Genomic DNA, 57671 nt, shown 5'->3' with positions numbered 1-57671 from the left:
CAGCGCCTACTACATGGGCCAGCTGGGCGCCTCGCTCATCGAGGAGCTCGCGCGCATCCCCGCGGATGCCGAGCCCGCCAGCGAGTTCCGCTACCGCAACCCCATCGTCGAGCCCGACACCCTGTACGTCGCGGTGAGCCAGTCCGGCGAGACCGCCGACACCGCCTTCGCGGTGCAGGAGGTCAAGCGCAAGGGCGGCACCATCGTGGGCCTGGTCAACGTGGTCGGCTCGACCATCGCGCGCGAGGTCTCCGGTGGCATCTACCTGCACGCCGGACCCGAGGTCTCCGTCGCCTCCACCAAGGCCAACACCCACATGGCCGTCGGCTTCGCCCTGCTCGCACTCGCCCTGGGCCGCGTCCGCGATCTCTCGATCACCGACGGTACGCGGATCGTCAAAGGCCTCAAGGCCCTCCCGGCCCAGATCGGCGAGATCATCGAGAACCCCGGGGACGTCGAGGAGGCGGCGAAGCTGCTCGCGGAGGCGCCCAGCCTCTTCTTCATCGGGCGCGTCCGCGGCTACCCGACGGCCCGCGAGGGCGCGCAGAAGTTCAAGGAGATCAGCTACCGGCACGCCGAGGCCTACCAGGCCTCGGAGCTCAAGCACGGCCCCCTCGCGCTGATCAGCACGGAGATGCCGACCGTCGCGATCGTGCCGGACGACGAGCTGCTCGACCGCAACATCGGTGCGCTGCACGAGATCGCGGCCCGCGGCGGCGACATCGTGGCCATCACCAACCCGGGCGTCGAGCTGCCCGAGGCCAAGGTGACACTCACCGTGCCGAAGAACGAGCCCGAGCTGGACCCGATCCTGCTGATGATCCCCACCCAGCTGCTGGCCTACTACGCGGCACTGAGCCTGGGCCTCAACATCGACCGGCCCCGCAACCTGGCGAAGTCCGTCACCGTCGAGTAGTCACTTCCGCCGTGCGGACATCGTCCGAACGGGGGATGTGTCCGCAGGCGCGTAGTGCCTAGCGTGAATCCGCGTGGGACACGGGGCGCACGACGCGCGGATCCGGGCGGCGCTGCCGCCCGAGCTGTACCGCGTGCTGCACCTGCGCGTCGTGCAGCGGCGCACCGTCGGCGAGACCGCGGCGCAGTTGCGGATCACCCCGTCGACGGTGCGGCTGCGCCAACACCGTGCGCTGCAACGGATCCGCGGCGGCCTCTAGAGGCTGCGGGCGATCAGCTCCTTCATGATCTCGTTGGTGCCGCCGTAGATCTTCTGGACGCGCGCGCCCGCGTACAGCTGAGCGATGGGGTACTCCATCATGTAGCCGTAGCCGCCGAAGAGCTGGAGCACGTTGTCGATGACGCGGCACTGCATGTCGGTCGCCCAGAGCTTGGCCATCGACGCGGTCGCGGCGTCCAGGGTGCCGTCGATGGCGCGGCCGATGCAGTGGTCGATGAGCGTCCGGCCGGCGAAGACCTGGGTCTTGGCGTCGGCGAGCACGTACTTGGTGTTCTGGAAGTCCGCGATCGCACGGCCGAAGGCCTTGCGCTCCTTGGTGTACGCGATCGCCTCGACCACCGCCTTCTCCGCCGCGTCGACGCCACCGACGGCAATGCTCAGCCGCTCGCGGGGGAGCTGGCGCATCAGCTGGTAGAAGCCCTGGCCCTCGACGCCGCCGAGCAGGTTGTCCACGGGAACGCGCATGTCGGTGAAGGAGAGTTCGCGGGTGTCCTGCCCGTGCTGCCCGATCTTCTTGAGCACGCGCCCGCGCTCGAAGCCGGGCAGATCCTTCGTCTCCGCCACGATGAGGGAGATCCCCTTCGCGCCCTCGCTCGGATCGGTCTTCGCCACGATGATCAGCAGATCGCAGTGACTGCCGTTGGAGATGAAGGTCTTCGAGCCGTTGATCACGTACTCGTCCCCCTCGCGGACCGCGGTGGTGCGCACGGCCTGCAGGTCCGAGCCGGTGCCGGGCTCGGTCATCGCCACTGCCAGCACGGCCTCGCCCGAGGCGGCCTTCGGCAGCCAGCGTGCTTTCTGCTCCTCGGTGCCGCAGTCGTCGATGTAGTGCGCGCAGATGGTCGAGTGCACGCCGTAGCCGAACGCACCGTCGCCCGAGAAGATCAGTTCCTCCAGCACGACGGTGTCGTGCCCGAAATCGCCGCCCGCTCCGCCCAGGGACTCGGGCAACTCGGTGCAGAGCAACCCCGCGGCGCCCGCCTTGTTCCAGAACTCGCGGTCCACCTGGTGCTGCTCGGCCCACCGCTCCTGATTCGGCGTGGCCTCGCGGCGGAAGAACTCGGCGGCGTGCTTGCGCAGTTCCGTGTGCTCGGGGGTCTCCCACGCGGGGCGGTAGTCGGGGAACAGTGCGGTCATGGGTGGTCTCTTCTCTTCAGCGCACGGTCGGACAATACATTCGTATAGTCCACGATGCGTATGTACAGCGCAAGGCCCCGGCCGCTAGGATCACGCAGGTGGAAGGGACACCAGCGACCGGCCTCCCCGCGTCGAACGACGACCTGACCGCGAAGGCACGGATCCGCAACGCCGCGCTCGAGCTGTTCGCCGCACACGGACCGAGCGCCGTCTCGCTGCGCGCCGTCGCCGCGCGCGCCGGGGTCACGGTCGGCCTCGTGCAACACCACTTCACGACGAAGGACGGGTTGCGCGGCGCGGTCGAGGAGCAGATCGTCGAGTACCACGCCCGGGCGATCGCGAGCGTGCCGGACGCGGGCCCGCCCGCCGAGGTCGCCGCCGCGCGCGACGCGGCCGTCCGCGAGATGCTGGCCGGGCATCCCGCCGTCGTGGACTACCTGCGGCGCTCCTTCCTCGACCCGGCGGGCTCGCGGCTCCTGATCCGGCTCACCGAATTGGGCCGCAGCGAGGTCGTGCGGCTGCGCGCGGCCCACCTCGCATCCACCGACCGCCCCGAGTCGGACCAGGTCATCGCCATGATGGTGCGACAGCTCGGCACGCTGTTCCTGCAACCCCTCGTGGACGCGATGTGGGAGCACCTGCGCGAGCCCGGCGCACCGTCGGCCGACAAGCCCCGCCTGTCCGTGAACACCGAGCCCGGGCGGCCCGCGGGCTCCTGAATGTGACGGGAACGAGGTCACAGCGGCCGGAAAGCTCAGCGTCGACTCAGCTTGGGCGCGGTATTCTGGCCTGCGATGTCCGAGACAACTCTTCCCTACCTGCCCATCTCGACGCGCAAGCTGATGGGGTGGTCGCGCACCACCCCGATCGAGGGGCACGTGCTGTCCACCCCCGACGTGGACCAGATCGCCAAGGCCGTCGCCGTCGTGGCCGACGCCGAGGCCGACAAGCCCGCCTACCTGCGCCGCGGCGTCATCGCGCGCGGCCTGGGCCGCTCGTACAACGAGTCGGCGCAGAACTCCGGGGGCCTGACGATCGACATGACGCCGCTGAGCGCCATCCACGACATCGATGCCGAGAAGGCCATCGCGGACGTGGACGCCGGCGTCGACCTCGACACCCTGATGAAGGCGGCCCTGCCCTTCGGACTGTGGGTGCCCGTGCTCCCCGGCACACGGCAGGTCACCGTCGGCGGCGCCATCGCGCACGACATCCACGGCAAGAGCCACCACTCGACCGGCAGCTTCGGCAATCAGGTCGCCGAGATCACGCTGCTGGTGGCCGATGGCCGCATCCTGACGCTCGCGCCGAAGGGCACGCCGGACGACCCCAAGGGCGAGCTCTTCTGGGCCACCGTCGGCGGCATCGGCCTCACCGGCATCGTCCTGCGCGCCAAGCTGCACATGCAGCGCACCGAGACGGCCTACTTCAAGGCCGACGGCTGTGTGACGGGGTCACTCGACGAGACCGTCGACCTGCACCTGAACGGGTGGGAGGACGGCGCCGATTTCTCGTCCGGCTGGTTCGACTCCATCTCCAAGAAGAAGCTCGGCCGCGGCACCTTCTCCAAGGGCAGCCTCGCGAAGCTCGAGGACCTGCCGGACAAGCTGGCCAAGGAACCGCTGAAGTTCAACGCGCCGCAGCTCGTCACCCTGCCCGATGTCTTCCCCCACGGCCTAGCGAACAAGTTCGACTTCGCCCTGCTCAGCGAGGTGTACTACCGCGCCACGGGCAGCACCTACCAGGGCAAGATCGCCAACCTGACGCAGTTCTACCACCCGCTCGACCTGTTCGGTGAGTGGAACCGCGCCTACGGCCCGAAGGGCTTCATCCAGTACCAGTTCGTGGTGCCGCCGGGCAACGAGGACGAGTTCAAGGCGATCATCCGCGATATCCAGGCCTCCGGCCACGTGAGCTTCCTCAACGTCATCAAGCTGTTCGGCGACGGGAACGACGCGCCGCTGAGCTTCCCGATGCGCGGCTGGAACGTGTGCCTGGACTTCCCCATCAAGAAGGGCCTGCACGAGTTCGTCACCGAGCTCGACAAGCGCGTCTTCGCCATGGGTGGGCGTCTGTACACCGCGAAGGATTCACGCACCACCGCGGCGATGTTCCACGCCATGTACCCGCGGGTCGACGAGTGGATCGCCACCCGTCGCAAGATCGACCCCACCGGCGTGTTCATGTCCGACATGGGCCGCCGCCTCGAACTCGTCTGAGCCTCACGACCGCAAGGAAACCCACCGCATGAAGAACGCCGTCGGCGTCCCCCAGTCCATCCTGCTGCTCGGCGGCACCTCCGAGATCGGCCTGTCCATCGTCGAGGAGTACCTCGCCAAGGGCCCGATCCGCGTCGTGCTCGCCGCGCTGCCGAACGACCCGCTGCGCGAGCAGGCCGTCGCCCAGGTGGAGGCCGCGGGGGCCACCTCGGTCGAGGTCGTCGACTTCGACGCCACCGACTTCGACGGTCACGCCAAGACCATCGACGCCGCCTTCGCGGGCGGCGACATCGACGTCGCGATCGTCGCCTTCGCCCTCGACTTCGACGCCGAGGAGCTGTGGCAGAACCAGCGCAAGGCCGTCCTGCTGGCGCAGGTCAACTACACCGGCGCCGTGTCCGTCGGCGTGCTCCTGGGCCAGAAGATCAAGGAGCAGGGCCACGGCCAGATCATCGCGATGAGCTCCGTCGCCGGCCTGCGCCCGCGCCGCAGCAACTTCGTCTACGGCTCCTCCAAGGCCGGCTTCGACGGCTTCTACCTCAACCTGGGTCAGGCCCTCGAGCCCTTCGGCGGCTCCGTGCTGGTCGTCCGCCCGGGCATGGTGCGCACCAAGTTCTCCGCGCACGTCAAGGAGGCCCCGCTGACCATCGACAAGGACGTCATCGGCCGCCTCGCCGTCGACGCCGCGATCGCCGGCAAGTCGCTCATCTACGCACCCGCGCCGTGGGGCTTCGTGAGCTTCGGCCTCAAGAACATCCCGCAGCCGATCTTCCGCAAGCTGCCGATCTAGGACGGACATGGCCGTCGTCGAACCATCCCATCTAGTCTGACCGCGTGACAGAACCGCGCACCGTCGACCTTCCCGAGGCCCCCACCAGAGCCCGGGACCTGGCCCTCGACCTCGCCGCCGCCGTGATCCTCGCGGCGGCGGTCGGCGTCATCGGATGGCTCGCCATCCGTTCGGTCGACTGGCCCGCCTACAGCAGCTCGAACGTCACGCGGGCGTTCGCCACCGTCGGGCAGGTCGCCGCGATCGCGGTGCTCGCCGCCTGCGCGCTGGTCCTGTCCCACGCCCGACGGTGGCCCGCCCGGCTCGCCCGGCTGGTCTCCTTCGCGACGGTCGCGGGATTCGTCACGCTCACCCTGGCGCTGCCGCTCGGCGGCACGAAGCTGTACCTCGGCGGCATCTCCGTCGACCAGCAGTTCCGCACCGAATACCTCACGCGCCTCACGAGCTCACCACGGCTCGCGGACATGACCTACGCGGACATGCCCCCGCTGTATTCGCCCGGCTGGTTCTGGCTCGGTGGGCGATTCGCGCGGGTGTTCGGGATGGACGGCTGGGAGGCGTATCAGCCCTGGGCGATCATCTCGCTCGCGGTGGCCGCGGCGATCGCGCTCGCGCTCTGGCTGGCCGTGTGGAGCCCCGCCCGCGCGGTCGCCGCGACGCTGGCGACCACGGTCGCGATGCTGCTCTACGGATCCGCCGAGCCCTACGGCGCGGCGGTCGCGATCGTGCTCCCACCCGTGCTGATCATCGCCTGGTACGCGATCCTGCGCGGCCATCGCGGCGCGATCGTGCTGGTCGGCGTGTACCTCGGCGTGGCGGTCTGGTTCTACACGCTCTATCTGGGGGTCGCGGCCTTCGTCATCGTGCTGATGGGCGTGGTCGCGCTGATCGCCGCCTGGGTCCGCGAGCGCCGGTTCGCCTGGCGCTACCCGGTGCGCGTCGCCGCGATGGGCGTGATCGCCATCGTCATCGGCACGCCCGCCTACGGCCCGTTCCTGGTGCGCGCCCTCCGCGACGGCACCGACCCCAAGGGCTCTGCCTTCCACTACCTGCCCGAGCAGGGCTCCGTGCTGCCCTTCCCCATGCTGCACTTCTCGCTGCTCGGCGCGCTCGCGCTGATCGGCATCGTCTGGATCCTGGTGCGCGCCCGGACCTGCCTGCGCGCCCAGGCCCTCGGCCTCGCGGTCGCCGGGGTGTACCTCTGGGCACTGCTGTCGATGGTCGCGGCCCCCGCCGGGACCACGCTGCTCGGCTTCCGCACCGAGCCCGTGCTGCACATCCTGCTCGCCGCCGCGGGCGCGCTCGGCGCGGTCTCGCTGGTCGGCTCGCTCGGCGAGGGCTACCCCCGCTACCGCCAGGCCGGTATCGTGCTCGGGGCGCTCGCCGCTGTCGGTGTGGCGCAGACGATCCCCGCGCAGCTGGCCGGGGAGATCGCCGTCGCCTACTCCGACACCGACGGCGACGGGCACCGCGGCGACCGTCGGCCCGCGGGCGCGGAATCGTCGTACCGGGACGTCGACGCCGCGATCCTGGCCGCGACCGGAAAGTCCCGGACCGACACCGTGGTGCTCACCGCCGACTACGGTTTCCTCGCGATCTACCCGTACTGGGGCTTCCAGAACCTCACGTCGAACTACGCGAACCCGCTGGCGCACTTCAGCGCCCGGTCGGCGGTGATCGAGTCGTGGGCGAAACTGCAGACGCCGGACGAGCTGATCGGGGCGCTCGACGCCACGCCGTGGCGCGCCCCGACCGCGTTCGTGTTCCGACGGTCCGCCGACGGCCTGTCGCTGCGCCTGGCCGAGGACGTGTACCCGAACGACCCGAACGTGCGCCGGTACACCGTCGTGTTCCCCGAGAAGCTGTTCGAGGACCCGAGATTCGCCGTCACCGAGACGGGCCCGTTCGTCGTGATCGTGAGGAAGTGACCGATGTCGTTCTCTCTGCGTGACCTGATGCAGCGCCGGAGCCTGCTGCCCGAGCCGCTCGACAACGTCCTGTCCGGCCCGGGCCGGACGGTCCGCGGCCTGCGGATCGTGGTGACCGGGGCATCGTCGGGCATCGGGCGTGAGGCGGCGCTGCAGCTGGCCGAGCGCGGCGCCCACGTAATCGCGGTGGCGCGGCGGGAGCAGGAGCTCGAGGAGCTCACAGCGCTGACCGGCGGCGAGTACCGCCTGTGCGACCTGACGGACTCCGACTCGATCGACGGGCTGCTCACCAACCTCGGCGAGGTGGACGTGCTCATCAACAACGCCGGCCACTCGATCCGGCGGACCATCGCCGATTCCACCGAGCGGTTCCACGACTACCAGCGCACGATGAACCTGAATTACTTCGCGGCCGTGCAGCTCTCGCTCGGCGTGCTGCCGGGGATGATCGAGCGGGGCCGCGGTCAGATCGTCAACGTGTGCACCTGGGGCCTGCTCGCCAACACCTTTCCCAAGTTCTCCGCCTACGGGGCGTCCAAGAGTGCACTGTCGATCTTCGGGCGCAGCCTGAACGCCGAGCGACCGCACCCGGGCGTGCACGCGACCAACGTGTACTTCCCGTTGGTCCGCACCGAGATGATCGCCCCGACGGCCGAGTACTCCGGCGCCTCTGCCCTCGAAGCCGACGAGGCCGGACGCTGGCTCGTCCGGGCGGTGACTCACCAGCCCGTCGAAGTCTCCCCCGCCGCACTGCGTGCGCTGCTCCCCGTCGTCGACCTGTTCTCCCCCGCGACGACCGACCGCACCATCGCCTCGCTGACCTGAGCTCGGGCTCGGCGGCCACCCGAGCGACTTTGCTATGCCTCACCTAAATAGTCGGATAGGATTTCGCGGGTGAAGACACGATCCCTCGCCCGGCGGCTCGCGCCCGCGGTCGTCCTGCTGGCCGCCACCGTCGGCATCAGTTCCTGCTCGAACCAGAACGTCGACCCCAAGAGCTCGGGGAACACCGAGGTCGCGACCGGCGGCGAGCGGTTCGGCACGGCCGACGCGGAGACCGCCAAGCTCGGCACCGACGCCGCGCCCGGCGTGTTCCCCCGCACGATCAAGCACGCGCGCGGCGTCACGGAGATCCCGCGCAAACCCGAGCGCATCGTCGTGCTCGACAGCGGCGAGCTCGACTCCGTGGTCTCGCTGGGCCTCAAGCCCGTCGGCATGGTGACCACCGATGGCGCCAGCCCCATCCCGACCTACCTCGCCGACAAGGTGCAGGGCGTCCAGACCGTCGGCAAGAACACCACGCTCGACCTCGAGGCCATCGCCAAGCTCAAGCCCGACCTGATCCTGGGCAGCCAGCTGCGCGTCGACAAGCAGTACGACAAGCTCTCCGCGATCGCGCCGACCGTCTTCTCCATCCGCCCGGGCTTCCCGTGGAAGGAGAACTTCCGCCTCATCGGCGCGGCCGTCGGCGAGGAGCAGAAGGCGAAGGACGCGTTGAACTCCTACGCCGACAACGCCAGGGCGCTCAGCGCCCGGTTCACCGGCGCCAAGCCGACCATCTCCCTCGTCCGCTTCATGCCGAACCGGCTGCGCCTCTACGGCAACAAGTCGCTGATCGGCGTAATCCTGCAGGACGCGGGCCTGCCGCGCGCGGGCAAGCAGGGCGTCGACGAGCTGTCCACCGAGATCTCGCTGGAGAACATCTCCCAGGCGGACGGCGACTACATCTTCTACTCCAGCTACGGCAAGCCCGAGAACACCGGCGAGAGTGCCGCACTCGCCAATCCGGGCTGGGCGCAGCTGAGCGGCGTGCAGAAGGGCAAGGCCTTCCGCGTGGACGACGATGTCTGGTACCTGGGCCTCGGCCCGACCGGCGCGAACCTCATCGTCAAGCAGCTCGGCGAGTACCTGGCGAAGTAGGCGGCGCACCCGCTGAAATGTGCGCCCCAGCGGCGCAGGATCTACATCACTGCAGGTCGTGAAACGACCGCGCCGCTCTGGCGCACATTTCAGCTCCCACCACCCGGTGCGCCGGACACTGCCGCGTCAGATCCCGCGGGCGACGAGGGCCTCGCCGAGCAGATCCGCATCGCGGATCAGGCGGACCAGCACCGTCGGGAGGACCCGGACGAGGGAGGCTCGTTGCCCGCGCGCCCAGGCGGCCTCGCGGGTCTGCCGGACAACGACGATCACCGTCGGGATGGAGCGGATCGTCAGCGCGACGAGGAGTTCCACGCGCCAGCCGAGGAACCGTCCGGCGAGCGCCGCGAGGTCGCTCGCGCGGGTGGTGAAGACGAGCAGGTTGCCCGCCAGGACGCCCACCACGAGCTGACCGACGGGGCCGATCGCGGCCCGGGCACCGTCGGAGACCCCCTGGCTGACCAGATAGAAGACGGTGAGGACCACCGCGAAGAGCAGCGCGGGGCGCAGGGCCCGCCACAGGTGCACGGGCCGCAGCCGCGCGACCGGGAAGAGGGCGGCCACAACCACCGCGGAGACCGCCAGCGGTACCGGACGCGGGAGGATCGCCAAAAAGGTCACGAGCGCCAGCATCGCGAGCAGCTTCGCCGCGGCCGGAGTCCGGTGCAGCGGCGAGTCGCGCGGGACGTAGCGGCCCAGCATCAGCGCGCCGCCAGCTCGCGGTAGAAGGCGATCGCGTCGGCGGGGGCCGCATCGTGGACCACGGCACCGTCGTCCATGACGAGCACGCGGTCGAAGTCCTCGAGCATGTCCAGGTGATGCGTCAGGAGGATCACCTGCTGCTCCAGTGCGGCCAGCCGGTCCCTGACCTTGAGCACGTTGCGCAGGTCGAGCAAGGTCGTGGGCTCATCGCAGACGAGGATCTCCGGCTCGGTGACCAGCACCGACGCGAAGGCGAGCATCTGCTTCTGGCCGGAGCTGAGCAGCTGCGCCGGCGCGTCGAGATGGTCCGCGAGGCCGAACTCGCCGAGGATCTCCGCGACGCGACGGGAGACCTCGGCACCGTCGGGACCGCCGCGCCGGGAGCGACCCGGCGGGCGCAAGGACAGGGCGACGTCCTCGGCGGGTGTGGGCATGACGATCTGCGCGGACGCATCGGCGAACATGAAGCCCACCTTCCGGCGCACCTCGGACCGCTTCGCGCGGACGTCCAGGCCCAGGGTCTCGACGGTGCCGCGGTCGGGAACGACGAGGCCGTTGAAGGTGCGGGCCAGCGTCGACTTGCCGGAGCCGTTGGCGCCGATGATGCCGATCCGCCGCTCCGAGAGCACCGCCGTGATGCCTCGGAGTACCGGCCGGTCGTCGAAGGCGTGGTGGACGTCGTCGAGGCGGATCATCGCGGGCCGGGCGCCCGCTTCGCGATCGCGGGGTAGGCCCGCGCCACGGTAACCACGACCAGCGCGGTGATGACGACCTTGATCAGGTCGCCCGGCACGAACTGGAAGCCGAGCGTGAGCTTGGCGAACAGACCCGAGTCAGTGCGCCAGCCGAGCCAGGGCAGGCCGATGGCGTAGACGTCACCATGAGCCCGATGATGTTCGCGAGGCCGACCAGGAAGGGGTTGGTGCGGCCCCACTTGTCGACGAGCCACCCCGTCACCAGGGCCCCGACGATGCCGCCGAGCAGGAAGCCGCCGGTCGGCCCGGTGAGCACGGCGAGGCCGCCTCGACCGCCGGCACCGATGGGCAGGCCCACCACGATGAGCAGCACGTACAGCGCCACCGATGCGCCGCCCCACGGGAATCCGAGGATCGAGGCCGCGAGCATGAACCCCAGCGTCTGCAGGGTGATGGGCGCGATGCCGCTGATCGTCACGGTGGGGAGCGCGAGCACCGCGGTGAGGGCGGTGAACACGGCGATCAGGGCGAGGTCGCGCGGCGTGGCGCGATAGGTGGCGGCGTTGAACACGGTTCAAGAAGTATCGGGGTGCTCGGCTAGAGTCAAGTCCGTGGCCATCAACCGCTCGGACGTGCTGACCTCCGCGATCGGCGTTCTCGACCGGTCCGGACTGCCGGACCTGACGATGCGGCGCGTGGCGGCCGATCTGGGCGTCGCGCCGGGCGCGCTGTACTGGCACATCCCCAACAAGCAGTCGCTCCTCGCCGGTATCGCCGACACCATCCTCGCCGACCCGTCGCTGGCCGCCGCGGCCTCCAAGTCGCGGATGCGGTGGGACCGTCAGCTGACCGGGTACGCGCACGCCCTGCGGTCCGTCCTGCGCAAGCACCGCGACGGCGCCGAGGTGGTCTCCGCATCGCTGGCCTCACAGCTGGGCACCAGCAACCTGCAGTCGCAGATCGCCGAGATCGCGGTCGCCGCGGGCGCCGGAGCGGCGGATGCGAACGCCGTCGCGCTGGCGCTGACCCATTTCGTCGTCGGCTTCACCTTCGAGGAGCAGACCCGCGAGGCCATGGCCCTCGCTGGCGCCGCCGCGGGTGAGCTGGACCGGACCGCGACCGACCGCGCCTTCGCCGGCGGCGTCGACCTCATCGTGGACGGTCTGCGCGCCCGCGTCGCCGCTCCCGCCTGAGCCCGGCGCGCGTTCGACTCCGCCTCGTCGTCGGCTGACCAGAGCAGTTACAGATTGCGATCGTTGTCCCGCGACGTACGCATCTGACCCGCGGATCATGTAATGTTCGATGTATTCGCAATCTGGAAGGGAGGGCCTGATGACTACGTTCGCGGCCAAGTTGAACCGACTTTTCGAGGTCGTACATCCCGCAGACCGAGGGCCCTACACCTCCTCGGAGTTCTGCAGGATGGTCGAGGAGGGCGGCGGCAAGCTGTCCGTGCCGTACCTGTCGCAGCTGCGCTCGGGCCGGAGCTCGCGCCCCGCGTACGACATGGTGGCGTCGATCGCGCAGACCTTCGGGGTGCGCGCCGAGTACTTCTCCGACCCGCTGTACGAGCGCGAGATCCTCGCCGACCTCGAACTGACGCGGGAGCTCCGCGAGTCGGGGATGCTCGAGATGGCGCGTCGCTCGACCAAGCTGTCGGCGGACCGTCGTGCGGCGCTCGCCGGGCTCCTCGCCGAGCTCGAAGCGGAGGACGGCGCGGCCGGCTAGGCCGTTCCTACTCGGGGCTCAGCGCACCCGCTCCAACAGGGGCGACGGGGTGTGCTGGGCCCTTTTCGTCACTGCGGCCGTCCAGCGCGCCGTCCGCCAGCCCGACGGTGGCTCGAGATCGACCGCGTGCACCGAACCGTAGGGCGCCGTCCGGTCCAGCCAACGGGCCACCGCGGCGGCCCGTTCGGACGGGGCCTCGTCCCCGAGCAGGCCCGCGCCCGGGCTCGCGAGCATCGCCCAGCCGTCGAGCACGACGACCGCCCGCGCCTCGGCCGTCTCGACCCATCCGCCGCCGGGGCGCACCACCGCCTCCAGGTCCGGGAACAGCTCGGTGACCTGCTCGTAGGCCGAACGGAACCGCAACCACTCCCGGGCGGCGATGAGCATCGACGCGAGCCACGACGCCATCAGCACCAGCGTCCAGCTCGCGAAACCAGCGTCGAGCAGGAGCCGGTTGAGCCGCAGTACCCACACGCCCACCTGGAGCCGTTGCAGGAGGAATCCGCCCGCGATCACGTTCGCGACCGCGACCACCGCCAGGATCACGCCGCCCAACGCCAGGATGCGCAGCTGGACCCGATGGACCCGGGTCCGCTTGGACACCCGCCACGATGCCGCCGCCACGATCAGCGAGGTCACGCCCAGGCACGTATAGACGAGGGCCGTCTCGACCGCGAGGCCGAACTCCCGGCCGAAGCCGAGCCCCGTCGGGTCCCCCAATCGGCCCAGCGCGCTCCCCGCACCGATGATCACTCCCACGACGACGATCGTCAGGGCCCACGCCGTGATCCTGGCGCGAGTGAGCACCCCGTCGAGCGCGAACGCGAACACGAGCGCACCGAAACAGGCCACGAGCAGCAGCATCCGCTGGATCGTGACCACCTCGAGCTCGCGCAGGCCGCTGTCGATCAGCCAGTCCCGGACGACGGGCGTGTCGACGGTGACCATCACGGCCAGCGCGATCGCGGTCAGGAGGGCGCCGCCGGCGGGAGGATTCCGGTTCGTCTGCCACCTGCTGAACCTCTCCACCGCGCCGAGCCAGAGGATCGGCGCGACGAGCGTTGCGATCATCCGAGCAGCTCGTCGACCACGGAGTCGACACGGGTGAGCGTGTGTCCGGCGTTGACGCGGCGCACCAGCAGTGTCGCGAAGGACTCCGCCTCCTCCTCGCGCTTCGCGGCCCGGCCGCTGTCCGGATCGGCGGAGCACCCCGCTTCGTGCCCCAGCACCAGATGCCCGAGTTCATGGGCCAAGGTCTGCTCGAAGGTCGCGACGCCCGTGGAGACGACCAGCAGGTCGCGCTCGTCCGACCGCAGCCACATTCCGAACACCCCGACCGGCATCGTCATCCGCTGCACATCGATCCGCCGTCCCAGGTAGTCGGCGTATGCGGCGACCACCTCGGTGATGCTGACCGGTCCCGAACCGGACGACGGGGTGACCGCACGTACGACGGAGCGCACTGCTCTCGTCGGTCGGTCGGATCCCCTCATGCCGGAAACGATACGTCGGTTCGCCGGTTCGTTGTACACCAAGCGGTCGGTAGTGATCCGTCACCGGGAAATCCGGGAGGTCGCGGGCGTCTAGACTCGCGGAGTGCCCGAACCGTCCGCCACGGCCCGAGCGGCCCGCACGAGCGCCCGGACCGCCGCAATCACCGGCGTCCTCGGCGTGCTGTTCGCACTGCTCACGCCGTTCATGCCGGTCCAGCAGGCCACCGCGGCCCTGGACTGGCCGCAGGGCGGCTCCCTGGACCCGGTGACGGCGCCGCTCGTCTCCTACGTCCCCGATCGGATCACCGTCTCGGTGCCCTGCACGGCCGTTGCCGAGCTGCCCGGCGGTACCGGGACCCTGGTCGCGACAGGCCCGGTCGACTCGCCGGACACCCTCCGACGGGGCCTTTCGATCGCGGTCAACGCGCTGCCGGACCAGCGTCGCCTGCTCGAGGTCGTGGTCCGAAACACCCCCTTGCTGACCGTCGACGTGGCGGCGCTCGCCGCGCCGAACTGCGGCGCGATCGTCTTCACCGGTGACGCGAAGCAGGTCAAGGCCGAGGTCACGGGCATCGCAGGCCCCGACGGGCAGCCACTCCAGGGCAGCAAGGAGAACGGCTTCGACTACCGCCCGCAGACGGTCGGCGTGTTCACGAGCCTGCACGGCACGGTCGCCGACGCCACGAGAATTCAGTTCCACGCGGACATCGACACCCGCTACTCGACGGTGCCCGCCCCCGCCCGCTGGGTGGTGATCGTGCTCGCCGTCGCGCTGATCCTGGCGAGCCTGGTCGCGCTGCACCGGCTGGACGTCGCGGCGGACGGCCGGCGGCACCGTCGGGTCCTCCCGGACGGCTGGTGGCGGCCCAGCAGGCTGGACAGCACCGTCATCGCCCTGCTCGTGACCTGGCACGTGATCGGGGCGAACACGTCCGACGACGGCTACATCCTGACGATGGCCCGGACGGCGAGCGAGGCGGGCTACACGGCCAACTACTACCGCTGGTACGGCGCGCCCGAGACCCCGTTCGGCTGGTACTACCAGGCCTTCGCGTGGCTCGCGCACTTCTCCACCGCGAGCCCCTGGGTCCGGCTGCCCGCACTGCTCTGCGGAATCGCGACCTGGTTGATCATCAGCCGGGAGGTCGTCCCGCGCCTCGGCCGGGCGACCCGGTCACGGTTCGCCCTGTGGGCCGCCGGCGGCGTCTTCCTGGTGTACTGGTTCGCCTTCAACAACGGCCTACGCCCGGAGCCCGTCATCGCGCTGGGCGCGCTGCTGACCTGGTGCTCGGTCGAACGGGCGATCGCCACGGGCCGGGTGCTGCCCTTCGCCGCCGCCGCGATCATCGCGGGCTGGACGGTCGCCGCCGGTCCGACGGGCATCATGACGGTCGCGGCGCTGCTCGCCGGGGTCCGGCCGGTGGGTCGGCGCATCCTCGCTCGGGTCCGCAGCGGCCCGCTCGACCGGCGCCTCGTCATCGCGGCGTACGTGGCGCCCGTGCTGGCGGGGGGCGTCCTGCTGGTGCCGATCATCTTCTCCAAGCTCACCGCCTCGGCCTTCGTGGCCAAGACCCTCATGCAGTCCGATGTGGGCACCGTCGTCGACACCAAGAAGTGGTACAACGAGATCGACCGGTACTCCGCCCTGTTCACGTTCACGGCCGACGGCGGCGTCGCCCGACGGTTCGCGGTCCTCGTGACCGTCCTGTGCCTGCTGCTCGCGGGCGCGGTGCTGCTGCGCAAGGGCCGCATTCCGGGCGCGAGCCTCGGCCCCGGTCGACGCCTCCTCGCCGTCACCTTCGGCGGCCTGCTGCTGCTGATGTTCACCCCGACCAAGTGGACGCACCAGTTCGGCGCGTTCGCCGGGCTCGCGGGCGCACTGGCGGCCCTGACCGCGGTCGCCATCGCGCCCACGGCGATGCGCAGCCCCCGCAACCGCGCGCTCACCGCGGCCGGGGTGTTCCTGGTCCTGGGGCTGTCCTTCAGCGGCCCGAACGGCTGGTGGTACGCCAGCAACTACGGCGTCCCCTGGGGCGAGTCGACGGTGCTCGCGCTGGGCGGGATCTTCTTCGCGGCGTGCGGTGTGTCCGTGCTGGCCGCGGGCTGGATCCACTTCCACGAGCCACAGCCCGCGCCGGTGCCCGGCCCCGTGCGACGCGTCATCGGCGTCGCCGGTCGGCAGTCGCCGCTGACCTGGGCAGCGGGTGCGGTCGTCGTGCTGTGCATCGGCTCGATGGTGGCGACGACGACGCTCACGCAGTTCTCGTCCTTCTCCAACGGCAAGGCGAACCTGCAGACCCTCGCGGGCAAGGAGTGCAACCTCGCCGACTTCGTGCTCACCGAGCCGGACCCCACGTCGGGCCTGCTGCTCCCGCTGGACGGGAACACGCGGGACGGACTGGCCGGGCCCGGCACCACCGGTGTCTCACCCGACGGGGTGCCCCCCATCATCAACGCCACCACCAGCTCGAACACCGACGATTCGAGCACCTCGCTCGACGCGATGGCGCGACTGCCCCAGGACACCACCTCGGGCCGCACGGCAACAGCCGGGATCAACGGCTCGCACATGCGGTTGCCCTACGGCCTCGACCCGGCACGGACCCCCGTCCTGGGCTCGTACTCGCAGGAGGCGCAGGCGCCGGCGAAGATCGTCTCGAAGTGGTACCCGCTGCCGGCCGCCGCTGCGGACCAGTCGCTGATCACCCTGTCCGCGGCCGGCCGGTTCACCGACGACGAGCTCTACCTCGAGTACACGACCGACCGCACCGCCGCCGGCACGGATCCGAAGGTCGCGGGCAAGAAGGCCTTCATCGACATCGGGCCCAAGCCCGCCTGGCGGAACCTGCGGCTCCCGCGGACCGACCTGCCGGCGGATGTCACGGCGATCCGGGTGGTCGCCGTCGACGACGACCTGGCCATCGACCACTGGCTGGCGGTGACGCCGCCCCGGGTGTCCAAGCTCGTCACCGCGCAGCGGCTGATCGGCTCCACCGAGCCCGTACTGCTGGACTGGACATCGGGGCTGGCGTTCGGGTGCCAACGCCCGTTCGCGCACCGCAACGGGGTCGCCGAGGTGCCGCAATGGCGGATCACCCCGGACCAGAACCTCTCACCGGTGACCACGGAATGGGAGGGCACGCTCGGCGGCGGCCCGCTCGGCTGGACGCAGATGCTGCTCCAGCAGGAGAAGATCCCCGCCTACCTCCGGGGGGACCTGGGACAGGACTTCGGCGACGTGATGCGGCTCGTGCCGTACTCGCCGGCCCGCGCGGCGGACCTGACGCTGGGCACCCGCACCGTCTGGGGGACGCACACCGAGGCGCCGATCCGCAAGGACAAGACGGATTCCTGACCGCGATTCCTGACCTGCGGCATCGCACCGACTGAGAATCCGGTAAGCGATCGGACGAACACCGGCGGGCGAATCGGTTCTCACAGGCGACTCGAATAGCATGAGCACCCGTGTCCGTGCCTACGTCCCGCTCCGAGTCGGAGCCCGCGCAGCGGCCCGCCGCCGGCGATGCTCCGCGCGGCGTCGCCGTCGCCCGCATCGCCGCGGTCGTCGCCGGCGCGGTCGGCCTGCTGCTGTGCCTGCTGACCCCGCTCCTGCCCGTCCAGCAGACCACCGCCTCGCTGGACTGGCCGCAGGTGCAGCCGAACGCGCAGAGCGCGAACACGACCGCCTCCCTCGTCTCCCAGTCCCCCGCGGACCTCACGGCGACGGTGCCGTGCTCGGTCCTCGCCCACGCCGCGCAGTCCGGCGGCACCGTGTTCTCGACGCTGCCCGTCGGCACCGGCCCGGCGCGCAACCTCGGCCTGGCCGTCACCGTCGGCGCGCCCGGTCCCGGGCAGGCGGTGACCGTCTCCTCCCGCAACACCGTCATCACCACCGCGCCGATCGACCGCGCACGCACCTGCTCACAGCTGCGGGTGTGGTCGAACACCACGAACGTCGGAGCGCGGTTCGAGGGCACCGACATCGCGGGCACGATCGCCACGGAGAACCGCCCCGTGATGGGCGGCGTGTTCACCACGCTGACTCCGGCGGACGTCGCGGCGGCCGGCCCCGGCCTGCGGCTGCACGCCGAGATCGACACCCGCTTCGAGCTGCATCCCGCGCCCCTCAAGGCCGTCGCGATGACGATCGGCCTGCTGTGCGTGCTCGCCTCCCTGGTCGCGCTGTGGCTGCTGGACCGGCGCTTCGGCTACCACCGCCGGACCCCGCACCGCACGCTGCGGCAGATCGTCCGGCCCCGCCCGGTCGACGTGGCGGTGATCGGCGGCCTCGTGCTGTGGACCTTCCTGGGTGCCGGGAGCTCGGACGACGGCTACATCCTGTCCATGGGCAAGGTGGCGCCCGAGGCCGGCTACACGGCCAACTACTACCGCTTCTTCGGCGCCCCCGAGGCGCCCTTCGACTGGTATTACACCTTCTTGTCGCACTGGGCCTCGGTCTCGGCGAACGCGCTGTGGATGCGGCTGCCGATGCTGGCCGCGGGCGTCGTCGTCTGGCTGCTGCTCAGCCGGGTCCTGCTGCCCCGCCTCGGCCCGGCGATCCGGCGCTACCCGCTCGCCGTCTGGGCCGCCGCCGCGATGCTGCTGGCGTTCTGGTTCCCACTCGCCTCGGGCCTGCGCTCGGAGCCGATCATCGTGCTCGGCACGATCGTCACCTGGGCCGCCGTGGAGCGGGCCGTCGCGACCCACCGCGCGCTGCCGGCCGCGATCGCGGCCCTGGCCACAGGTCTCACGCTGGGCCTCGCGCCGCAGGGCGTCATCGCCGCGGCGCTGCTGCTGGCCTCGTCGGCCGCGGTGCTGCGGGTCCTGGTCGCGCGGCGCCGCGAGGCCGGTCTCGCGGCGCTGGTCCTGCCGATCCTTGCGGCGGGCGCGGTGATCGTGCCGATCGCCTTCCGGGATCAGTCCCTCGCATCGGTGGCCGAGGCCATCCGGATCCGCCTCGAGGTCGGCCCGGCGGCGCCGTGGACGCAGGAGTACCTGCGCTTCTTCTTCCTCACGGTGAACACCAACGACGGCTCGCTGGTCCGCCGCGTCCCGGTCTACCTCTTCGTCATGTGCCTGTTCGTCGCGCTGTTCATGATGCTGCGCGGCCGGCGGATCCCGCGCATCGCGCCGGGCCCCGTGTGGCGCCTCGTCGGCGCGGCGTTCATCGGCGCGGCGCTGTTGTCGCTCACGCCCACCAAGTGGACGGTGCACTTCGGGGTGTACTCCGGGCTCGCCGCCGCGCTCGCCGCGGTGACGACGGTGGCCGTGGTCGAGGCCGCGCGCACCTCCGTCCGGAACTTCACCTTCTTCCTCTGCGGCATGATCTTCGCGCTCGCCGCCGCCTTCGCCGGGTACAACCTGTGGGCATGGCCGTATCTGTGGGGCGTGCCCTGGTTCGACCGCCAGCCGGTGCTGGCCGGGATCAGCTTCAGCGGGGCGCTCCTGGTGCTCGCGGGCCTGACCGGAGCCCTGGCCGCCTGGCAGCACTTCCGGATGGACTTCCGCCGGCGCGGCGAGGGTGGCCTGGTCGAGGACGGCACCGTCGACGATGCCGCGCTCGAGGACGCCGACCTCACCACCCACACCCGCGCCGACCACGACCAGGCCGTGCGCGGCCGCCGACGCCTGCAGCTGGCCTCGCTGCCGCTGGTCGTCGTGCTGGGCATGCTCGTGATCGGCGAGGGCGCGATCTTCGCCAAGGCGATGGTCTCCAACCCGTCGACCTACACCGTCGCGAAGGGCAATCTCGATGCGCTGCGCGGCGACAGCTGCGGCATGGCGAACAAGGTCCTGGTGGAGACCGATCCCAACGCCGACATGCTGACCTCCGCCGACGGCCGTCCGGCCGCACAGGCACTGGTCGGGGAGGGATCGCACGGCTTCACTCCCGACGGTGTCGCGAACGAACTCAAGCCGCTCCCGATCAGCTCCGCGCCGGGCCAGATCAACATGGCCTCGCCGATCACGCAGCCCTTCACCTCGACCGCGGCGACGGCCGGGACCGGTGGCGGCCAGGGCCCCAAGACCATCAACGGCAGCACGGCCGCCCTGCCCTACGGCCTCGACCCCGCGCGTACACCGGTGGTCGGCTCGTACGGCCAGAACACCGTGCCCGCTGAGCTGTTCAGCGACTGGTACACGCTCCCGTCCCGCTCCACCGACCGGCCGCTGATCACGTTCGCGGCGTCGGGCTCGATCGCCTCGGTCGGCCCGACCGGCAAGAAGGAGTACGGTCAGCCGGTGAATCTGGAGTGGGCGGAGCGCCGTCCCGACGGTTCGCTCGGCGCGCGCGGATCGCTGGATCCGATCGATCCCGGGCCGAACAAGCCCTGGCGCAACCTGCGATTCCCGATGGAGGCCATCCCGGCCACCGCGAACGTCGTCCGCATCCACGTTCGCGACCCGAACCTCGGCGCGCAGGACTGGGTGGCCGTGACGCCGCCGCGGGTGCCGCGGCTGCGCACACTCCAGGAGGTTGTCGGCAGCACCGACCCGGTCCTGTTGGATCTGCTCGTGGGCCAGCAGTTCCCGTGCCAGCGCCCGATGGCGATTCGCAACGGCGTGTACGAGCTCCCGAAGTGGCGCATCCTGCCGACGCGCAAGGACGCGCTGTCGACATCGTCGACGTGGCAGGCGCGCGAGGCCGGAGGCCTGCTGACGGTGCCCGACACCCTCCTGAGCACGACCACGCTGCCCACCTACATGTCCGGGGACCTGGCCCGCGACTGGGGTGACCTGCAGAAGTACACGCCCATCGCCGAAAACGCCCCCGCGGCCGCCCTCACGATCGGCACGCAGACACGGTCCGGTTGGTGGCGTCAGGGCCCGATCCGGGCGCTGACGAACCAGACCGTGAAGAACTAGGAACGGCTCATGACAAGCGAGAACTCGACCGTCCCGCCGGAGCGCCGCTACGGGACCTGGCGCATCGTCGCCGCGGTCGCGGGCGTACTGGGATTCGTCCTGGCGATCCTGATCCCCTTCCTGCCGGTGAAGGAGACCACCACCGCGGTGCACTGGCCGCAGAACGGCCGCGTGAGCGATATCGACGCGCCGCTCGTCGCCTACGCACCGATCCGGCTCGACGTGTCGCTGCCGTGTTCTCTGGTGAACGAGCTGCCCGCGCAGGGCGGTACGCTCCTGCGCACGCTGCCGGAGGACGGTCCGCGGTCCGGCCGCCAGGGACTGGTGATCCGGGCCGATGCGCGCAATGTGATCGTCGCCGACCGGGACGTCGCCCTGGCCACCGCGAACCGGGCCGACGTCGCCCGCGCCGGGGCGGACTGCGCGATCGGTTTCGTCTCGACGCCGGAATCGACGACCGCGCGGTTCACCGGCATGCCCGCGGGCGCGCAGACCTCGAACCAGCTGTCCAACACCGTCGCCGACCCGAACCTGCGGCCGCAGATCACCGGCTTCTACACCGATCTCCCGGCATCGACACCGGTCGCCGGCATCGACGTGAAGACCCAGGTGGACACGCGGTTCAACACCTCGCCGTCCGCACTGAAGCTGATCGCGATCATCGTGGGCATCGCGTCGACGATCCTGTCGCTCGTGGCGCTGGGCTTCCTCGACCTGCGCGACGGCCGCGGCCACGTGCGGATCATGCCGCCGGGCTGGCTGCGCCCCCGGCCGGTGGACTTCACCGTGATCGCGGTGCTCGGCATCTGGTGGCTGATCGGGCCCAACACCTCCGACGACGGCTACCAGCTGACGATGGCCACGCAGGCCGGTCACAGCGGCTACATGATCAACTACTTCCGCAGCTTCGGCGTGCCGGAGAATCCGTTCGGCTGGAACGACTACCTGTTCACGCTGATCTCCCATGTCACCACCGCCGCACCGGCCATGCGGATCCCGGGCCTCGTGATGGGCCTGCTGACCTGGCTGGTCATCTCCCGCGAGATGATCCCGCGGCTCGGCCGCGCGGTGCGCAACAACCCCGCCGCGATGTGGGCGGGCGCGGGCGGCTTCCTGCTGATCTGGCTGCCGCTCAACAACGGCCTGCGCCCCGAGCCCGCGGTGGTGTTCTTCTCGCTGCTCACCTGGGTCTCGGTGGAACGCACCATCGCGACCGGCCGCCTGCTCCCGGTGGCCATCGCGGTGCCCTGCGCGGCGCTGAGTCTGGGTGCGGCACCGGGTGGCCTGATCGCCGTGGCGGCGCTGCTCGCCGCGTCCCGGCAGATCGTCACGCGCATCGTCAAGCGCCGGGGGCGCGATGGGCTGCTTCCGCTGGTCGCGCCGATCCTCGCCTCGGGCACGGCGTACCTGTTCTACGCCTTCTTCAGCCCGACCTTCGCCTCCCTGCGCGAGGCGATCGCGGTCAAGGGGGTCACCGGGCCGACTCTGCAGTGGTACGAGGAGGGCGTCCGCTACTACTACCTGATGCTCGAGACGGAGGACGGCTCGCTGGTGCGCCGCATCGGCGTCCTGACGGCCTTCCTGTGCCTGCTCACGGTGCTCGTGTTCATGCTGCGCCGCCGGCGCCCCGCGGGCATCGCGTCGGGCCCCGTCTGGCGGCTCATGGCCGTCTTCTTCGCGACGATCGTGCTGCTGGCGTTCACGCCCACCAAGTGGACCCACCACCTCGGTCTGTTCGCCGGCTACGCCGCGGGCATCGCGGCGGTGGCGGCCACGCTCACGATGACGCCGATGATGCGCTCCAAGCGCAACCGCGTCTTCTTCGCCGCGGCGGTCCTGCTCATCGCCGGCATCTCGTTCGCGGCCCGCATCGGCTACTACTGGGTGGGCACCTACGGCATTCCGTGGAACACCATGCCGCCCCAGCTGTTCGGGCTGCAACTGTCCTGGGTGTTCTTCGCCGCATCGGTGCTCACCGCGCTGTACGGGCTGTGGCTGCACTACCGCCGCGACTACGCGCCGGAGCCGACGAGGCCCGGCGGCCGCGCGATTCCCACGCTGGCGATCCTCACCATGCTCATGGTGCTGCTCGACATCAGCACGATGGCGAAGGGCGCCTACACCCAGCGCGGGAGCTTCTCCTGGACGGCATCCAACGCCCGTGCACTGCAGGGTGATACGTGTTCGATGGCGGACTACGTCCTCGTCGAAGGCGACCCGAACGCCGGGCAGCTGGCGCCCGCGCCACGGCCCGACGGTTCCGTGCCCACCGCCGCGCAGGCGCTCGCCGGCCGGTCGACCGGGTTCACCCCGACGGGTGTCCCGAGTTGGGTGTCACCGGTGTTGTCGAACCCCGGGCACAACACCGATGCCACCAACCAGGACGTGCCGGAGACGGTGGGCGGCAAGCGCGATCCGGACTACCGGACCGACGGCGTGCCGCTCCCGTTCGGCCTGAACCCGGCGACCACGCCGGTCCTCGGCTCCGGCGGCGCCACGGGCCTGGCGAACCTCACCACCGACTGGTACACGCTCGGCGCCGTCACCGACCGCACGCCGCTGATCACGCTCTCGGTCGCGGGCTCCGTCGCCGCGACCGGGCTGAACGGCATCAAGCGCGACGGGCGCACGCTGTACCTGGAGGCCGGGCACCGCGCGGCGAACGGGACGGTGCAACCGCTGGGGCGGATGATCCCGATCGACGCCTGGACCAACAACAACTGGCGGAACCTGCGCTTCCCCACCGCCGATCTGCCCCGGGGCACCGACACGGTGCGCGTGGTGATCGACGACCGGGTGCCGTCGCCGGACCCCGTCGTGCTCACCCCGCCGCGCCTGACCCCCATGAAGACGGTGCAGGAGTTCCTGGGCCGGGACACGGTGGTCTCGCTGGACTTCATGGTGGCCTTCGCGTTCCCGTGCCAGCACCAGGTTCGCGCGATCAACGGCGTCTTCGAGCGTCCCGAGTACCGGATCTCACCCGACTACCTCGCGACGATCAACACGTCGAACACGTGGCAGGGGTGGAAGACGGGCGGTCCGCTCGGCGTGACCGACGCGGTGTACCACGAGCAGGTCGTTCCGACCTACCTGCGGGGCAAGTGGGCCATGGACTGGGGCACGTTGACGAGGTTCACGCCGTGGACGCCCGCGGAGCCCGCGCAGCTGGAGATCGGCTCGACGACGCGCAGCGGCTGGTACACGCCCGGACCGATGCGTTCGGCCCCGTACTGATCCGCCCGGCGGGCGTACCGTCGGAGGTATGGAACCGCTCACCGGACACCGCATCGAGGACGTCACCCGGCGCACGCTGCGGGCGTCGTTCGAGGTGCTCGCCCGAGCGTTCGCCGACGATCCGGTGCTGCGGTGGGTCCAGCCGCGCCGGGGGCGCGACGCGGCGGTCTTCGCGGGGATCCACATCGCCTCGCACGGGGCGCCCGGCACCGGCCATCTCCTGTTCGACGGTGCCGTCCCCGTCGGCGCGGCGTACTGGGACCCGCCGGGCTACCGGCCGCCGTTGGCTCGCCAGGTCGCGTCGCTGCCCGTCCTGATCGCCGGGATCACCACCGGGCTGCGCCGCGGGGCACGGCTGGTGCAAGCGCTCGACGAGCGGAGACCGACGAAGCCGCACTGGTATCTGGCCACGCTGGGCGCGGTGATCCCGGGCCGCGGGATCGGCTCCGCACTGCTGCGGCACGGACTCGATGAGATCACGGGCCCGGCCTACCTGGAGTCGAGCAATCCGCGCAACGTGCCGCTGTACCGGCGCTTCGGGTTCGAGCCGCTCGCGCCGGTCCGGCTGCCCGGCGGCCCCGAGCTCATCCCGATGTACCGGCCCGCTCAGTAGCGCGGGCCGGCCGCGGTCAGCGCACGCCCTCCCACAGGGCCCGGATCTCCGGGGCGGGATCGACGACGGTGCCGCCCGCGCCCCCGAACACCCGCACGGTCCGCTCGGGGAGGTGGACCGGCCAGTCGAGGTCCTCGCCGCGGGTGAACCGGACCCACGCGGCGTGCGTCTCGTCCGCGACGGCCTGCCGCGCGTCGGCGCCGGTGAGATTCACCGCGCCCTCCACCAGCAGGTTGTCGAAGGCGTACGCCAGCTCGATGGCGTGGCACGCCCCGAGCCGCCCGCCGAGTGCGCGGGAGGGCTCGTCGAAGCGGTAGAGGTAGGTGTCGGCGGCGGCGCCGCGGCGCGCCTCCGCGAGTCGCACCGCGGGAATGCTGAAGAACCAGTCGGCCATGATGCGGCAGAACAGGTCTCCCGGCGAGGCGTCCGGTTCCGCGGCGCGGTACCGGGCGACCGCGGCGGCGGGGTCGGGCAGCCCGTACTTGGCCGCGGTGGGGATGAGGGCCTCCTCCGGCACCAGGTCGATCATGCCGCCCGGCACGATGAAGAAGCGCGCCTCGTCGGCGGTCGAACCGGCGAGCACCCGGACGTCCGATCCCGCACCGTCCGCGATCTCCTCGATCGGCAGCCGCGGCAGCACGTCGCCGTCGATGACCGGCTCGAAGAGCATCACGTTGCGGGTGAGTTCGCCCCACACCGCGGGATCCGGGTTTCCCTGGACCTCCAGGTCGAGCGCGGTCGAGGCGGCGATCAGCTCATCCTGGCCGACGCCCGCGAAGGCCTCCCGGGTGGGCGCGACACCGAGCCGCTCCGCGAGCGCCCGCGTGACCTTCTGCGCGGTCTCCCGGGTGATCGCGTGGTGTCCCGCGCCGCTCTGCAGCACGGCCTGCGTGAACAGCCCCGCAGCGAGCGGCGAGCTCAGCAGCGCACCCACGCTCATGCCGCCCGCCGACTCGCCCGCCACGGTGACCCGCGCCGGATCGCCGCCGAACGCCGCGATGTTCTCGCGCACCCAATGCAGGGCCATGATCTGGTCGCGCAGTCCGAGATTGGTGTGCTCGTCGCCGGTGTCCAGGAAGCCGAGGGCGCCTAGCCGGTAGTTGATGGTCACGCACACCACGCCGTCGCGGGCGAAGGCGGCTCCGGCGTAGAGCGAGCTGCGGCCGCTGCCGTTGCGGAAGGCGCCGCCGTGGATCCACACGAACACCGGGGCGTCGACGGCCCCCTCGGGCGCCCAGACGTTGAGGTTGAGGCATTCCGCGCCCGGGAAGTCGGGCTCGGCGGTGAGGATCTCCGAGACGGGGCCCTGGTAGCCCGGCTTGGGCACCGTCGGACCGTACTCCGTGGCGTCCCGCTCCCCCGACCACGGCTCCGGCGCACTCGCGGGCAGGAACCAGCCGGCACCGTCGAGCGGGGCGGCGTAGGGCAGGCCCAGGAACCGGGCCACACCCCGCTCGACGGTGCCGCGCACGCGGCCGGAACGGGTCTCTGCGGTGACGAAGGCGGTCATGTCCTCCTGTCTACCGCGAGAGCTCCTCCTTCGGATCGGTTTCGATAGCCTTCGTAGCGATCTCGATCGGACCGGAATGGTCGGCGTCGTAGGCCTCGACGGTGACCAGCTCGCCCGTGTGCGACGGGTGGTACAGGTCCGCGGGAACCTCGCCGTCGGAGTAGACGGGCAGGTCGTCCGAGGGCAGCACATCGGTGCTGTCGTCGGTCACGGCGAGGGTGTTGGCGTGCCAGCGCATGCGCTCGCCGAGCTCCTCTCGGTGCGTGCGCTCCGCGACGATCAGGGGGTCGTGCCAGAGATCCATCATCAGCGCCACGCACATGCCGATCATCACCACCAGGAAGGGCGCCGCCGCGATGATCGCCATCTGTTTGATGCCGGTGAGGGCGTCGTCACCACTGACCCAGAGCAACAGCGCCGCAACGGTTCCGGTGAGCACGCCCCAGAAGACGGTGATCAGCCGGTTGGGCTCCTCGACGCCGCGCTGCGAGAGCGTGCCCATGACGATCGACGCGGAGTCCGCGCCGGAGACGAAGAAGATGCCCACCAGCAGGACCACCAGGAACGCCGTGATCGTGGGCCACGGAAGGTGACCCAGCGAGTCGAACAGCAGGACCTCCTCGTCCTTCGCCCCGCTGATGCCGAGGCCCGCCTGCTCCTGGTGTATCGCGGTGCCGCCGAAGATCGCGAACCACGCCAGGGACACCAGGGTGGGCACGGCCATCACGCCGATGACGAACTCGCGGATACTGCGGCCGCGCGAGATCTTCGCGAGGAACAGGCCCACGAAGGGCGTCCAGCTGACCCACCACGCCCAGTAGAAGATGGTCCAGGTGGAGAGCCACTTGCCGGCATCGGGCTCGTTGGCGGCGGAGCGCGCGGACATGTCCATGAAGTCCGCCGCGTACGCGCCGATCGACGTGGGCACCAGGTTCAGGATGAACACGGTGGGCCCGACGACGAACACGAACACCGCCAGGATCAGGGCGAGCACCATGTTGGTGTTCGACAGCCACTGAATGCCTTTGGCGATGCCGGAGACGGCGGATGCCACGAACGCGAGGGTGAGGATCGCGATGATGCCGACGAGCAGCAGGGTGCTCGACCCGTCGTCGGCCCAGCCCAGGCGCTCAAGTCCGGCGCCGACCTGCGCGGCACCCAGGCCGAGCGAGGCGGTGGTGCCGAACAGGGTGGCGAAGATGGCGAGGATGTCGATCACCCGGCCGCCCACGCCGTACCCGCCGGTGCGGTTGAAGATCGGTGCGAACACCGAGCTGATCAGCTGGCTGCGTCCGCACCGGTAGGTGCTGTAGGCGATGGCCAGGCCGACCACCGCGTAGATGGCCCACGGGTGGAAGCCCCAGTGGAACATGGTGGTCGCCATCGCGACGGCCACGTCGTGGCTGCTCATGCCGGGCGGAGCCCCGACGAAGTGGGCGATCGGTTCCGCCGCGCCGAAGAACATCAGGCCGATGCCCATGCCGGCGCTGAACATCATCGCGATCCACGAAACGGTCTTGTACTCGGGCTTCTCCCCGTCCCGGCCCAGCGGGATGCGGCCGAACCTGGAGAAGGCGAGGAAGGCGGCGAAGAGGACGAAGAAGCTGGCGGAGATGAGGAACAGCCAGCCCAGGTCCGTGATGATCCAATTGAGGACATCGGTGGTCGTCGTCTTCAACCCATCCGAATCCAGGAAACCCCAGAGGACGAACGCGAGTACCGCTGCGCCCGTCACGCCGAACACGACCCAGTCGGTCCGGCGATGGTCTCCTGTCTGATTAGTTACAGTAGCCATAATCCCACTAGATCACAGTGGCCATGGCACCGGTCAAATCTCGGGCGAACCTCCCCGGCGTGCAGCGCGACGAACTACACTGTGCGACCTGGGCGTTCGCGCGACAATCACGCCGACGGCACCACCGACCGCACCCAGCCCTCCAGACCGCGCGGATTGCGCGTCTGCAACAGGACCCGGCCGGGCCCGGTGAACTCGAAGACCATGCCCTCGCCGGACTTCATGGACTGGATCCACTTGCCCTGCACGGCGCGACGCATGCTGAATTGCATGTTCAGGTCGTACGCGACCACGTGCCCGGTGTCGATGACCACCTGCTCGCCGGGCCGCAGGTCGATCACGTCGATCGCGCCGTAGCAGGCGACCAGCACCTCGCCCTGACCGGCGGCCTGCAGGCCGAACGCGCCCTCCCCGCCGAAAAAGGTCTTGGCACCGCCGAATTGGGTGGTGGTCTGCACACCGTAGGAGCTGGCGAGCCAGCCACCGCGCGTCACGTAGTAGGGCCGATCGGGCTGGATCTGCAGCACGGCGATGTCGCCGGGGAGCGTGCCCGCGATGTCGACCCATCCGCCGGACGGCGGCGCGGTGAAGGTGGAGACGAAGAAGGACTCGCCGGAGAGGAGGCTCCGCTTGAGGCCCTGCATGATGCCGCCCTGCGCCTGCGACTGGAGGTTCATCCCCGCCGAGTGCGCGACCATCGCCCCGGACTCCACGGTCATGGGCTCGTTGGGCGCCAACTGGCACCGCGCCATCGAGAACGAGGGGTTGTGGCGGAGCTGTACCTGCATGCCCCCAATCTAGCGGAGCTCCGTCAGCTGGCCGCCCGCTCGAGCCGGCGCGCATCCCGTTCGAGGGCTCGATCGCGCGACTGCTCGAACTTGCGGGCCCGGACCTCGAGTTCATCCACGAAGCCGCCGATGAGATCCCGCATCCGGGCGGCCTCGCCGGTGAAGTCCGTGCGCTCGAGCAGGCGCCAGTGCCGCAGCACCGGAACCACCACCGCGTCGCGATGCTGCCGCAGGTCGTAGATGCCGTTCTTGGCCATGAGGACCGCGTCCCGCCGGAAGTGCGGCAACGCGGCGCCCGGCATCTGGAAGTTGGTGAGTACGGCGTGGATCGCGGTCAGCGCCTGTTCCGGGGCCACCTCGATCGCGGCCCCGAGGATGTTGCGGTAGAAGAGCATGTGCAGGTTCTCGTCGGCGGCGACGCGGGCGAGCATCCGGTCGGCGATGGGGTCGGCACACGCGGCGGCGGTGTTTCGGTGGCTGATCCGGGTCGCGAGCTCCTGGAAGGTCACGTAGCTCACCGACAGCAGCATGGAGTTCATCCCCGGCGCGAAACCGTGCTGCATCTGCGTCATCCGGAGGTCCTCGAGCTCGACCGGATCCACGCCGCGGGTCACGGTGAGGTAGTCGCGCAGCACGATCGAGTGCCGTGCCTCCTCCGCCGTCCAGCGGTGCACCCAGTAGCCCCACGCGCCGTCGAGCGTGAAGTTCGCGGCGATCTCGCGGTGGTAGCTGGGGAGGTTGTCCTCGGTGAGCAGGTTCATCACCAGCGCCGCCCGCGCCACGGGCGTCAGCGCCGAGTCGTCCTCCTGGAAGTCCTCGCCGCCGAGCGCGGCGAAGTCGCGGCCACGGCTCCACGGCACGTAGTCGTGCGGGTGCCAGTCGACCGCCTGCCGCAAGTGCCGGTCGACCTCCTGTTCGGCGGTGTCCGACAGCTCGTACAGCAGTTCCAGATCAGTCAGGTCACTCATGGAGTCCATGCTGCTCGGTCCGGCGCCGCTCGGGCAGTGGCGATGGTCCCCGGTGACGTCCCGGGCGCACGGGCGACAGTGAGGCCGCCACCGCTCGGGATGTGCGCACCGGACGAGCGGGACAGATGTCCCGAGATCGCTCGACGACGGTCCCTCTGACCTTCTCCGACGGTGTTTCGATCGCCGGGCGGGCCTACCCTGGGTACATGCCTTCGGTATTCCTCGTCGACGACCACGAGATCGTCCGGCGCGGACTCGCCGACCTCCTCGCCACGGACGGTACCCACACCGTGGTCGGCGAGGCGTCGACGGTCCGCGAGGCCCTCGCCCGCATCCCCGCGGTACGGCCCGATGTCGCGGTGGTCGACGTGCGCCTGCCCGACGGGTCCGGCATCGACCTCATCCGGACGCTGCGCGGGCAGCTGCCCGGCCTGCCCTGCCTCGTGCTCACCTCCTACTCGGACGACGACGCCCTGCTCGACGCGATCACCGCGGGCGCCCAGGGCTACGTGCTCAAGCAGATCCGCGGAACGGAGTTGGTGTCGGCGATCCGCACGGTGGCGAGCGGGGGCTCGCTCCTGGACTCGGCCAGCACCGCCCGCGTGCTGCAGCGGATCCGCCGGGCGGAGGAGACCCCGTCGGCGATCCCCGCCGGGCTGACGACGCAGGAGGAGGCGGTCCTGGCGCTCCTCGCCGAGGGCTTGACGAACAAGCAGATCGGCGAGCGGATGTTCCTGGCGGAGAAGACCATCCGCAACCACGTCACCGGCATCCTCGCCAAGCTCGGGGTCGAGAACCGCGTGCAGGCCGCGTTGCGGGCGGCGCAGTGGCGCGACTCCGGCAAAGCGCGCCTGTGAGCGGGTCAGACCAGGGCGGCGCGCAGCTTCGGCCACGCGTCGACCGCCGGGGTACCATCCTGCACCGCGCGTTCGGCCAGCAGCCGGCCCAGCAGCTTGCACACGAGGTACTCCCAATCGAGATCATCGACGCCCGCGGTCGTGCGCACCTCGTTCCAGCGGGCGAGCCGACCGGTGTACGCGGCTTCGGCGAGGTCCACGACGAGCGCGCGCACGTCGGAGCGGTCCAGCGGGTCGATATCGATTCCGTTCACGCTGCCCAGCTTCATGCTCGTCGGGCATGCGCGCCAGGGACTTCCGTCCCGAAGAGGCTCCCCGTTCGGCGGGGTACGGCTCGATGACCGATCAACTCCGCGCCGGCGCGCAGCGGACGGACGCCGACCTGCAGGACATCCTCAGCGCGGTCATGGTGGTCGCCCAGGGCCTGGATCTTCCCGCGACGGTGCGCCGCATCGTCACCTCCGCGATGACGCTCGTGGACGCGCGCTACGGTGCGGTCGGCGTGAGCAGTGGCGACGGCACGCTCGAGGAGTTCATCTACGTCGGTATCGACGCCGAGGCCGCCGCGCTCATCGGCGATCCCCCGTGCGGCCGCGGCCTGCTGGGGTACCTGCTCGAGGTCCAGCAACCGGTGCGGATCGCCGAGCTGTCCGAGCATCCCTCCTCGGTGGGCTTCCCGCCGAATCACCCTCCGATGCACAGCTTCCTGGGTGCGCCGATCATCGTCGGCGGAGAACTGTTCGGATGCATCTACCTGTCCGAGAAGGCGGACGGTCTCGCGTTCACGGCGAGCGACGCGAAGGCCATCGAGATCTTCGCCGCCGCCACCGCCGTGGCGATCGACAACGCACAGATGCACTCGGCCGCGCTGCAGCAACAGGAGCGGCTCGGAGAGCTGCAGGTGACCGAGGAGCGCGAACGCATCGGGCGAGACCTGCACGACCACGTGATTCAGCGGATCTTCGCCGCCGGGCTCGGCCTGCAGGTCGCGCGGTCCACCACCGAGGACGAACCGGTCCGCGAGCGGCTCGACGCGGTCATCGGCGAGCTGGACCGCACCATCGCCGACATCCGTTCGACCATCTTCGAGCTGTCCTCGGGCCAGAGCGGGCTGCGCACCCGGCTGGTCCGGGCGGTGCGAGCCGTGGCGCACGGCGGCGGGTTGTCGGCCGACATCGGCTTTTCGGGTCCGGTCGAGAGCGCGGTGTCCGACGAGACGCTGGCCCGCGACCTGGAGGCGGTGGTCACGGAGGGGGTCTCCAACGCGATGCGCCACTCCGGCGGCACGCGGGTCTCGGTGACGGTGATCGCCGGCAGCGACGCGGTCACCGTCGAGGTGGCCGACGACGGCTCCGGCATTCCCGACGGTGGCCGGCGCAGCGGCCTGCGGAACCTTGCGACCAGGGCCGAACTGCGCGGCGGCACCGTCGAACTCCTGCCCGCGGATGCGAACGCCGAACGGCCCGGCACCGTCGTGCGGTGGTCCGTGCCGCGCGAGCCCTGACGCGGGCTCAGCGGACGGACGCCGCGGCCACGGCCGCGTACCCGCCCGCCACATCGGCGGCGCGATGCAGCCCGAGGTCGCGCAGGGCGGCAGCGGCGAGCGAGCTGGAGTAGCCCTCCTGGCACATCACGAGCCACCGCACGTCCCAGCCGGTGGCCTCGGGGATGCGGGCGTCGGACGTCGGGTCGAGGCGCCACTCGAGCACGTTCCGCTCGATCACCAGCGCGCCTTCGACCTCGCCCTCGGCGGCGCGCTGCGCCGCGGGGCGGGTGTCGACGAGGATCGCGCCCGCGTCCAGTTCCGCGCGCAGGTCCGCCGCCTCGACGCGGTCGATGCGGTCCCGCGCGTTCGCGAGGAGGACATCGATGCCGCGCCCGCCGGTGGGACCCTCGGGTTCGTCGGTCAGTTCGCTGCGCACCCTGCGAAGCCTACCGCCGGGGGTGACCTCGTAGTACGACATCGCGGTCAGCGGAGGCGAATAGGCGTGCACCGACAGGGTCGGCGCGGCCGCCTCACCAGACGCGGCGTCGTGTGCCTCGGGATGCCGGGTCACGTCGTGCACCCAGCCGCGGTCGAACGAGGCCTGTTCGCCCGGCCCGATCCGCCTCTCCCGCAGTGCCGCACCGTCCCAGCTCCACTCGGAGAGCGCACCGTCGACGACGGTGAGCGCGCCGAGCGACCCGGCGTGGTCGTGCAGCTCCGTGGAGCGTTCGGGCACCCAACTGATCAGCCAGACATCAACCTCGTCGTCGCCCCGCAGGCGCGTGGCCCACCGCTCGCCCACGGGCCACTGCGCCGGGATCACCCTGTCGTAGTAGCCCGCACGTACCTTGGCGGCCTCGACCGCGGTGAGCGCCAACAGGTCCGGTGCGTTCTCGGTCATGCGCCTCAGTGTCGGACGCCACGTCCTCCGGGAGAACCCTTCCGCTCAGCGCGACCGGAAAGACCGCTCAGCGAACGAGGCCCACCTTCCGCAGCCAGGTCACCGCCACGTCGGAGGGATCCTTACCCTCGATGTCGATCTGGCCGTTGAGCTCCTGCATGGTCTCGTTCGTCAACAGGCGGCTCACCTTGCCGAGGACCTCAGCGATCGCGGGATACTTCGCCAGTGCGTCCGACCGGACCTCCGGCACCCCATCGTAGGGCGGGAGAGACTTCCGATCGTCGTCGAGCAGTTGTAGACCGAGCTTGCGAATCCGGCCGTCGGTCGCGTACACATCGCCCGCGAGGCAGGTGTTCCCCGACACCGCCGAGTAGATCACACCGGCGTCCATGGTGGTCACCGTGTTCGGCGGGGTCCCGGACCCCAGCGGCACCTCGTACTTCTCCAGGAGCTTGCCGAGGCCGTCGGGGCGCGACTGGAACTCGGGATCGACGCACAGGCTGCGCTGCGCGGGCGGCAGTCGAAACAGATCGCTCAGGGTGCGCAAGTTCCGCTGCTGCTTCTGCGCGGACGTGACTGCGAAGGCGTAGGTGTTGTTGAACGGTGCGGGCGCGAGCACCTCGATGCCGTTGGCCCGCTCCGCGTCCCGGACCTTAGTCCAGAGCGTCTTCGAGTCGGTGATCGTCTCAGTCTTCTGGAGGTAGCTCACCCAGATCGTGCCCGTGTACTCCCACGAGACATCCGCGGCACCGCTGACCATCGCCTGGCGCGAGGACATCGAGCCCGGCGCGTTCGTGAGGTCGGTGATGTCCGCGCCGGCGGCCTGCAGGATCGTCGCGCTGATCTTCCCGAGCAGCACCCCCTCACTGAAGGACTTCGAGGTCACGGAGATCGTCGCGCCGGCCAGGGGACGCTGCCCGTCCGCGGACTCCGCGTGCACGAAGTGCCCGGACGAGCTCTCGAGTCCACATCCACCGAGCACCAGGGCGGCGGTGGCCACCAGCGGGATCATCGCGCGGCGCAGCCGCCCCGCCCGCGCGGCGATGCGCCCGGCCCGCGCGGTCATGCGCTCACCCCGCGCAGGCCCCGCGGCGCCAGCAGGTACTCGGCGAGCCGGGCCAGCCAGTCGATCGCGAGGGCCAGCAACGCCACGAGCAGCGCACCGGTGAACAGCAGCGGCGGCAGGTACAGCGTGACGCCCGTCGTGATGAGCACGCCGAGGCCGCCCGCCCCGATGAAGGTTCCCAGGGTGGCGGTACCGACGAGGATGACCAGCGCCGTCCGGACGCCGTGCAGGATCACCGGCACGGAGAGCGGCAGTTCCACCCGCAACAACGTCGCGAACGCGGAGAAGCCCTGCCCGCGTGCGGCTTCGATGATCCGCTCGTCCACCTGACGCAGCCCCGTGACGGTGTTCTGCAGGATCGGTAGAACCGCGTAGACCACCAGCGCCGCGACGGCGGTGCGGAATCCGGTGCCGAACCACATCGCGAACAGCACGACCATTCCCAGCACGGGCGCCGCCTGCCCCACGTTCGCCAGCCCGACGATGACCGGCGAGACCCGGGCGAACCGCTTGCGGGTCACCAGGATCCCCAGCGGGATCGCAATCAGCACCACCAGCACGGCGGAGACGACGGTGAGCCGGACGTGCTCCCACACGGACGTCCCGAGCGCGGACCACTGCAGTTGCACGGCCTCCGTCTCCGTGAAGTCCTGTGCGGCGTGCCAGATCAGGTACCCCACGACGCCGACGACCACGAGCAGCGGCTCGAGGATCAGGTCGATGGGCACGCCTCCGGCGAACCGCGGCGTGGGCCCCACGCGCGCGGGCCGCGGGCTCTTCGGGGGCTTCGCGGGTTTCGACAGATCGGGCCGCCCGGCCGCGGCGGTCATGACGGCGCCGCCCGGTAGGTATCGGCGGCCTGCTCCGGGTTGGCGATCGCCTGACGCTCCCGGATGCGCTGCGCGACCTGCTCGATGGTCAGCGCGCCGATCACCTTGCCGCGCTGGGTCACCAGGACTCCGCCCTGACTCGCGGCCAGCATGACGTCGAGCGCGTCCGCGAGCGTCGCGGTGCGCTCCGCGACGGGCAGCCGCTGATCGACGTAGGTCGAGACCTCCGGCTTGCTGAGCACCTCGGACACGGAGGGCCATGCGCGCGGCCGGTCGTCGGCGTCGACCACCACCACCCAGCTCAGGCCGGCCTCGCGAGCCCGGGCGGCGACCTCCTCGGACCGGTCGCCGGGGCGGGCGAGCACCACCGGGGCGCTGGGGATCTCGCTGACCGAGGTCAGCGAGAGGTGCTTGAGCGTGGCTCCCGAGCCGACGAACTCCCGCACGAAATCGTTCGCGGGCGCCGTGAGGATCTCCTCGGGCGTGCCGAACTGCTCCACCTGGCCGCCCTCCGAGAGGATCAGCACCCGATCGCCCAGCTTGATCGCCTCGTCGACGTCGTGGGTCACGATCACGACCGTCTTGTGCAACTCCTCCTGGATCGCCAGCAGCTGGTCCTGCAGGCGCACGCGGGTGATGGGGTCCACGGCGCCGAAGGGCTCGTCCATGAGCAGGACCGGCGGATCGGCCGCCAGCGCGCGAGCCACGCCGACGCGCTGCTGCTGCCCGCCGGACATCTCCTTGGGGAACCGTCCGCGGAACTCCCCCGGATCGAGACCGACGAGCTCGAGCAGCTCGGTCACGCGGGCCCGGGTGCGGGCCTTGTCCCAGCCCAGCAGGCCGGGCACCGCGGCCACGTTCTTCTCCACCGTCCAGTGCGGGAACAACCCGCCGGCCTGGACGACGTAGCCGATGCCCTGGCGCAGCCCGTCGGCGTCGGCCTGGGTGACGTCCGTGCCGCCGATGAGCACCCGCCCCGAGGAGGGCTCGATCAGCCGGTTGATCATCTTGAGCGTGGTGGTCTTCCCGCAGCCCGAGGGCCCGACGATGGCCACCGTCTCCCCTGCCCCGATGGCGATGGACAGCTCCTTGACCGCCGGCTTGTCCTGCCCGCGGTAGCGCTTGATCACCTTCTCCAGCTCGATCGATACGCCCGTCGTCTGACTCATCGCAGTCCCTTCGAGACGGTGAAGCGGCCCAGCAGGACCAGCAGGCCGTCGAGTACGAGCGCGACGGCCACCACGAGAACGGTGCCCACCAGCGCGGATTCGAGGGCACCCGCGCCGCCGAGGCGGGCGAGGCCGGAGAAGATCAGGGAGCCGAGGCCCGGCCCCAGGACGTAAGCGACCACGGTCGCGACGCCCACGACGAGCTGCGTACTCACCCGGATCCCCGTGAGGATGACCGGCCACGCGTTCGGCAGTTCGACGGTGGCCAGCACCCGCCAGCGCGGCATCCCCAGTCCGCGCGCCGCCTCCACGAGTGCCGCCGGAACCGCCTGCAGGCCGACGATGGCACTGGTCAGGATGGGCAGCGTGGCGTAGAACACGAGCATCGTGACGGACGGCGTGACGCCCAGCCCGAACACGATGAGCAGCAGGGCGAGGAGGGCCAGCGAGGGCACCGTCATCCCGACGGAGGCGACGGCGGTCGCGAACGCCGCCCCCGCCCGCGACCGGTAGACCAGGGCCGCAACCACCAGCGCGATGACGACGCCCACCAGCACGCACTGGATCACCAGCGAGGCGTGTTGGTACGTGAGGAAGGCCAGCTGACCCCCACGTCCGTCGAGGAATCTTCGGAGGTCCACGGATCGAACATACAGACGTTGCGAGGTTTGCGCGCGATTCGCGTCACAGTGCGCGGAAGGCGCGCCCGGGGTGGCGCCGGCCGGGGGCCGATGAAGCGCCCGAATCTCTTTCCCTCTTCAACGTATAACGCATCCCGGGGCTTGCCGCAAGGCCCCGGTGCGGGCGCATACTCGCTGGCCGGATCCGATTTCTCAGCGAGGTGGGTGCATGTCTGAATACGAGAACGAGCTGGCATCGGAGCGCGAGTACGTGGCGGGGTTGTACGGACGGCTGGACGCGGAGCGCGCCCGGGCGGGCCGACGGTACGCCGACGCGCTGCGCGATCACGAGGGCCGGGCGGTGGACCGGGAGGGCGATGTGATGACCTCGGCGCGCGAGGTGCGGCGACTGGGCGTCGCCGAGGCGGGGCTCGCCTTCGGGCGGCTCGACGGGGACCCGCGGGCCGACGGCGGCGTCGATGTGCGGTACGTGGGCCGGCTCGGCCTGTTCGACCCCGATGACGTGGAGCGGGAGCTACTGCTCGACTGGCGGGCCCGGCGTCGCGGGCCTTCTACACCGCCACCGGCGCACACCCCGAGGGCGTGCACCGGCGGCGGCAGTTCCTCAGCCGCGGGCGCGAACTGGTCGAGTTCGCGGACGAGATGCTGGGACGACCGGGCGCGGACGCGCGCGGCGACGCAGCGCTCCTGGCGGCCGTGAACGCGCCGCGCGGGGAGGGGATGCGCGACATCGTCGCGACCATCCAGGCCGATCAGGACCGGATCATCCGGTCCGACGACCCGGGCGTGACGGTGATCGAGGGCGGCCCCGGCACGGGCAAGACGGTGGTCGCACTCCATCGCGTCGCGTACCTGCTGTACACGCAGCGAGCGCGGTTCGAGCGGCACGGCGTGCTGGTGGTGGGTCCGAACACGTCCTTCCTGCAGCACATCGGCCGGGTACTGCCCTCGCTCGGCGAGTCCGATGTCGTCTTCGCGACGCCGGGCACGCTGTACCCGGGCGTCACCGCCCGTCGCGAGGACACGCCGGCCGTCGCGCGGATCAAGGGCGCAGCGGCCATGGCCGACGTGCTCGCCGCGGCGGTGGCGGACCGTCGGAGCCTGCCGGAGACGCCGGTGTCCATCGGGCTGGGCGACGGCGAGGTGCGGATCGAGGCGGACGTGGTCGGCTGGGCCCGGGACGAGGCCCGGGACAGCGGACGGCCGCACAACGAGGCCCGCGCGATCTTCCTCGACGTCCTGACCTGGGCCGTCACCGAGCGGGCGCTGGGTCGGATCGGGCAGCAGTGGCTGCGCCGCGAGGACACCCGGGCGTGGGAGGAGATGCGCGGCAGCATGGTCGCCGACCTCGCCGTGGACGGGACCTTCCGGCGCACCGTCGAGCAGCTCTGGCCCGTGCTCTCCCCCGAGGCCCTGCTCGCGGACCTGCTGAGCTCACCGGAGCGCCTGGCCGCGGCGGGCGCGGACCCGTCGTTGCTCCGGCCCGACGGTGCCGCCTGGACCGTCTCCGACGTGCCCCTGCTGGACGAGCTCGCCGAGCTGCTCGGCCCGCACGAGGCGACGAGGGACGAGGCGGCGGACGAACGCCGCAGGGAGCAGGCGGAGTTCGCGGAGGGCGTGCTCGATTCGCTGGTCTCCCGGTCGGATTCGATGGACGACGAGGACCACCTCTTCGCCACGGACCTGCTGTACGCGGACGACCTCGCGGAACGGTTCGAGGAGCGGGACACCCGGGATCTGGTCGATCGCGCGAGGGCGGACCGCACCTGGGTGTACCGGCACGTGGTGGTCGACGAGGCGCAGGAGCTCTCGGCCATGGATTGGCGGGCGTTGATGCGCCGCTGCCCGTCCCACTCGTTCACGGTGGTCGGCGATCTCACGCAGCGCAGCGCGCCGGCGGGGGCGCGGACGTGGGGCGAGATGCTCGACCCGTTCGTCGCCGACCGGTGGGCGTACACCGCGCTCGCGGTGAACTACCGCACCCCGGCGGAGATCATGGCCGTCGCGGCGGGCGTGCTGGCCGAGTTCGCCCCCGGTGTCGAGCCGCCGGAATCGGTGCGCGCGTCGGGGGTCCGGCCCTGGGCCCGGCAGGTGGGCGAGCAGGAGCTGCCCGGCGCGATCGCGGAGTTCGTCCGGGAGGAGGCGGCCGAGAGGGCACGTCCGTCGTCATCGGGCCCGACGGTACGCCGGGCGCCGTCCCGCCGGCGCAGACCAAGGGGCTCGAGTTCGACGCGGTGCTGGTGGTCGATCCCGACCGGATCCTGGCCGACGGTGAGCGCGGCGCGGCCGAGCTGTACGTGGCATTGACCCGGGCCACGCAGCGGCTCGGCGTGCTGCACCGCGCGCCGCTGCCGGCGTGCCTGTCCGGACTCGCCCCGTCCGCTGCCGAGGTGCCCACGGCTACCGCGTGATCGGTGTGCGCGGCGTGCTCACCCTCCGCCCTTGATCCAGTCCAGCGCGATCGCGACGACGGCCGCGTTGAAGAAGAAACTGAGCACGCTGTGCGCGATCACGAGCCGGCGCGTGGACCGCTTGGTGACCGTGACATCGGAGACCGCGAAGGAGGTGCCGATGGTGATCGAGAAGTACACGAACTCGGTGATCTGCGGATGCTCGCAGTCGGGGAACACCAGGCCCGGGTCACCCGCGAAGTAGTCCCGGGCGTAGATCTGCGCGAACGCGGTGTGCAGCAACATCCAGGAGAGGAGGACCGTCGCGGCCGCGACCGGCTGCAGCAGGGAGTCGGGGTCCTCGCCGCGGGTGGCGGTCGCATGCTGCTCAGCATTTCACGACCCGCACGCGCGTGGTCCGTGCCGCGCCGGACCCGGCGCGCGCCGCACCGTCGACGCTGCCGGGGCGCGAGGCCTACGCGGCGGGGGTGGGGCGCGTGGTGTCTGCGGCGGTGCGGTGCACGGGGCAGCCGGGGGCGAAGGTTCCCAGAGTCTCGACCCGGAAACCGCGGGGGTAGCTGCGGATCCGTCGATTGTCGCTGACGAGGGTCGGCGTGCGACGCGAGGGAAGCACGGCGACCACGCGGGCGCGGGCCTTCAGCGCGCCGACCGACAGTCGCCGGACGACGGGCCCGGGGACCCGGTAGCGGAAGGCGCGCAGCAGCGGCTCGTCCATGACGGCGCGGCTGAACACCTCGACGATGCGGCGCGCGGGCTTCGGGTAGAAGGTGGTCATCAACTCGAGGGTGGAGTCCGCGACGCGTCGCCCCCCGGGGTCGAACGCGAAGTGCTCGGCCTCGTACGCGTCGAGCAGGTCGGCGAACTCGTCGTAGGTGGCGGGGATGTCCGGGATCGCCATGTGCTTGCCGAGGGCCTGGTAGTAGCGGACCGTCGCCCGGATCTCGTCGGGCGTGAGATCGCGCCAGCCGTAGTCCGCGATCCACCGCACCGGGACGACGACGAAGGTGGCCAGGACGTACCGCATGTCATCGTCGGTGATGTCGTACATCTTGTGCATCTGGTTGATCCGGCGGATCGCGGATCTGCCCTCGGTACTGCCGAATCCGTGCATGAGCGGCACGTCGAGGAGCAGGGCCGTGTCGTCGTACCGCTTCTGGACGCGCTGCGTGAACTCGCCGGTGCGGTCCAGGAGGTCACCGATGCTGGGCACGGCGTAGGTGCGGAACAGCGCGAAGCCCAGCGCCTGCGTGATGTCCCAGGGGAAGTCGTAGGTCGCGAGGTTCCGGGCGATCAGCTCGAAGTCGGTCTCGGGGTCCAGTCCGCGGTTGCGGTCGATCTTCCAGCGCCGGGAGCGCAGCGAGCGGGCTGATTGTGACTGCATGTCGACTCTCCTCGGTGGGCTGATCCCGACTATAAGTCCACTTCTAGTAGTGTGCAAGAGGTCACAGCGCGGATGTCCGTCTCGGCGGTGACCGGCGCTACCATCGCCTGCATGAAGCCCGTCCGCTCAACGCCGTCCCGGTACGCCCAGCTGCGGTTCCTGGATGCCGGGATGACGGTGCTCACCGACCGCGGCCACGCCGCCCTCAAGCTCGCAGCCGTATGCGCGGCCGCCGGCGCCTCGACCGGCAGCTTCTACCACGCCTTCCCCAGCTGGCCCGAGTTCACCTCGGAGCTCATCCGGTACTGGCGCGAGGTGAAGAGCAACCGGATCATCGAGGCCGCCCGCCAGGTCCCGGACGCCTCGGATCGCCTGGTCTCGCTCATGGAGACGGGCATGACACTGCCCCACGCGACGGAGGCCGCGATCCGCGTCTGGGCCGCACACGACCCCGAGGTCGCCCGACACCAGCGCGAGGTGGACGCCGAGCGCCGCGACGTGATCGCCGAAACCTACGCCGAGCTGCTCGGCGACGAGGAGCTCGCGCGGCAGTACGCGACGACCGCGATGTACCTGCTCGTGGGCTACGAGAGCGGAACGCTGCAGTCGCTCGACACGCTGGCCTTCAGCTTCCACGCGTTCGTCGAGCTGGCCCTCGGCGTCAGCGGGGAGGGTGGGCGATGAGCACGTCGAGCAGCGCGAAGACCTGCGCGGTCAAATCGGCCCCGGCCGCCTCGTCGCCGCGGACGCGGCGGCGCACCGCACGTTCGAAGGGCCCGTCGAGGGCGGCATAGGTGCCGGCCGAATCCAGCAGTGGCACACCGCCGGACAGCTCCGCGTACCGTCGGACGACCCGCCAGATCATGGCCTCGAGATCGCCGTCGATCTCCCGCACGTCCTCGACCAGGGCGGTCTCGAACATCGCCTGCGACCGCAGGTCGTACCAGAGCTTGTGGGTGGGCAGGTCGTGCTCCATCGTGGCGGCCAGGCGCTCGGCGAACCGGGCGCGGAGCGCCGGCGCATCGTCGTCGGGCCGGAGCACGTCGTCATACGAGGCGATGCACTCGCTCTTGTAGAGGTGCACGCAGTGCGCGATGAGCTCGAGTCGATCGGCGAAGTAGTAGTGCAGCACGCCGTGGCTGTACTCGGAGTTCGCCGCGATCTCGCGCAGGCTGGTCCGGGCGTAGCCGAGTTCCGAGAGCGTCTTGAGCGCTGCGCGGGCCAACTCGTCCCGTTTCGCGGCGACCTTGGTGGCGTGCTTGCTGGCGCCCACCGCGGCGGGGGCGCTCGCGGGCAGGGGAGCACTCACGGCGCTGGGAGCGCTGGGACTCGCGATCAGATCGGTCACCTCACTCCTCTCGCCGCCGACCCGGTGCCGGCATCACCCCAGGATAGCCCCCGTACCGCGGATCGCGGCACGACCCCCGAATCATTCTCTTGACGAATGTCCAACTTTTTTCTTGACAGTCGTCTAGATTCCAATCTGTGACGGGCGCCACAGAACGTCCGCACTTCGTTCCACCTCGAACAAGGGAGTAGTCGTGAGTGCATTCGATCTGACCGGTCGGCGGGTTCTGGTCACCGGCGGGGCCCAGGGGCTCGGCGAGGGTATGGCGCGGGCGCTGGCCGCGGCCGGGGCCTCGGTGGTGATCGGCGACCTGCAGACGGAGCGGGCCGCCGCCGTCGCCGCCGAACTCGGAGCCGGCCACGGTTCGGTCCACCTCGATGTCACCGCGGAGGACAGCTGGTCCTCCGCCATCAATGCGACGGTCGCCCGGCTCGGCGGCCTCGACGTACTGGTCAACAACGCCGGTGTCGAGATCTCGGGCCTGCTCACGGACATCGAGGTCGACGACGTGCGGCGCCAGCTCGACGTGAACGTGCTCGGCACGGCGCTCGGCATCAAGCACGGACTGCGGGCGATGCGCCCGGGCGGCGCGGCGGGTGCCGGCGGCGCCATCGTCAACGTCGCCTCCGTGGCCGCGACCATCGCCTTCCCCGGCATCGCCATCTACTCGGCCACCAAGTCCGCGATCGACCGGATGACGCGGGTGGCCGCGATGGAGTCCGGGAAGCTCGGCTACGGCGTGCGCATCAACTGCATCTACCCCGGACTCGTCCCCACCGAGATGGGCACCGGGCTGGCCGTCGACATGGCGAAGCTCGGCCTGTTCGAATCGCCCGAGCAGGCGGTCGAGGCCGTCGTCGGCCTCACCCCCAGCGGCCGCCTCGGCGAGGTCCGGGACATGGCCGACGGCGTGGTCTTCCTCGCCTCCGACGCCGCCCGATTCGTCAACGGCGCGGGCCTCCCCGTCGATGGCGGCATGGGCATGTGACGCACCGAAACCTTCCGATCCAACCCTGACTAGGAGAATCATGAGCAACAAGCCGGTAGTGGTGTACGGGGCCTCGGGCTACACGGGCCGCCTCATCTGCGAGTACCTGCGCGAGTACAACGTGCCCTTCACCGCGGCGGGCCGCGACGAGGGCAAACTGGTCGACTCGATGGAGAAGAACGTCGCCGGTATCGAGACCGCCGACTACGAGGTGGTCCAGGTCGATCACGATGTGGACTCGCTGACCGAGCTCTTCCGCGGCAGCAAGGTGGTCCTCAACACCGTGGGCCCGTTCATCAAGTTCGGCGATGCGGTGGTCCAGGCCAGCCTGAACGCAGGTGCGCACTACAGCGACACCAACGGTGAGCAGGACTGGATGATCCACTGCGACACCACGTTCCACCAGCAGTACGCCGATGCAGGCCTGCTGCTGGCGCCCGGCATCGCCCACATGTACACCACCGGTGAGATCGCGGCCCAGATCGCCCTGGAAACGCCGGGTCTCGATACCCTCGACATCGCCGTGTTCTGGGGCGGCAGCCCCACGATCGCCTCGACCCGCACCATCTTGGTCAACGCCGCCGGCGGCGATGCGTTCTACCTCGAGCAGAACGAGTACACCTCCTTCGATCCGATGCAGGGGCTGGTGCCGCTCGTGGTGCCCGGCCAGCACGAGCTCGCGCAGTCGTTGCCGTGGGGCGGCACCTCGCACCCCGTGTGGTTCAAGCGCGATCCGCGCGTGGCCAACTGCAAGGCGCAGGGCGGCGTGTTCAACGCGGCCCTGATGAACAACGTGCCGAAGATCGTGGCGGACGCCCTCGAGGCCACCAAGGACATGTCGGCCGAGGACCGCGCTGCGGCCCTGGATGCCGTTGCCGCGCAGGTGATGAACGAGATGCCGCCGCGCGAGAACCCGCGGATCAACAAGTCGCTGGACTCGGTCCACGCGTCCGGTCCGCTCGGCCGCTCGCACGTGGTGATCCACGGCAACAGCAACTACAAGCAGACGGGTCTGCTGCAGGCCTATGCCGCGTACTCCCTGTTGCAGCAGCCCCCACGCAGGGTCGGACTCGCGTCCGGTTGCCAGGCGTTCGGGCACCGCGAACTCGAAGGTGTACTGCGCACCTTCGGGCTGATCCAGGAGCCCATCGTCACGGTGAACCGATGACGGTGCGCGACCTTCCCGATGTACCCGGGCTCCCGGAGATCCGGGCGTCCCGGGCACCATCGGACCCCGCGCTCGCCGACGACCGCCTCGAGCTGTCCAACAGCGAGTTCGCGGCGGCCGTCCGGACCGCCGCCGCCCGGCTCCGGGACTCCGGCGTCGCGGCGGGTGACGTGGTCGGCCTGCTGCTGCCGAACCGGGTCGAACTCGTCGTCGCGGTGTTCGCGGCGTGGCGGCTCGGAGCGGCGGTCACGCCGATCAATCCGGCGCTCGCACCGCCCGAGATCGCCTACCAGGCGGCGGATGCCGGGGCGCGGGTGCTCGTGACCGAGGCCGGCGCCACCACACCCGACGGTATCGCGGCGCTCTCGTGCGAGGAGCTGCTGGCCGGGGCCGAGGGCGAGGGAGCGCCACCGGTGGCCGTCCGTCCCACCGATCTCGCGCTGCTGATCTACACCGCCGGCACCACCGGCAAGCCCAAGGGGGTGATGATCACTCACGGCAACATCGCGGCGATGACGGCCTCGTTCATCGAGCACTTCTCGTTCACCGAGCACGATCACAGCCTGCTGGTGCTGCCCCTGTTCCACGCCAACGGCGTGGTGCTCGGCACGCTCACCCCGCTCCGTGCGGGCGGCCGTACCACGATCGTCGGCCGCTTCCGGCCGGACGAGTTCTTCCCCGCGGTCGAGCGGCACCGCCCGACCTACTTCTCCGCGGTCCCGGCGATCTACGCGATGTTGACCGCCCTCCCGGAGGAAGTCGAGCCGGACACGTCGTCGCTGCGGTTCGGAATCTGCGGCGCCGCACCGATGCCCGTCGATCTGATCGAGCGGTTCGAGTCCCGGTTCGGAGTGCCGATCGTCGAGGGGTACGGGCTGTCGGAGACCACCACCGCGTCCGCCATCAACCCGCTCGACGGTCCGCGCAAGCCCGGCACCGTCGGGCCCGCGCTGCCGGGCCAACGGATCCGCATCGTCGACGGTGCGCTCCGCGACGTCCCGCCCGGCGAGACCGGCGAGGTGCTCATCGCGGGCGACGTGGTGATGGCCGGGTATCTGAATCGGCCCGACGCGACGGCGGAGACGATCGTGGACGGTTGGCTGCGCACCGGCGACGTCGGCCTCCTCGACGAGGACGGCTACCTGCGGCTCGTGGATCGCGTGAAGGACATGGTGATCCGTGGCGGGGAGAACATCTACCCCAAGGAGATCGAGGCGCAGCTGTACCACGATCCGCGGGTCTTCGAGGCGGCGGTGATCGGCCGGCCGCACGACGTGCTGGGCGAGGTACCGGTCGCGTACGTCTCGCTGCGCGAGGGTGCGACGGTGACCTCCGAGGAACTGCTCGACGGCCTGCGCGGTGAACTGGCGAAGGTCAAGGTCCCCGTCGACCTGATCCTGCTCGACGACATCCCGAAGAACCCCGTGGGCAAGATCGACAAACCCACCCTGCGGCGTCAGGACCGGGAGGGCTGATCTCCGTCACCGACGGGGACTGTGCTGGAAGGTCCGTGGAACGCCGCCGCACCGGACGACGCGCGTGCGGTATTGCGAAGCCCTGGCGGCGGCGTTTCCCGGCGGACCGGACGTTGCCCGCGATCACGGCCGCGCGTCATCGCGGCCGTTCGTGGCGTTCTCGTGCGCGGATCGTCGGACGTGTTCGCGCGCGTGCGCGACGGCCGCGTCGAGCGAGGTGAAGAGGTGTCGTTCATGGCGCAGGTGCTCCAGGACACCGACCCGGCTGATGACCGGAAGATGCTCGGGGCGAATGCCTTTGAGGAGGACGGTGACGCCCTGCCGCTCCAGCGCCTGGACGGTTTCGGCGAGGGCCTGCGCGCCGGTGGCGTCCACGTACTGCACCTGGGACAGGCGCAGAACGATCACCTTCACTCCCCTGATGGTGGTCAGTTCCTGCTGGATCCGGTCGGCCGCACCGAAGAACATCAGCCCGTCCAGGCGGAGCAGGGCGATCTGGTCGTCGCAGCTCTGCGGAGCACCGGGGAGTCGCTCGCGCCGCACCGCGCCCATCCCGGCGAACTTGCGCAGCGTCAGCAGCGCGGCGCATGCGATGCCGATCTCGATGGCCACGATCAGGTCGAAGGAGACGGTGATGATCGCGGTTGCGACGAAGGTCAGGGCGTCGGAGCGGGTGGAGCGCAGGATCCGACGGATCACCGACGGTGAGACCATCCGCGCGGCAGTGACCATCAGCACTCCGGCGAGCGCGGCGAGCGGAATCCTGCCGACCACCGTGGACGCCGCGTAGACCACGATCACGAGCACGATCGAGTGGACGATCGCCGCCACCCGGGTGCGGCCGCCCGAGCGCACATTCACCGCCGTGCGGGCGATCGCCCCCGTGGCCGGCATTCCGCCGAACATGCCGGCCGCGATCGATGCCACTCCCTGACCGACCAGCTCGCGGTCGGCGTTGAACGGCCCCGTCGTCTCCCCGGACGGACCGGGCATGGTGGAGGCCACCCGGGCGGACAGCAGCGACTCGATCGCCGCGAGGGCCGCGATCGCCAGCACGGCGCCCGTCAAGCCCGGCAGCTGCGTCCATTCCACCGCGGGCAGGTGCGGTGCCGGTAGCCGCGAGGGCAGCGCCCCGATGACCGGGGTCGCGACATCGAACACGGCCACCGCCGTGGTGACCGCCGCGATCGCGATCAGCCCCGCGGGCAGCGCGCGGTGCACTCGCGGCACAGCGATCATCACCACCGCCACGAGCAGGACCATCGCGGCGCTGACCCCGGCGCTCGGCCAGTGCGCACGCGCCGCGGACTCCACTGCTGCGGTCAGCGCGTTCGCCCCCGGAGCGACGGGTGAGGAGAGGGCCGAGGGCACCTGCTGCAGGAAGATGATCACCCCGATACCCGCGGTGAACCCCTCGATCACCGGCCACGGAATGTATCCCACGGCCCGCCCGACTCGCGCCGCGCCGAGCAGGAACAGGACCACCCCCGCGAGGACGCTGAGCAGCGCGACCGTACCCACACCCGACGACGCCACGATCGGCGCGAGCACCACGACCATCGCGCCCGTGGGGCCCGATACCTGCACATTCGACCCACCGAAGACCGCAGCGCAGACGCCGGCGATGATCGCGGTGATCAGCCCCGCCTCCGCGCCCACCCCGGCACTGACCCCGAACGCCAGCGCGAGGGGAAGCGCGACCACCCCTACCGTGACCCCGGCCACCAGATCGCCGCGCCACGTGCGCGGAAGTTCCGCGTAGTCCGCCCGACTCGGTAGATCTTCCGGTCTGGGCAACGGCCCCCGCGCGACCGACCAGACGCGTTCACGCCAGGACACGGCATCCGGTGCCATCACACGCCATCACGCTCGGACGGCACGGCCGGCAACATCTCGACCGCCTCCAGGGCGGCCGTGCTGTCGGCGAGCGTGTCATGGAGGAAGACCCGGGCGATCGCCAGCAGCTCGGCCACTTTCGGGTGCGCGAGCCGGTAGGTCACCGCACTGCCCGTACGGGAGCTCACCACCACCCGGTGGCGCCGCAATGTCGCCAGATGCTGCGACAGGTGCGATGCCTCCAACCCCGTCGCCGCGAGGAGATCGCTCACCCCGCACTGGTAGTCCGGAGCCGCGGCCAACACCTCCAGAACCCGGATCCGCAAGGGATGCGCGAGCCCCTTGAACAGATCCGCCTTGATCGCGTACAGCGGCGCCACGCCCTGGTCGAGCATTCCATCACCTTTGATTCAGCGAATTGATGAAGTCATCATATCGTGCCGACGACGGGGTGGGTCCAGGCCCACCCCGTCGGGGGTTCAACTCCGTATTGCCGCGCTCGGAGGATTCCTAGGCCTTTGCCGCGAGGCCCGGTGGGTGCCGGTCGCGGCGTGGATCCGATCTGATCCTCCGTGACATTGGTACGAGCGTGCCAGCAAGGGCCGAAGCGGCTGTGCAGGCGTTCGGTGGACGATCCCGACGACGGCCGCGCTGAGCGCGCCGAGCGGCACGGCGCGCACACCGGAGCGATCGCCAATGGCGTCGTGTGAAAGGGCCGAATAGTTCCCACCAGTCTCTGCCCTATCCCCAAGGGGCTCCTATTGTTTCGCCTCCAAGTCCAGCTACCCCACTGCGGTATACACGTCGCGCGCGCTGGTGTTCAATGCAGCTATGCAAAGCACACGGAGCACCTTCCGATCGGTCGTCGGCGCCGCGGCAACCGGGCTCGCACTGGCAGTTACGCTCGGGGGTTGCTCCACGGTAGAGCCGAACTCGCAGTCGTCGAGCGCGACGTCTCCGGCGGTCATGAAGTTGTGCGACGGTACGGAAGTCTCGTTCGATCACCCCGTCGAGAAGATCGCTACCGGCAACACCGCGGCACTGGAGCTGCTCATTCGTCTAGGGGCGGCCGACAAGGTTGTGGGTACTGCGTGGTCCGACGGGGCCGGTGCGCTGTCCGCCGACGTCCGAGCGCAGGCGGAGAAGGTGCCCTCGCTGGGAGCCCGCGCAGCCGATAAGGAGAAGCTCCTGCAGTCCGGCGCGCAGGTCTACATCGATCCCTACGAGGGCATGACCATGATGGGCGTCACCGGCCCCACGGCAGCGGACTTCCAGGCCGCAGGCATGAAGCGCGTCGTACTCCGCTCGTCCGCCTGCACTGCCTCCCTCACCGCACCGGTCACCACTCTCGACGGTGTGACAGCCGATATCCGGTCACTGGCAGCCTTGGTCGGGCACCAGCAGGAGGGCGAGAAGCTGGTCGAGTCGATGCGAACCGAACCGGTAGCCGCTGACGCGAAGCGCCCGAAGGTGCTGTACCTGACGTCGGCCCGCAACAACGATCAGGCGAGCACCATCGGCAACCGCCAGATCGGAAACGCGATCATCGAGCTCGCCGGTGGAACGAACATCTTCCGCGCAGTCGATAAGGCGCAGTTCGCGAGCTCGTGGGAGGACGTTGTTGCGGGCGATCCAGACCTGATCGTCGTCGCCGTCACACGACAGTCGTCTCAGGACGCCGTCGACCGCAGCTACCAGGCGTTACTCGACCAGCTGAAGAGTGATCCGCGGATCGCAGGCCTACGCGCGGTACGAGAGGGTAGGTTCGTGCGCGCCTACGCCGAGGACCTCACCCTCCCGGGTGTGGAGAACGCGACAGTCATCCGTTCTCTCTCACAAGAGCTTTCCAAGCTTCGATGACGGCCGTCGCAGCACTGGGGAGATCACGACGACTATTGCTGTGGGGCATGGGCGTTCCGGCGCTGATCGCCCTGCTGGTACTCGGGGTGACGTTCGGGTCCACCGACATCGCCGCGGCGGACGTGTGGCGAATACTGACCGATCAGTTGCTCGGACGCCCTTTAGTCGAGGGAAGCCACGAGATCATCATCTGGCGTGTCCGGTTCCCCCGGCCGGTTCTCGCGGCGCTGATCGGGGCGGGGCTCGGTGTGGTGGGCGTCGCGGTGCAGGCGATCGTTCGTAATCCGCTGGCCGACCCCTACTTGCTCGGGGTCTCGTCGGGTGCTTCCTTCGGGGCGGTCGCCACTCTGGTTCTCGGAGGCAGTACCTCCGCGGCCCTCGTGTCGACGACCTTCGCGTTACCGGTCACCGCGTTCCTCGGCGCGATGGCGGCGTTCCTGGTGGTGTGGCTCATCGGGGCGCGGGGAGCCGCCGTCGCACCGTTGCGGTTGATCCTCGCGGGCGTGGCCATCGGGCAGATCTTCGCCTCGTTCACCAGCTTCCTGGTTCTGCAGGCGGACGACATCAATCTCACCCAGGGGATTCTCCACTGGCTCATGGGCAGCCTTTCGGGTGCCATCGGGCCCGCGATCCCGATCGTCGCAGCGGTCGTCGTCTCAGGGGCGATCGGATTGTTCGCGCTCGCGCGGCCGCTCAACGCGCTCATCGTCGGCGACGAGACCGCGAATTCGCTCGGGATCTCGCCCAAGCGGGTGCGCACGGAGGTGTTCGTGATCACCAGCCTGATGACCGGGGTGATGGTGGCGTTCTCGGGTGCGATCGGGTTCATCGGGCTCGTCATCCCCCACATCGCCCGCTTCCTCGTAGGTACCAACCATCGCAAGCTCCTTCCCGCTTCCGCACTGTGCGGGGCTCTGCTGCTCTCGGGAGTCGACCTCCTGTGCCGGCTGGCCACCAGGGTCATCAACCAGGAACTGCCGATCAACGTCGTCGCTGCGGTAATAGGTGCCCCCACCCTGCTCTACCTCGTCAGCCGCCATCAGAGGAGGACTGCGTGACACCGTCCACGACCGGGCCCACACTCACCGGCGTCCACCTCGACAACGTCGACGTAGTCCTGTCGGGCACCACCATCGTCAACGGTGCGACAGTCGTCGCCGAGCCCGGCCGGATCACCGGGATCGTCGGGCCAAACGGGAGCGGCAAATCGACTCTCCTTCGCACGATCTACCGAGATCTACGACCGCACGCCGGCAGAGTTCTGGTGGGCGACCGTGACATCCGTTCCTTGGGCGCAGCGGAGGCAGCCCGCCTGGTGGCCGCGGTGCCGCAGGAGCGCGGAACAGAGTTCGAGTTCACCACCGGCGATGTCGTCGCGCTGGGGCGAATCCCACACCAGGGCCGGTTCGGCGGCGCGAGCACAACTGATGCCGACGCGGTACGCCGAGCGATCGCCGATGTCGGGCTGGCGGGATTCGAGGACCGCACGTTCGCACACCTGTCCGGTGGCGAGAAGCAACGCGCCCTGCTCGCCCGATGCTTCGCGCAGGGCGGCGAGGTCCTGGTTCTGGACGAACCGACCAACCACCTCGACATCAACCATCAGGTCCAACTGCTACGGATACTGCGCAGCCGAGCCGCGACCACGGTGATCACCCTGCACGATCTCAACGCTGCTGCGGCGGCGTGCGACACCCTGTTCGTTGTCCATGACGGCCGGATCGTCGCGCACGGCGCCCCCGGCGACGTGCTCACTGTCGACCTGCTCGACGCCGTCTTCGGGGTCGCGGCAACGGTTTCCACCGATCCCCGCTCCGGGCGTCCGATCATCGCCGTCGACTACCTGGCAGGACCGCATGACTGACACGGATGCCGGTTTCAACCGGCCGCTTCTGGCCGCTGCCGGACTTCTGTCCTTGATCGCGATGGCGGAGATGGGCGTGGTCAATATCGCCCTCCCCTCGCTCGCAGCCGATCTCGGCGTATCCATCGCGGCGGCACAGTGGGTGGTTCTCGCCTACCAACTGCCACTGACCGTGCTCTTGATCCCGGTCGGTTTCCTCCTCGATCACCGGCCGATGCGCCTAGCAGTGCTGACCGCACTGGGCGTCTTCGGACTCAGTGGCCTTGCCGCATGGGCAGCGCCCACCGCACACGGCCTGGAGTGGCTCATTGCGGTCCGTGGCCTGCAGGGCGCCGCCGGCGCCATCCTCTTCGTGATGATGCCCATGCTCGCGATACGCTCCGCCCCTACCGGACGCGCTCCGACGGCGCTGTCCGTGACCGCCACCCTTGGCCCTCTCGGAGCAGTGCTAGGTCCGATCCTGGGCGGACTCGTCGTCGATGCGGCCGGCTGGCGGGCCGCCTTCCTGGTCAAAATCCCGTTCACCATCATCGCGGCATTATTGATCCTGCGTGCACTGCCATCCACCGCACGGGCACCGGGGCCACCCCCGGGCACCGATACGAGCGAGGGCTCCGGCGGCGTCCTGTACCGGTCGGCGCAGCGGCTACGAGCGATCACCGCAACGAGAGCCCTGCACGGGCTGCTCCTGGGCACACTCGGGCTTGCCGCAGCGATGCAAGCCATGCAGTTCACCGTGTCCTACGTCTTCCAGACCCAGGGGTGGCGGGCCTCGCGAACTGCTGTGGTGCTGACCACCTTCGCATTCGTCATGGCGGCGACATCGATGGTCGCCGGGCGATTGGCCGAGGCACGCGGCCCTGCGAGAGTAGCGATCACCGGCGCAACGACCGTCGTAGTAGGGCTGACGGCCCTGACCGTGCTGGGCCGCACCGACATCCTGGTCGTGCTACTCGCCCTGATCGTGATCGGAGTAGGCATGGGCCTCTACGGAGGCCCCAACCAGGCATGGGTGATGAACAGCGCGCCCGCCGGCGCTACTGCGACCGTCGCCGGCACCATGCAATTGGCGCGAACCGCAGGCTTCGCAATCGGCCCCCTCGTCGCCAGTCTCGCTCTCACCACCTCCCCTCACGGCACCCTCGCCCTGATCGGAGCGACCACCGGCGCGATCCTCGCCGCTACGTGCTTCACCATGACGCACCGAAAGCAACGCGAGGCCCAAAACACTTCACCTGATTGACGCTGCGCCGCGATTGACGAGGAGCGAGTCCTCTCACCGAATTCAGATGCAGGAGTCGTACAGCTCTCCGCGCCTCATGCCCAATGGGACGATTAGCCGCACCTCCTAGTGGTGCGGGATGGACCACCCGCGGGTCCCACCTCTGTCGACACCGCCGCGATCCTCGCAAGCGCAGGGCGCGGGAACTCGATCGGTTCGGCGTCCGACTAATCCTGTGAGGCGGCGGTCATCACTGAGCTGTCGCAGATGGTGAAGGGTGAAAACAGTGGTGCGTACAACAATCTCGAGGCGGACAACGATCGCGGCGGTCCTCGTCACCGTCGGTGGAGTTCTCTGCTCGTGTTCCGGAACAACAGCAGATTCCTCGACAACGTCCGGCGCGCCGTTCGAGACGGTGACGACGACCGACTGTGAGGGGAAAGACCCTCACCGGTTCGACACGGCACCGACGAAGATCATCACTTCCAACAACGCCGGTGCAGATCTACTCGCACGCCTCGGAGCCGGTCAACAGGTCGCCGGTGTCGGCTGGGCGCGAGGTCTCGACGCGCTCGCACCGGACGTTCGCGACAAACTCACCTCCGCCCAACGACTCTCGGACGGCAACATCGACAAAGAGAAGCTCCTATCCTCTGGCGCGCAGGTGTTCCTGGCAACGTTCGCGAGCATGGACATGATGGGCACACCCGAACCCACGACCGCGGAGTTCCAGGCCGCGAACCTGACGAAGGTGTTCATCAAGTCATCTGCGTGCGCGAAGTTCCTCTCCGGTCCCCGCACCGATCTCAACCAGGTCTACTCCGACATCAGCGACCTGGCCGCGCTGACCGGTCACCGCCGGACAGGCGACGAGATGGTCGCATCCATGAAGAAGACAATCGAGTCAGCTCGCGGCAAGATCCGATCCGGCTCAAGGACGCCGACTGTCTTCCACTTCGATGTCGCAGCGAGCATGGACACGCTGACCACACCGGGAAACCGGCAGATCGCCAACGCGATCTACACCCTCGCCGGAACCACCCCGCTGGGTGGACGCATCGACGGCGCGTTCGGCAAGTTCACCTACGAAGAGCTCGTAGCCGCCGACCCGGACTGGATCACGATCGCCGTTCGACGTACCGGCGATGACACCTCAGTACGAACCGCCCAGGATGCAGCGATCACCTCGCTCGAGGCCGACCCCCGAACCCGCGGCCTCACCGCGGTACGCGAGAAGCGCTACATCCGGACCACGTCCGAGGATATGACGCTCGCCGGCCCCGCAAACGCGGAGCAGGTCGCGGCCATCGTTGACTCCGTCAGCACATCCCGATAGCCGGACGGAATCCACTTCATGTGCACCAGGGAACAGCCTGCACTGTTGTATGGCGAGGACTACTACCGCGACCCGTACCCCCTCTTCTCGTCACTGCGCGAGCGGGGACCGGTCCACCCGGTCGCATTCCCTGCGATCGATGCCTGGCTCGTCACCGGATACGAGGCCGCGCACGCGGCACTGGGCGACGACCGGCTCGGGAAGAACCACGCCCGCGCCAACGCCCAGTGGCATGCGAAGGCATCGATCATGCCCGAACCACAGCGCTCGCGGCTGCAAGTCCACCTGCTACACCAGGACCCACCGCGGCACACCGCCATGCGCGCGATGATCGCCGACCACTTCTCCGCCCGGCGCTCCGAAGCGCACCGCGCCGGCATCCGCGCACATGTGCACGCTCTGATCGATGACCTCCCCGACGGATCCGTGGACTTCATAGAGGGTTTCGCGGGCCGCTTACCGTTCTTGGCCTTGCGTGATGCGATCGGGCTGCCGGAGAATCTCGCTCAGCGATTCGATCCGGCATGGGGCGGCGTCGTAGCGCCCGTGGGACCGGACGATCCCCGCCGGCCCCACTACGAAGGGCTGCTGCGCGGGCTTGAAGGCTACATTGCCGACGTCGTCGCCCACTTCAACGGCGGCTCCGGCGATCAGAGTGTCCTGCTCGCACGCCTGGTCCGCGAACACGAGCACGGCGATCTCACTTCGAATGAGCTGTCCTCGATCATCTTCCAGCTACTCGCCGCCGGCCAGGACCCCGTGACCAACCAACTCGGGATGACGATCCTGACGCTCCTACGCCATCCCGGCGCTCACGCGTGGCTCGTCGCCCACCCCGATGGCATCAACCGGGCCACCGAGGAGCTCCTGCGGTACGAGAGCTCCTTCGGGCAGACCACCTGGCGATTCTTCACCGAGGACACCGAACTCGGAGATCACACGGTACCCGCCGGTGACTCGGTAATCATCTCGCTGATGGGCGCCAATCATGATCCGGCGAAGTTCCGCTGCCCGGCCGAACTCGACCTGCAGAGAACACCGAACCCTCACTTGGCCTTCGGCCACGGGGCGCACTTCTGCCCCGGTGCGCATCTCGCGCGTATCCAGATCCAGGAGACCCTCGCCGCGATCACCGCGCGCATCGCAGACCTTCACCTCGACTGCGATGAAAGCGAACTCGAGTTCCTCCACGCACCCCTCGCTCGCGGAGTGACAGAGCTCCCCATCCGGTACAGCGCGGTGAAACCCGCGTGAACCCGTCAGTATTGAGAAACGACTGCGAATACAAGCAGGCGGACCAGGTTGCACGCGAGATCCTTGCGGTGCTTCTGCCACGCAGGCGCACCACCGAGGCCGATGGGCCGACGCCTGATGACTGGCCCGTGCAGCTGGCGGCGATCCGCGCCGCAGTCAAGCGGCGAATCCCGATTGACTTCATCATTCCGGGCTTTCCTTGCAAGTCCCCCAACCCGGCCAAAGTCTGCGGCACACTGCCCGATGAAGCCGAGCGGGTCGCGCTGCACATTCTCGACGAGATCTGCAGCCGGATATCTCACGTTCATCCACCGGGAGCACGGGTGACCATCTGCTCCGACGGTCACGTCTTCACCGACGTCATCGGTGTCGACGACGAAACGATCGTCGAGTACAACGACGCCCTCGTGAAGATTATCGCCGACGAAGGCCTGTCTCACCTCAGCACCTTCGACCTCCGCGAGATCTGGGGCGACGGAGACTTCGCCGCCAAACGCCGCCAGCTCGACACCCAGTGGGCACCCGCACTCGACGACATCCGCGCAGATGTCAAAGCCGGTGGGGATTCCGCCCGGCTCCTGCGCGGCATGACCAGGTTCATGATCGCCGATACCGTCGACTGGTCCGGAACGAAATCGCAGTTACAGAAGTACGCCAAACAGCGCGCATACCAACTGATCCGCTTCAGCGCTGCATGGGGAAACATCCTCGATACCCAATTCCCCGAAGCTGTCCGGCTCTCCATCCATCCCCAGCCCCGTCTCTCACCGAAGCTCGGCATCAAAATGATCGCCCCGGACGACGACATCTGGACCACCCCCTGGCACTCAGTACTGGTCTACGACACCTCCGGTAGGCCACGGCTGACCAGTCACGCCGAAGCCCGCGCCAAGTACGTTCCCGTCCATCAGGACGGCAGACTCAGCCACTTCATCGAGAAGCCCCGCAGTGTGCTACCGAGCTCTTCCGGCTCACCTTCATCAGCACTGATGCGTGCACCGTCCAGAGTTCTCAGGGCGTCCGCATCATCGCTGACACGACCACCGGCGACACGGCGCCAGTCGACATACTGATCGTGCCTGGGGGATCGGTATCGAGCGACTCGTCGCCGACCAGAGTGCACCGGAAGACCTTCGCGCGCTACAGGAAACTGCGGAGATCGTGGCCTCCGTGTGCACGGGCACAGCAGTACTGGCAGTAGCGGGAATCTTGGACGGTCACACGGCTACCAGCAACAAGAAGGCCTTCGACTGGGTCAGATCGTTCGGTCCGAACGTGGACTGGAAGCCGCAGGCACGGTGGGTGACCGAGCTCGAGGTGCGGACCGACCCGCACGATGATCCGTTCGCGATCGTCTCCCCTCAGACATGATCGAGTTCGAACCATCCGTGTACATCGTCGTCAATCGCCTACCGGCGAGCGACACCTACTACTTGTCGAACAGCGATGTCGCAGACCAGAGGACGGTCGCTGCCAGACTCGATTGCATGGGCCCCGGTACCGCCGGGGCCGGCGCTCGCACACATCGACACCGTCCTTTCCTGCGAGGGACGCTACATTCCCGGACTCGGGCACGCGGCTATCGGCGCCGGTTCGACCCGGGCGCTCTGCCGCACATCGGCAAGCCCAGCACGTACGGTGCCTCGGATCTCAGGATCGACACCTCACGACCCAGGAACACCGTGATCGGCGACGCTGACATCGCTGATGGGCACCTAGCCACCTCACTCGGCGCGTGCTCTTCCTTCAGGTCCGGCGCTCGGCGCAATCACCGGTACCAGCAGGCGTGATCCCTCACTGAATCTGGCCATCCTCACCTCTAGGGCGGGAAGCGGGGAACCCCTACCCGGCTGCTACGTCGTTAGATGGAGTCACTGCCTCCAGATCAGCGCGGGCCCGTGAAACCCTAGAGCGGACGGTCCCGATCGGCACTCCCGTGACGTCAGCAGCTTCGGCGTAACTGAACCCAAGCACTTGTGTCAGCACCAAGGCTTCCCGCCGCTCAGGAGACAGACCCGATAACAAGTCAAGAACGCTCGCGCGGGTCTCCAACCCCATCCCCGGCGCAACGCAAGTGGCCTCGAACACAGCCTGGACATCCTGACTCGCGAGCCGAGGCCGCGCCAGCGCATGCCTGCGAGCATCGACAACAACCCGACGCGCGATGCTAATGAGCCAAGTGCGCGCCGAGGACCGACCTTCGAAACGATGCAAAGCTCCTATGGCGCGCAAGAAGGTTTCTTGCGCCAGGTCCTCGGCGTCCTGCGGACCACTCAAATGACAGATCACGCGGATCACGTCTCGTTGGGTCGTGCGGATGAACTCCTCCAGCGCTGCACTCTCACCGCGCCCAGCAGCGAACGCCAGCTCGGTGAGCTTCGTGTCCGCGCCGGATCTTTGCGACATAGCCCATATGAAACCAGGCCAGGCGGCATCCGGATACCTCCACGGGGTAACAAACTACTACTTCCTGTAGTTGGCAGGTCGCAACTCGTCAGCATTTCGTGGCGGCCGTTCGCCCTCGACGGACTGCGCCGGGCACGACTAACCTCATGAATTGAGTAGGTACTTCAACAGGTAGGAGGGGCGCGTGAGCATCGACTGTGGTCAGCTTCGTGGGGCGCTCTCCGCGGATCTCGACGGAGAGCAGGGTTCTGCGGATGCGGTGAACGCACAGAACCACCTCAACAGTTGTCCGGCATGCCGCCGCTGGTACACGGAGATGACGAGGATCAACCGTCGTTTGCGGCTCACCGCAGTCCCTGATACCGCTCCGGCACAAGGGTTCACCGAACGCGTGCTCGGCCTGATCGACCTCAAGACAGTGTGCGGCTGCGGCGACCGATGCGGCTGCTCCGAACCGTGCGGCTGCGGCGACCTCTGCGTGTGCCGTCAAGGTACGTGACGAAGGGTGTGAAGGCTGGGAACTCCGAGCCCCCTCTGGGCGACTAACTGTATGAAGCGGCCCGTGCCGCGGTCTTCAGCATGCTGGACGG

Annotated in this window: 52 protein-coding genes and 2 pseudogenes (1 of these 54 cut by a window edge); 30 read left to right on the top strand and 24 right to left on the bottom strand. The window is 69.7% G+C overall.

All coding sequences use genetic code 11. The annotated features are described in order from the left end of the window. Both glmS and HF999_RS04795 read left to right on the top strand, forming a co-directional pair. Window positions 1–916: the 3' portion of a glutamine--fructose-6-phosphate transaminase (isomerizing) gene (gene glmS / locus HF999_RS04800; RefSeq protein ID WP_168544759.1), read on the top strand. It extends 905 nt beyond the left edge of the window; 916 of the gene's 1821 nt are visible here — the last part of the coding sequence; its start codon lies off the left edge, out of view; the stop codon is at window positions 914–916. A gap of 73 nt (window positions 917–989) precedes the next feature. Then, window positions 990–1175 (top strand): sigma factor-like helix-turn-helix DNA-binding protein, encoded by a 186-nt coding sequence (locus HF999_RS04795; protein ID WP_312854015.1) that lies wholly within the window; start codon window positions 990–992, stop codon window positions 1173–1175. Here HF999_RS04795 and HF999_RS04790 read toward each other — a convergent pair. Then, the gene (locus HF999_RS04790; RefSeq protein ID WP_168544758.1) at window positions 1172–2332 is read right to left on the bottom strand and encodes an acyl-CoA dehydrogenase family protein; all 1161 of its coding nucleotides are present in this window, start codon (window positions 2330–2332) and stop codon (window positions 1172–1174) included. The genes HF999_RS04795 and HF999_RS04790 overlap by 4 nt on opposite strands. Window positions 2333–2430: 98 nt before the next feature. On the opposite strand from HF999_RS04790, the gene HF999_RS04785 reads away from it, so the two are divergent. From HF999_RS04785 to HF999_RS04760, 6 genes are all read left to right on the top strand, one after another. Then, window positions 2431–3051, top strand: a complete 621-nt coding sequence (locus HF999_RS04785; protein ID WP_168544757.1) for a TetR/AcrR family transcriptional regulator — start codon at window positions 2431–2433, stop codon at window positions 3049–3051. A 75-nt stretch (window positions 3052–3126) separates the two neighbouring features. Next, complete coding sequence (dprE1, locus tag HF999_RS04780) at window positions 3127–4551, top strand: decaprenylphosphoryl-beta-D-ribose oxidase (protein WP_168544756.1); 1425 nt, start codon at window positions 3127–3129, stop codon at window positions 4549–4551. Window positions 4552–4579: 28 nt separating this feature from the next. Further along, window positions 4580–5341, top strand: a complete 762-nt coding sequence (dprE2, locus tag HF999_RS04775; RefSeq protein ID WP_168544755.1) for a decaprenylphospho-beta-D-erythro-pentofuranosid-2-ulose 2-reductase — start codon at window positions 4580–4582, stop codon at window positions 5339–5341. A 44-nt stretch (window positions 5342–5385) separates the two neighbouring features. Further along, window positions 5386–7269: an arabinofuranosyltransferase gene (locus HF999_RS04770; protein ID WP_168544754.1), complete on the top strand. Its 1884-nt coding sequence runs from the start codon at window positions 5386–5388 to the stop codon at window positions 7267–7269. A gap of 3 nt (window positions 7270–7272) precedes the next feature. After that, window positions 7273–8094, top strand: coding sequence for an SDR family NAD(P)-dependent oxidoreductase (locus HF999_RS04765; protein WP_168544753.1), 822 nt, complete (start codon window positions 7273–7275; stop codon window positions 8092–8094). Window positions 8095–8154: 60 nt separating this feature from the next. Continuing rightward, on the top strand, window positions 8155–9189 hold the full coding sequence (locus HF999_RS04760; protein ID WP_376766475.1) for an ABC transporter substrate-binding protein: 1035 nt from the start codon (window positions 8155–8157) through the stop codon (window positions 9187–9189). Between the two features lie 126 nt (window positions 9190–9315). Here the strand turns inward: HF999_RS04760 and HF999_RS04755 are convergent, their stop codons facing one another. The 4 genes from HF999_RS04755 to HF999_RS04745 are packed head-to-tail and all read right to left on the bottom strand — an operon-like array spanning window position 9316 to window position 11157. Continuing rightward, a complete protein-coding gene (locus HF999_RS04755) occupies window positions 9316–9891 on the bottom strand; it encodes a CbiQ family ECF transporter T component (RefSeq protein WP_168544751.1) in 576 nt (191 codons plus the stop codon). Further along, the gene (locus HF999_RS04750) at window positions 9891–10586 is read right to left on the bottom strand and encodes an energy-coupling factor ABC transporter ATP-binding protein (protein ID WP_168544750.1); all 696 of its coding nucleotides are present in this window, start codon (window positions 10584–10586) and stop codon (window positions 9891–9893) included. Before HF999_RS04750 ends, HF999_RS04755 begins: the two co-directional genes overlap by 1 nt. Continuing rightward, the gene (locus tag HF999_RS23245; RefSeq protein WP_512700779.1) at window positions 10583–10717 is read right to left on the bottom strand and encodes a hypothetical protein; all 135 of its coding nucleotides are present in this window, start codon (window positions 10715–10717) and stop codon (window positions 10583–10585) included. The genes HF999_RS04750 and HF999_RS23245 overlap by 4 nt, the downstream gene beginning before the upstream one ends. Continuing rightward, window positions 10669–11157 (bottom strand): biotin transporter BioY, encoded by a 489-nt coding sequence (locus tag HF999_RS04745; RefSeq protein ID WP_210733456.1) that lies wholly within the window; start codon window positions 11155–11157, stop codon window positions 10669–10671. The genes HF999_RS23245 and HF999_RS04745 overlap by 49 nt, the downstream gene beginning before the upstream one ends. A gap of 40 nt (window positions 11158–11197) precedes the next feature. Between HF999_RS04745 and HF999_RS04740 the strand changes: the two genes are divergently transcribed. After that, window positions 11198–11779: a TetR/AcrR family transcriptional regulator C-terminal domain-containing protein gene (locus tag HF999_RS04740; RefSeq protein WP_168544749.1), complete on the top strand. Its 582-nt coding sequence runs from the start codon at window positions 11198–11200 to the stop codon at window positions 11777–11779. A gap of 139 nt (window positions 11780–11918) precedes the next feature. Continuing rightward, entirely contained in the window at window positions 11919–12314 is a 396-nt protein-coding gene (locus HF999_RS04735) for a transcriptional regulator (RefSeq protein WP_168544748.1), read from the top strand. Between the two features lie 18 nt (window positions 12315–12332). Here the strand turns inward: HF999_RS04735 and HF999_RS04730 are convergent, their stop codons facing one another. Both HF999_RS04730 and HF999_RS04725 read right to left on the bottom strand, forming a co-directional pair. After that, window positions 12333–13385 carry a hypothetical protein gene (locus HF999_RS04730; protein WP_168544747.1) on the bottom strand — a complete coding sequence of 351 codons (1053 nt, stop codon included), beginning with the start codon at window positions 13383–13385 and terminating at the stop codon, window positions 12333–12335. After that, window positions 13382–13807 (bottom strand): ImmA/IrrE family metallo-endopeptidase, encoded by a 426-nt coding sequence (locus tag HF999_RS04725; RefSeq protein WP_168544746.1) that lies wholly within the window; start codon window positions 13805–13807, stop codon window positions 13382–13384. Before HF999_RS04725 ends, HF999_RS04730 begins: the two co-directional genes overlap by 4 nt. Before the next feature lie 103 nt (window positions 13808–13910). Here HF999_RS04725 and HF999_RS04720 point away from each other — a divergent pair, with 103 nt between their 5' ends. The 4 genes from HF999_RS04720 (at window position 13911) to HF999_RS04705 (ending at window position 24521) form a co-directional block, all read left to right on the top strand. Beyond that, window positions 13911–17162: an arabinosyltransferase domain-containing protein gene (locus tag HF999_RS04720; RefSeq protein ID WP_168544745.1), complete on the top strand. Its 3252-nt coding sequence runs from the start codon at window positions 13911–13913 to the stop codon at window positions 17160–17162. 110 nt (window positions 17163–17272) lie between these two features. Further along, on the top strand, window positions 17273–20674 hold the full coding sequence (locus tag HF999_RS04715; protein WP_168544744.1) for an arabinosyltransferase domain-containing protein: 3402 nt from the start codon (window positions 17273–17275) through the stop codon (window positions 20672–20674). 9 nt (window positions 20675–20683) lie between these two features. Beyond that, window positions 20684–23908: an arabinosyltransferase domain-containing protein gene (locus HF999_RS04710; protein ID WP_168544743.1), complete on the top strand. Its 3225-nt coding sequence runs from the start codon at window positions 20684–20686 to the stop codon at window positions 23906–23908. Window positions 23909–23936: 28 nt separating this feature from the next. After that, complete coding sequence (locus HF999_RS04705; RefSeq protein WP_246207228.1) at window positions 23937–24521, top strand: GNAT family N-acetyltransferase; 585 nt, start codon at window positions 23937–23939, stop codon at window positions 24519–24521. 16 nt (window positions 24522–24537) lie between these two features. On the opposite strand, the gene HF999_RS04700 is transcribed toward HF999_RS04705, so the two are convergent. The 4 genes from HF999_RS04700 to HF999_RS04685 all read right to left on the bottom strand — a co-directional run bounded on the left by HF999_RS04700 (window position 24538) and on the right by HF999_RS04685 (window position 29582). After that, entirely contained in the window at window positions 24538–26031 is a 1494-nt protein-coding gene (locus tag HF999_RS04700) for a carboxylesterase/lipase family protein (RefSeq protein WP_168544742.1), read from the bottom strand. 10 nt (window positions 26032–26041) lie between these two features. Beyond that, window positions 26042–27826 (bottom strand): BCCT family transporter, encoded by a 1785-nt coding sequence (locus HF999_RS04695; protein ID WP_168544741.1) that lies wholly within the window; start codon window positions 27824–27826, stop codon window positions 26042–26044. Between the two features lie 107 nt (window positions 27827–27933). Then, the gene (locus tag HF999_RS04690) at window positions 27934–28614 is read right to left on the bottom strand and encodes a TIGR00266 family protein (RefSeq protein WP_168544740.1); all 681 of its coding nucleotides are present in this window, start codon (window positions 28612–28614) and stop codon (window positions 27934–27936) included. Window positions 28615–28637: 23 nt separating this feature from the next. Then, window positions 28638–29582 (bottom strand): acyl-ACP desaturase, encoded by a 945-nt coding sequence (locus HF999_RS04685; protein ID WP_168544739.1) that lies wholly within the window; start codon window positions 29580–29582, stop codon window positions 28638–28640. Window positions 29583–29788: 206 nt separating this feature from the next. Between HF999_RS04685 and HF999_RS04680 the strand changes: the two genes are divergently transcribed. Then, window positions 29789–30439, top strand: coding sequence for a response regulator transcription factor (locus tag HF999_RS04680; RefSeq protein ID WP_168544738.1), 651 nt, complete (start codon window positions 29789–29791; stop codon window positions 30437–30439). A gap of 5 nt (window positions 30440–30444) precedes the next feature. On the opposite strand, the gene HF999_RS04675 is transcribed toward HF999_RS04680, so the two are convergent. Continuing rightward, on the bottom strand, window positions 30445–30693 hold the full coding sequence (locus HF999_RS04675) for a hypothetical protein (protein ID WP_168544737.1): 249 nt from the start codon (window positions 30691–30693) through the stop codon (window positions 30445–30447). Between the two features lie 83 nt (window positions 30694–30776). Here HF999_RS04675 and HF999_RS04670 point away from each other — a divergent pair, with 83 nt between their 5' ends. After that, window positions 30777–31943 (top strand): GAF domain-containing sensor histidine kinase, encoded by a 1167-nt coding sequence (locus HF999_RS04670; protein WP_168544736.1) that lies wholly within the window; start codon window positions 30777–30779, stop codon window positions 31941–31943. Window positions 31944–31950: 7 nt separating this feature from the next. Here the strand turns inward: HF999_RS04670 and HF999_RS22395 are convergent, their stop codons facing one another. The 6 genes and pseudogenes from HF999_RS22395 to HF999_RS04645 form a co-directional block, all read right to left on the bottom strand. Continuing rightward, on the bottom strand, window positions 31951–32253 hold the full coding sequence (locus HF999_RS22395; RefSeq protein ID WP_281347313.1) for a rhodanese-like domain-containing protein: 303 nt from the start codon (window positions 32251–32253) through the stop codon (window positions 31951–31953). Between the two features lie 75 nt (window positions 32254–32328). Then, window positions 32329–32826, bottom strand: a pseudogene (locus HF999_RS22390) (cupin domain-containing protein); the annotation flags it as partial. A gap of 67 nt (window positions 32827–32893) precedes the next feature. Continuing rightward, window positions 32894–33892 carry a glycine betaine ABC transporter substrate-binding protein gene (locus HF999_RS04660; RefSeq protein ID WP_168544734.1) on the bottom strand — a complete coding sequence of 333 codons (999 nt, stop codon included), beginning with the start codon at window positions 33890–33892 and terminating at the stop codon, window positions 32894–32896. Next, a complete protein-coding gene (locus tag HF999_RS04655) occupies window positions 33889–34722 on the bottom strand; it encodes an ABC transporter permease (protein ID WP_068570687.1) in 834 nt (277 codons plus the stop codon). Before HF999_RS04655 ends, HF999_RS04660 begins: the two co-directional genes overlap by 4 nt. Further along, the gene (locus HF999_RS04650; RefSeq protein ID WP_068570689.1) at window positions 34719–35891 is read right to left on the bottom strand and encodes an ATP-binding cassette domain-containing protein; all 1173 of its coding nucleotides are present in this window, start codon (window positions 35889–35891) and stop codon (window positions 34719–34721) included. The genes HF999_RS04655 and HF999_RS04650 overlap by 4 nt, the downstream gene beginning before the upstream one ends. Continuing rightward, window positions 35888–36532: an ABC transporter permease gene (locus HF999_RS04645; RefSeq protein ID WP_168544733.1), complete on the bottom strand. Its 645-nt coding sequence runs from the start codon at window positions 36530–36532 to the stop codon at window positions 35888–35890. Before HF999_RS04645 ends, HF999_RS04650 begins: the two co-directional genes overlap by 4 nt. A gap of 208 nt (window positions 36533–36740) precedes the next feature. Here HF999_RS04645 and helR point away from each other — a divergent pair. Further along, window positions 36741–38943: pseudogene (gene helR, locus HF999_RS04640) on the top strand (RNA polymerase recycling motor ATPase HelR). 18 nt (window positions 38944–38961) lie between these two features. On the opposite strand, the gene HF999_RS04635 reads toward helR, so the two are convergent. Continuing rightward, window positions 38962–39267 (bottom strand): DUF1345 domain-containing protein, encoded by a 306-nt coding sequence (locus HF999_RS04635; RefSeq protein ID WP_281347312.1) that lies wholly within the window; start codon window positions 39265–39267, stop codon window positions 38962–38964. Window positions 39268–39397: 130 nt separating this feature from the next. Further along, window positions 39398–40324, bottom strand: coding sequence for an oxygenase MpaB family protein (locus tag HF999_RS04630; protein WP_168544732.1), 927 nt, complete (start codon window positions 40322–40324; stop codon window positions 39398–39400). Window positions 40325–40435: 111 nt separating this feature from the next. Here HF999_RS04630 and HF999_RS04625 point away from each other — a divergent pair, with 111 nt between their 5' ends. Then, window positions 40436–41008 (top strand): TetR family transcriptional regulator, encoded by a 573-nt coding sequence (locus HF999_RS04625; protein WP_168544731.1) that lies wholly within the window; start codon window positions 40436–40438, stop codon window positions 41006–41008. Here the strand turns inward: HF999_RS04625 and HF999_RS04620 are convergent. Continuing rightward, the gene (locus tag HF999_RS04620) at window positions 40986–41672 is read right to left on the bottom strand and encodes a TetR/AcrR family transcriptional regulator (RefSeq protein ID WP_312854014.1); all 687 of its coding nucleotides are present in this window, start codon (window positions 41670–41672) and stop codon (window positions 40986–40988) included. The genes HF999_RS04625 and HF999_RS04620 overlap by 23 nt on opposite strands. Before the next feature lie 193 nt (window positions 41673–41865). On the opposite strand from HF999_RS04620, the gene HF999_RS04615 reads away from it, so the two are divergent. From HF999_RS04615 to HF999_RS04605, 3 genes are read left to right on the top strand one after another with little or no spacing between them, the layout of a single operon-like run. Next, entirely contained in the window at window positions 41866–42660 is a 795-nt protein-coding gene (locus HF999_RS04615; protein WP_168544730.1) for an SDR family NAD(P)-dependent oxidoreductase, read from the top strand. A gap of 37 nt (window positions 42661–42697) precedes the next feature. After that, window positions 42698–43828, top strand: a complete 1131-nt coding sequence (locus tag HF999_RS04610) for a DUF5938 domain-containing protein (RefSeq protein ID WP_168544787.1) — start codon at window positions 42698–42700, stop codon at window positions 43826–43828. Further along, on the top strand, window positions 43825–45303 hold the full coding sequence (locus HF999_RS04605; protein ID WP_168544729.1) for a class I adenylate-forming enzyme family protein: 1479 nt from the start codon (window positions 43825–43827) through the stop codon (window positions 45301–45303). Before HF999_RS04610 ends, HF999_RS04605 begins: the two co-directional genes overlap by 4 nt. A gap of 123 nt (window positions 45304–45426) precedes the next feature. Here the strand turns inward: HF999_RS04605 and HF999_RS04600 are convergent, their stop codons facing one another. Next, complete coding sequence (locus tag HF999_RS04600) at window positions 45427–47100, bottom strand: SulP family inorganic anion transporter (RefSeq protein ID WP_246207223.1); 1674 nt, start codon at window positions 47098–47100, stop codon at window positions 45427–45429. Window positions 47101–47156: 56 nt separating this feature from the next. Then, window positions 47157–47534: an ArsR/SmtB family transcription factor gene (locus tag HF999_RS04595; RefSeq protein ID WP_168544728.1), complete on the bottom strand. Its 378-nt coding sequence runs from the start codon at window positions 47532–47534 to the stop codon at window positions 47157–47159. A 421-nt stretch (window positions 47535–47955) separates the two neighbouring features. Here HF999_RS04595 and HF999_RS04590 point away from each other — a divergent pair, with 421 nt between their 5' ends. The 8 genes from HF999_RS04590 (at window position 47956) to HF999_RS22785 (ending at window position 56046) form a co-directional block, all read left to right on the top strand. Next, window positions 47956–48999 carry an ABC transporter substrate-binding protein gene (locus HF999_RS04590; protein WP_168544727.1) on the top strand — a complete coding sequence of 348 codons (1044 nt, stop codon included), beginning with the start codon at window positions 47956–47958 and terminating at the stop codon, window positions 48997–48999. After that, the gene (locus tag HF999_RS04585) at window positions 48996–50057 is read left to right on the top strand and encodes a FecCD family ABC transporter permease (RefSeq protein WP_246207221.1); all 1062 of its coding nucleotides are present in this window, start codon (window positions 48996–48998) and stop codon (window positions 50055–50057) included. The genes HF999_RS04590 and HF999_RS04585 overlap by 4 nt, the downstream gene beginning before the upstream one ends. Beyond that, window positions 50054–50863, top strand: a complete 810-nt coding sequence (locus tag HF999_RS04580) for an ABC transporter ATP-binding protein (protein ID WP_168544726.1) — start codon at window positions 50054–50056, stop codon at window positions 50861–50863. The genes HF999_RS04585 and HF999_RS04580 overlap by 4 nt, the downstream gene beginning before the upstream one ends. After that, entirely contained in the window at window positions 50856–52106 is a 1251-nt protein-coding gene (locus tag HF999_RS04575; protein ID WP_168544725.1) for an MFS transporter, read from the top strand. The genes HF999_RS04580 and HF999_RS04575 overlap by 8 nt, the downstream gene beginning before the upstream one ends. A 394-nt stretch (window positions 52107–52500) precedes the next feature. Further along, a complete protein-coding gene (locus HF999_RS04570; RefSeq protein WP_168544724.1) occupies window positions 52501–53421 on the top strand; it encodes an ABC transporter substrate-binding protein in 921 nt (306 codons plus the stop codon). An 18-nt stretch (window positions 53422–53439) separates the two neighbouring features. Beyond that, window positions 53440–54675 carry a cytochrome P450 gene (locus HF999_RS04565; protein ID WP_168544723.1) on the top strand — a complete coding sequence of 412 codons (1236 nt, stop codon included), beginning with the start codon at window positions 53440–53442 and terminating at the stop codon, window positions 54673–54675. Then, complete coding sequence (locus HF999_RS04560; protein ID WP_168544722.1) at window positions 54672–55748, top strand: isocyanide synthase family protein; 1077 nt, start codon at window positions 54672–54674, stop codon at window positions 55746–55748. The genes HF999_RS04565 and HF999_RS04560 overlap by 4 nt, the downstream gene beginning before the upstream one ends. Before the next feature lie 13 nt (window positions 55749–55761). Continuing rightward, window positions 55762–56046, top strand: a complete 285-nt coding sequence (locus HF999_RS22785) for a DJ-1/PfpI family protein (RefSeq protein ID WP_168544784.1) — start codon at window positions 55762–55764, stop codon at window positions 56044–56046. A gap of 471 nt (window positions 56047–56517) precedes the next feature. On the opposite strand, the gene HF999_RS04550 is transcribed toward HF999_RS22785, so the two are convergent. Next, on the bottom strand, window positions 56518–57081 hold the full coding sequence (locus tag HF999_RS04550; RefSeq protein ID WP_168544721.1) for a sigma-70 family RNA polymerase sigma factor: 564 nt from the start codon (window positions 57079–57081) through the stop codon (window positions 56518–56520). 184 nt (window positions 57082–57265) lie between these two features. Here HF999_RS04550 and HF999_RS04545 point away from each other — a divergent pair, with 184 nt between their 5' ends. Beyond that, window positions 57266–57580, top strand: a complete 315-nt coding sequence (locus HF999_RS04545) for a zf-HC2 domain-containing protein (protein WP_168544720.1) — start codon at window positions 57266–57268, stop codon at window positions 57578–57580. Window positions 57581–57671: the final 91 nt, after the last annotated feature.

It is taken from the genome of Tsukamurella spumae (assembly GCF_012396015.1).
GTDB classification, from domain to species: Bacteria; Actinomycetota; Actinomycetes; order Mycobacteriales; family Mycobacteriaceae; genus Tsukamurella; species Tsukamurella spumae.
The sequence above is the reverse complement of the archived record's forward strand: the minus strand, read 5'-3'. Positions and strand labels throughout refer to the sequence as shown.

Coding starts and splice junctions, on each gene's coding strand:
- HF999_RS04790 (WP_168544758.1), bottom strand. CDS start 2,332: ATGACCGCACTGTTCCCCGACTACCGCCCCGCGTGGGAGACCCCCGAG.
- dprE1 (WP_168544756.1), top strand. CDS start 3,127: ATGTCCGAGACAACTCTTCCCTACCTGCCCATCTCGACGCGCAAGCTG.
- dprE2 (WP_168544755.1), top strand. CDS start 4,580: ATGAAGAACGCCGTCGGCGTCCCCCAGTCCATCCTGCTGCTCGGCGGC.
- HF999_RS04765 (WP_168544753.1), top strand. CDS start 7,273: ATGTCGTTCTCTCTGCGTGACCTGATGCAGCGCCGGAGCCTGCTGCCC.
- HF999_RS04755 (WP_168544751.1), bottom strand. CDS start 9,891: ATGCTGGGCCGCTACGTCCCGCGCGACTCGCCGCTGCACCGGACTCCG.
- HF999_RS04750 (WP_168544750.1), bottom strand. CDS start 10,586: ATGATCCGCCTCGACGACGTCCACCACGCCTTCGACGACCGGCCGGTA.
- HF999_RS04735 (WP_168544748.1), top strand. CDS start 11,919: ATGACTACGTTCGCGGCCAAGTTGAACCGACTTTTCGAGGTCGTACAT.
- HF999_RS04730 (WP_168544747.1), bottom strand. CDS start 13,385: ATGATCGCAACGCTCGTCGCGCCGATCCTCTGGCTCGGCGCGGTGGAG.
- HF999_RS04725 (WP_168544746.1), bottom strand. CDS start 13,807: ATGAGGGGATCCGACCGACCGACGAGAGCAGTGCGCTCCGTCGTACGT.
- HF999_RS04710 (WP_168544743.1), top strand. CDS start 20,684: ATGACAAGCGAGAACTCGACCGTCCCGCCGGAGCGCCGCTACGGGACC.
- HF999_RS04705 (WP_246207228.1), top strand. CDS start 23,937: ATGGAACCGCTCACCGGACACCGCATCGAGGACGTCACCCGGCGCACG.
- HF999_RS04700 (WP_168544742.1), bottom strand. CDS start 26,031: ATGACCGCCTTCGTCACCGCAGAGACCCGTTCCGGCCGCGTGCGCGGC.
- HF999_RS04695 (WP_168544741.1), bottom strand. CDS start 27,826: ATGGCTACTGTAACTAATCAGACAGGAGACCATCGCCGGACCGACTGG.
- HF999_RS04690 (WP_168544740.1), bottom strand. CDS start 28,614: ATGCAGGTACAGCTCCGCCACAACCCCTCGTTCTCGATGGCGCGGTGC.
- HF999_RS04685 (WP_168544739.1), bottom strand. CDS start 29,582: ATGAGTGACCTGACTGATCTGGAACTGCTGTACGAGCTGTCGGACACC.
- HF999_RS04680 (WP_168544738.1), top strand. CDS start 29,789: ATGCCTTCGGTATTCCTCGTCGACGACCACGAGATCGTCCGGCGCGGA.
- HF999_RS04670 (WP_168544736.1), top strand. CDS start 30,777: ATGACCGATCAACTCCGCGCCGGCGCGCAGCGGACGGACGCCGACCTG.
- HF999_RS04660 (WP_168544734.1), bottom strand. CDS start 33,892: ATGACCGCGCGGGCCGGGCGCATCGCCGCGCGGGCGGGGCGGCTGCGC.
- HF999_RS04655 (WP_068570687.1), bottom strand. CDS start 34,722: ATGACCGCCGCGGCCGGGCGGCCCGATCTGTCGAAACCCGCGAAGCCC.
- HF999_RS04650 (WP_068570689.1), bottom strand. CDS start 35,891: ATGAGTCAGACGACGGGCGTATCGATCGAGCTGGAGAAGGTGATCAAG.
- HF999_RS04630 (WP_168544732.1), bottom strand. CDS start 40,324: ATGCAGTCACAATCAGCCCGCTCGCTGCGCTCCCGGCGCTGGAAGATC.
- HF999_RS04625 (WP_168544731.1), top strand. CDS start 40,436: ATGAAGCCCGTCCGCTCAACGCCGTCCCGGTACGCCCAGCTGCGGTTC.
- HF999_RS04605 (WP_168544729.1), top strand. CDS start 43,825: ATGACGGTGCGCGACCTTCCCGATGTACCCGGGCTCCCGGAGATCCGG.
- HF999_RS04595 (WP_168544728.1), bottom strand. CDS start 47,534: ATGCTCGACCAGGGCGTGGCGCCGCTGTACGCGATCAAGGCGGATCTG.
- HF999_RS04585 (WP_246207221.1), top strand. CDS start 48,996: ATGACGGCCGTCGCAGCACTGGGGAGATCACGACGACTATTGCTGTGG.
- HF999_RS04575 (WP_168544725.1), top strand. CDS start 50,856: ATGACTGACACGGATGCCGGTTTCAACCGGCCGCTTCTGGCCGCTGCC.
- HF999_RS04565 (WP_168544723.1), top strand. CDS start 53,440: ATGTGCACCAGGGAACAGCCTGCACTGTTGTATGGCGAGGACTACTAC.
- HF999_RS04550 (WP_168544721.1), bottom strand. CDS start 57,081: ATGTCGCAAAGATCCGGCGCGGACACGAAGCTCACCGAGCTGGCGTTC.